General features: G+C 68.7%; 51 protein-coding genes and 3 pseudogenes (2 of these 54 cut by a window edge). 12 read left to right on the top strand and 42 right to left on the bottom strand.

Going from position 1 to position 56666, the window contains the following annotated elements:
* The 8 genes and pseudogenes from WJ35_RS12965 to WJ35_RS12930 all read right to left on the bottom strand — a co-directional run.
* Positions 1–198 carry the beginning of an SIS domain-containing protein gene (locus tag WJ35_RS12965; RefSeq protein WP_060235971.1) on the bottom strand. 819 nt of this gene lie to the left of the window's left edge, so the window shows 198 of its 1017 coding nt (coding positions 1–198); its start codon is at positions 196–198; its stop codon lies off the left edge, out of view.
* Complete coding sequence (gene nagA / locus WJ35_RS12960; protein WP_060235969.1) at positions 191–1294, bottom strand: N-acetylglucosamine-6-phosphate deacetylase; 1104 nt, start codon at positions 1292–1294, stop codon at positions 191–193. The genes WJ35_RS12965 and nagA overlap by 8 nt, the downstream gene beginning before the upstream one ends.
* Before the next feature lie 98 nt (positions 1295–1392).
* Positions 1393–2127: a GntR family transcriptional regulator gene (locus WJ35_RS12955; RefSeq protein ID WP_060235967.1), complete on the bottom strand. Its 735-nt coding sequence runs from the start codon at positions 2125–2127 to the stop codon at positions 1393–1395.
* A 322-nt stretch (positions 2128–2449) separates the two neighbouring features.
* Positions 2450–5653, bottom strand: a complete 3204-nt coding sequence (locus tag WJ35_RS12950; protein WP_060236053.1) for an error-prone DNA polymerase — start codon at positions 5651–5653, stop codon at positions 2450–2452.
* Positions 5654–5659: 6 nt separating this feature from the next.
* Positions 5660–7143, bottom strand: a pseudogene (locus tag WJ35_RS12945) (Y-family DNA polymerase).
* Positions 7076–7783 (bottom strand): translesion DNA synthesis-associated protein ImuA, encoded by a 708-nt coding sequence (gene imuA / locus WJ35_RS12940; RefSeq protein ID WP_060235963.1) that lies wholly within the window; start codon positions 7781–7783, stop codon positions 7076–7078. The pseudogene WJ35_RS12945 and the gene imuA overlap by 68 nt, the downstream one beginning before the upstream one ends.
* Positions 7784–7987: 204 nt before the next feature.
* Positions 7988–8803 (bottom strand): MetQ/NlpA family ABC transporter substrate-binding protein, encoded by an 816-nt coding sequence (locus WJ35_RS12935; protein ID WP_010090617.1) that lies wholly within the window; start codon positions 8801–8803, stop codon positions 7988–7990.
* A 126-nt stretch (positions 8804–8929) separates the two neighbouring features.
* A pseudogene (locus WJ35_RS12930) lies at positions 8930–10517 on the bottom strand (methyl-accepting chemotaxis protein).
* Positions 10518–10709: 192 nt separating this feature from the next.
* Between WJ35_RS12930 and WJ35_RS12925 the strand changes: the two are divergent.
* Complete coding sequence (locus tag WJ35_RS12925; RefSeq protein ID WP_059719472.1) at positions 10710–11000, top strand: YciI family protein; 291 nt, start codon at positions 10710–10712, stop codon at positions 10998–11000.
* A 114-nt stretch (positions 11001–11114) separates the two neighbouring features.
* On the opposite strand, the gene WJ35_RS12920 is transcribed toward WJ35_RS12925, so the two are convergent.
* The 5 genes from WJ35_RS12920 to WJ35_RS12900 all read right to left on the bottom strand — a co-directional run bounded on the left by WJ35_RS12920 (position 11115) and on the right by WJ35_RS12900 (position 15212).
* On the bottom strand, positions 11115–11732 hold the full coding sequence (locus tag WJ35_RS12920) for an SCO family protein (protein ID WP_060235958.1): 618 nt from the start codon (positions 11730–11732) through the stop codon (positions 11115–11117).
* 18 nt (positions 11733–11750) lie between these two features.
* Positions 11751–12653, bottom strand: coding sequence for a heme o synthase (gene cyoE / locus WJ35_RS12915; protein ID WP_010090611.1), 903 nt, complete (start codon positions 12651–12653; stop codon positions 11751–11753).
* An 8-nt stretch (positions 12654–12661) separates the two neighbouring features.
* Positions 12662–13774, bottom strand: a complete 1113-nt coding sequence (locus tag WJ35_RS12910; RefSeq protein WP_060235956.1) for a COX15/CtaA family protein — start codon at positions 13772–13774, stop codon at positions 12662–12664.
* Between the two features lie 25 nt (positions 13775–13799).
* Entirely contained in the window at positions 13800–14390 is a 591-nt protein-coding gene (locus tag WJ35_RS12905) for an SCO family protein (RefSeq protein ID WP_060235955.1), read from the bottom strand.
* 111 nt (positions 14391–14501) lie between these two features.
* A complete protein-coding gene (locus tag WJ35_RS12900) occupies positions 14502–15212 on the bottom strand; it encodes an SURF1 family protein (RefSeq protein WP_045567136.1) in 711 nt (236 codons plus the stop codon).
* Between the two features lie 84 nt (positions 15213–15296).
* Here WJ35_RS12900 and WJ35_RS12895 point away from each other — a divergent pair, with 84 nt between their 5' ends.
* Entirely contained in the window at positions 15297–15506 is a 210-nt protein-coding gene (locus WJ35_RS12895) for a twin transmembrane helix small protein (RefSeq protein ID WP_010090607.1), read from the top strand.
* Between the two features lie 177 nt (positions 15507–15683).
* Here the strand turns inward: WJ35_RS12895 and WJ35_RS12890 are convergent, their stop codons facing one another.
* The 8 genes from WJ35_RS12890 to WJ35_RS12855 form a co-directional block, all read right to left on the bottom strand.
* Positions 15684–16541 carry a cytochrome c oxidase subunit 3 gene (locus WJ35_RS12890; protein WP_010090606.1) on the bottom strand — a complete coding sequence of 286 codons (858 nt, stop codon included), beginning with the start codon at positions 16539–16541 and terminating at the stop codon, positions 15684–15686.
* 138 nt (positions 16542–16679) lie between these two features.
* Positions 16680–16880, bottom strand: coding sequence for a DUF2970 domain-containing protein (locus WJ35_RS12885; RefSeq protein ID WP_010090605.1), 201 nt, complete (start codon positions 16878–16880; stop codon positions 16680–16682).
* Positions 16881–16896: 16 nt separating this feature from the next.
* A complete protein-coding gene (locus WJ35_RS12880; RefSeq protein WP_060235952.1) occupies positions 16897–17499 on the bottom strand; it encodes a cytochrome c oxidase assembly protein in 603 nt (200 codons plus the stop codon).
* A 23-nt stretch (positions 17500–17522) separates the two neighbouring features.
* Positions 17523–17663, bottom strand: a complete 141-nt coding sequence (locus tag WJ35_RS31815; protein ID WP_042586883.1) for a cytochrome oxidase small assembly protein — start codon at positions 17661–17663, stop codon at positions 17523–17525.
* A 75-nt stretch (positions 17664–17738) separates the two neighbouring features.
* Entirely contained in the window at positions 17739–19346 is a 1608-nt protein-coding gene (gene ctaD, locus WJ35_RS12870) for a cytochrome c oxidase subunit I (RefSeq protein WP_010090602.1), read from the bottom strand.
* Positions 19347–19389: 43 nt separating this feature from the next.
* On the bottom strand, positions 19390–20958 hold the full coding sequence (gene coxB / locus WJ35_RS12865; protein WP_029226333.1) for a cytochrome c oxidase subunit II: 1569 nt from the start codon (positions 20956–20958) through the stop codon (positions 19390–19392).
* Positions 20959–21007: 49 nt separating this feature from the next.
* On the bottom strand, positions 21008–21532 hold the full coding sequence (locus tag WJ35_RS12860) for a DUF2244 domain-containing protein (protein ID WP_088580147.1): 525 nt from the start codon (positions 21530–21532) through the stop codon (positions 21008–21010).
* 195 nt (positions 21533–21727) lie between these two features.
* Positions 21728–22696, bottom strand: coding sequence for a methyltransferase domain-containing protein (locus WJ35_RS12855; RefSeq protein ID WP_069239264.1), 969 nt, complete (start codon positions 22694–22696; stop codon positions 21728–21730).
* Positions 22697–22776: 80 nt separating this feature from the next.
* On the opposite strand from WJ35_RS12855, the gene WJ35_RS12850 reads away from it, so the two are divergent.
* Together WJ35_RS12850 and trmL are read left to right on the top strand one after the other, a co-directional pair.
* Positions 22777–23538, top strand: a complete 762-nt coding sequence (locus WJ35_RS12850; RefSeq protein WP_060235946.1) for a phosphoribosyltransferase family protein — start codon at positions 22777–22779, stop codon at positions 23536–23538.
* A gap of 105 nt (positions 23539–23643) precedes the next feature.
* Positions 23644–24114 carry a tRNA (uridine(34)/cytosine(34)/5-carboxymethylaminomethyluridine(34)-2'-O)-methyltransferase TrmL gene (gene trmL, locus WJ35_RS12845; protein ID WP_060235944.1) on the top strand — a complete coding sequence of 157 codons (471 nt, stop codon included), beginning with the start codon at positions 23644–23646 and terminating at the stop codon, positions 24112–24114.
* Positions 24115–24150: 36 nt separating this feature from the next.
* Here the strand turns inward: trmL and WJ35_RS12840 are convergent, their stop codons facing one another.
* From WJ35_RS12840 to WJ35_RS12820, 5 genes are all read right to left on the bottom strand, one after another.
* On the bottom strand, positions 24151–24675 hold the full coding sequence (locus WJ35_RS12840) for an O-acetyl-ADP-ribose deacetylase (RefSeq protein WP_010090594.1): 525 nt from the start codon (positions 24673–24675) through the stop codon (positions 24151–24153).
* 78 nt (positions 24676–24753) lie between these two features.
* Entirely contained in the window at positions 24754–25752 is a 999-nt protein-coding gene (locus WJ35_RS12835; RefSeq protein WP_060235942.1) for an NAD(P)H-dependent glycerol-3-phosphate dehydrogenase, read from the bottom strand.
* A gap of 26 nt (positions 25753–25778) precedes the next feature.
* A complete protein-coding gene (gene secB, locus WJ35_RS12830; protein ID WP_069239263.1) occupies positions 25779–26264 on the bottom strand; it encodes a protein-export chaperone SecB in 486 nt (161 codons plus the stop codon).
* A 101-nt stretch (positions 26265–26365) separates the two neighbouring features.
* Positions 26366–26626, bottom strand: a complete 261-nt coding sequence (gene grxC / locus WJ35_RS12825; RefSeq protein ID WP_010090591.1) for a glutaredoxin 3 — start codon at positions 26624–26626, stop codon at positions 26366–26368.
* On the bottom strand, positions 26623–27045 hold the full coding sequence (locus WJ35_RS12820) for a rhodanese-like domain-containing protein (RefSeq protein WP_010090590.1): 423 nt from the start codon (positions 27043–27045) through the stop codon (positions 26623–26625). The genes grxC and WJ35_RS12820 overlap by 4 nt, the downstream gene beginning before the upstream one ends.
* Positions 27046–27180: 135 nt before the next feature.
* On the opposite strand from WJ35_RS12820, the gene gpmA reads away from it, so the two are divergent.
* The 3 genes from gpmA to WJ35_RS12805 all read left to right on the top strand — a co-directional run bounded on the left by gpmA (position 27181) and on the right by WJ35_RS12805 (position 30606).
* Entirely contained in the window at positions 27181–27927 is a 747-nt protein-coding gene (gpmA, locus tag WJ35_RS12815; RefSeq protein ID WP_010090589.1) for a 2,3-diphosphoglycerate-dependent phosphoglycerate mutase, read from the top strand.
* 197 nt (positions 27928–28124) lie between these two features.
* Positions 28125–29672 carry a S41 family peptidase gene (locus WJ35_RS12810; RefSeq protein ID WP_029226331.1) on the top strand — a complete coding sequence of 516 codons (1548 nt, stop codon included), beginning with the start codon at positions 28125–28127 and terminating at the stop codon, positions 29670–29672.
* Between the two features lie 181 nt (positions 29673–29853).
* Positions 29854–30606: a HesA/MoeB/ThiF family protein gene (locus WJ35_RS12805; RefSeq protein WP_010090587.1), complete on the top strand. Its 753-nt coding sequence runs from the start codon at positions 29854–29856 to the stop codon at positions 30604–30606.
* Positions 30607–30672: 66 nt separating this feature from the next.
* On the opposite strand, the gene ptsP is transcribed toward WJ35_RS12805, so the two are convergent.
* The 7 genes from ptsP to WJ35_RS12770 all read right to left on the bottom strand — a co-directional run bounded on the left by ptsP (position 30673) and on the right by WJ35_RS12770 (position 38068).
* The gene (gene ptsP / locus WJ35_RS12800) at positions 30673–32442 is read right to left on the bottom strand and encodes a phosphoenolpyruvate--protein phosphotransferase (protein ID WP_060236051.1); all 1770 of its coding nucleotides are present in this window, start codon (positions 32440–32442) and stop codon (positions 30673–30675) included.
* A 201-nt stretch (positions 32443–32643) separates the two neighbouring features.
* Positions 32644–32913 (bottom strand): HPr family phosphocarrier protein, encoded by a 270-nt coding sequence (locus WJ35_RS12795; RefSeq protein WP_010090585.1) that lies wholly within the window; start codon positions 32911–32913, stop codon positions 32644–32646.
* A gap of 75 nt (positions 32914–32988) precedes the next feature.
* Positions 32989–33459 carry a PTS sugar transporter subunit IIA gene (locus WJ35_RS12790; protein ID WP_069239262.1) on the bottom strand — a complete coding sequence of 157 codons (471 nt, stop codon included), beginning with the start codon at positions 33457–33459 and terminating at the stop codon, positions 32989–32991.
* A gap of 212 nt (positions 33460–33671) precedes the next feature.
* A complete protein-coding gene (gene gshB, locus WJ35_RS12785; RefSeq protein ID WP_010090583.1) occupies positions 33672–34628 on the bottom strand; it encodes a glutathione synthase in 957 nt (318 codons plus the stop codon).
* Positions 34629–34664: 36 nt separating this feature from the next.
* A complete protein-coding gene (gshA, locus tag WJ35_RS12780) occupies positions 34665–35954 on the bottom strand; it encodes a glutamate--cysteine ligase (protein ID WP_042586394.1) in 1290 nt (429 codons plus the stop codon).
* 241 nt (positions 35955–36195) lie between these two features.
* A complete protein-coding gene (locus WJ35_RS12775; RefSeq protein WP_060235940.1) occupies positions 36196–37698 on the bottom strand; it encodes an ammonium transporter in 1503 nt (500 codons plus the stop codon).
* Between the two features lie 31 nt (positions 37699–37729).
* Positions 37730–38068, bottom strand: a complete 339-nt coding sequence (locus WJ35_RS12770; protein ID WP_006398175.1) for a P-II family nitrogen regulator — start codon at positions 38066–38068, stop codon at positions 37730–37732.
* Positions 38069–38425: 357 nt separating this feature from the next.
* On the opposite strand from WJ35_RS12770, the gene WJ35_RS12765 reads away from it, so the two are divergent.
* Together WJ35_RS12765 and WJ35_RS12760 are read left to right on the top strand one after the other, a co-directional pair.
* Positions 38426–38677 carry an accessory factor UbiK family protein gene (locus tag WJ35_RS12765; RefSeq protein ID WP_069239436.1) on the top strand — a complete coding sequence of 84 codons (252 nt, stop codon included), beginning with the start codon at positions 38426–38428 and terminating at the stop codon, positions 38675–38677.
* A 351-nt stretch (positions 38678–39028) separates the two neighbouring features.
* The gene (locus tag WJ35_RS12760) at positions 39029–40741 is read left to right on the top strand and encodes a YifB family Mg chelatase-like AAA ATPase (RefSeq protein ID WP_069239261.1); all 1713 of its coding nucleotides are present in this window, start codon (positions 39029–39031) and stop codon (positions 40739–40741) included.
* A gap of 322 nt (positions 40742–41063) precedes the next feature.
* Here WJ35_RS12760 and WJ35_RS12755 read toward each other — a convergent pair whose 3' ends face one another.
* The gene (locus WJ35_RS12755; RefSeq protein ID WP_060235933.1) at positions 41064–41654 is read right to left on the bottom strand and encodes a hypothetical protein; all 591 of its coding nucleotides are present in this window, start codon (positions 41652–41654) and stop codon (positions 41064–41066) included.
* A 172-nt stretch (positions 41655–41826) separates the two neighbouring features.
* On the opposite strand from WJ35_RS12755, the gene WJ35_RS12750 reads away from it, so the two are divergent.
* Positions 41827–42363, top strand: a complete 537-nt coding sequence (locus WJ35_RS12750) for a TlpA disulfide reductase family protein (protein ID WP_029226330.1) — start codon at positions 41827–41829, stop codon at positions 42361–42363.
* Positions 42364–42472: 109 nt separating this feature from the next.
* Here the strand turns inward: WJ35_RS12750 and WJ35_RS12745 are convergent, their stop codons facing one another.
* The 6 genes and pseudogenes from WJ35_RS12745 to WJ35_RS12720 all read right to left on the bottom strand — a co-directional run bounded on the left by WJ35_RS12745 (position 42473) and on the right by WJ35_RS12720 (position 52501).
* Complete coding sequence (locus WJ35_RS12745) at positions 42473–43825, bottom strand: sigma-54-dependent transcriptional regulator (RefSeq protein ID WP_010090573.1); 1353 nt, start codon at positions 43823–43825, stop codon at positions 42473–42475.
* An 84-nt stretch (positions 43826–43909) separates the two neighbouring features.
* Positions 43910–45882, bottom strand: a pseudogene (locus tag WJ35_RS12740) (sensor histidine kinase).
* A 344-nt stretch (positions 45883–46226) separates the two neighbouring features.
* Entirely contained in the window at positions 46227–47516 is a 1290-nt protein-coding gene (locus WJ35_RS12735; RefSeq protein WP_060235928.1) for a dicarboxylate/amino acid:cation symporter, read from the bottom strand.
* Positions 47517–47984: 468 nt separating this feature from the next.
* Positions 47985–49127, bottom strand: coding sequence for an acyl-CoA dehydrogenase family protein (locus WJ35_RS12730; RefSeq protein ID WP_069239260.1), 1143 nt, complete (start codon positions 49125–49127; stop codon positions 47985–47987).
* Between the two features lie 9 nt (positions 49128–49136).
* Positions 49137–50345: an acyl-CoA dehydrogenase family protein gene (locus WJ35_RS12725; protein ID WP_069239259.1), complete on the bottom strand. Its 1209-nt coding sequence runs from the start codon at positions 50343–50345 to the stop codon at positions 49137–49139.
* Between the two features lie 29 nt (positions 50346–50374).
* Entirely contained in the window at positions 50375–52501 is a 2127-nt protein-coding gene (locus WJ35_RS12720) for a 3-hydroxyacyl-CoA dehydrogenase NAD-binding domain-containing protein (protein WP_060235922.1), read from the bottom strand.
* A gap of 177 nt (positions 52502–52678) precedes the next feature.
* Between WJ35_RS12720 and WJ35_RS12715 the strand changes: the two genes are divergently transcribed.
* A complete protein-coding gene (locus WJ35_RS12715) occupies positions 52679–53641 on the top strand; it encodes a LysR family transcriptional regulator (RefSeq protein WP_010090562.1) in 963 nt (320 codons plus the stop codon).
* Between the two features lie 71 nt (positions 53642–53712).
* Complete coding sequence (ggt, locus tag WJ35_RS12710) at positions 53713–55602, top strand: gamma-glutamyltransferase (protein ID WP_060235920.1); 1890 nt, start codon at positions 53713–53715, stop codon at positions 55600–55602.
* 28 nt (positions 55603–55630) lie between these two features.
* Here ggt and WJ35_RS12705 read toward each other — a convergent pair whose 3' ends face one another.
* Positions 55631–56599, bottom strand: coding sequence for an ABC transporter permease subunit (locus WJ35_RS12705; RefSeq protein ID WP_060235918.1), 969 nt, complete (start codon positions 56597–56599; stop codon positions 55631–55633).
* A protein-coding gene (locus WJ35_RS12700; RefSeq protein ID WP_060235915.1) for a taurine ABC transporter ATP-binding protein crosses the window boundary here: on the bottom strand, positions 56599–56666 show its end. The gene runs 754 nt beyond the window's last position; the window shows 68 of its 822 coding nt (coding positions 755–822); its start codon lies beyond the right edge, outside the window; it ends in the stop codon at positions 56599–56601. The genes WJ35_RS12705 and WJ35_RS12700 overlap by 1 nt, the downstream gene beginning before the upstream one ends.

Here is a 56666-nt window from a genome sequence, read left to right as displayed (position 1 = left end):
CGACGCGACCGGCACGCCGAGGCGGCTCATCGTCAGGCTCGCGAAATAGCTCGCGGCGTGATCCGAGCTGCCGCGCGCGACCGTCAGCGCGACGGCCGGCGGATGATCCATCAGCTGGCCGGCGAGCGCTTCGACGCGCGCGGTGTCGGCGAGCTGCGCGGCGACGACCTGGGCGGACTCGCGCGCCTCGTTAAGCATATTCGACAATCGATTCTCCTTCGACGTAGGTCGCGGTGAGGTTCAGGTCGCGATCGAACACGGCGACGTCGGCCCACGCGCCGCGCACGAGGCGGCCGCGATCGGCGATGCCGAGATAGTCGGCCGCGTAGCGCGACATCCGGTTCGACACGTCGGCGATCGGCAGGCCGAGCGACACGAGATTGCGCAGCGCCTGGTCCATCGTCAGCGTGCTGCCGGCGAGCGTGCCGTCGGCGAGCCGCACGCCGCCGAGGCACTTCGTCACGTGCTGGCTGCCGAGCCGGTATTCGCCGTCGGGCATGCCGGTGGCCGACGTGCTGTCGGTCACGACGTACAGGCGCGGGATCGCACGCAGCGCCGCGCGGATCGCGCCCGGATGCACGTGCAGCAGGTCGGGGATGATCTCCGCGTATTCGGCGTGCGCGAGCGCCGCGCCGACGAGGCCCGGGTTGCGGTGATGCAGCGGCGACATCGCGTTGAACAGGTGCGTGAAGCCGCACGCGCCGTGCTTGAGCGCGGCGACCGCGTCGTCGTAGGTCGCGAGCGAGTGGCCGAGCTGCACGCGCACGCCGCGCGCGGCCATCTCGCCGATGATCTCGATGTGGCCCGCGATTTCCGGCGCGAGCGTGACGACGCGGATCGGCGCGATCGACAGGTACTTCAGCACTTCGTCGAGCACGGCCGACACGGCCGCGTCCGGCTGCGCGCCGAGCTTGCCGGGGTTGATGTACGGCCCTTCAAGGTGCACGCCGAGCACGCGCGCGCCGCCCGGCGTGCGGGTGCGCGCGACGCTGCCGAGGTTGCCGACGACCTTCATCAGCTCGTCGCGCGGTGCGGTCATCGTCGTCGCGAGCAGGCTCGTCGTGCCGTACTGCGCGTGCGTGCGGGCAATCGTCTCGATCGCGTCGCCGCCTTCCATCACGTCGGCGCCGCCGCCGCCGTGCACGTGCAGGTCGATGAAGCCGGGCAGGATGTACGGCGCGTCGTTCTTCGCGGGATCGGCCGCGGCGCCGTCGAGCGTCGTGATGCGCCCGTTCTCGCAATCGAGCGAGCCGTGAATCCAGCCGTCGGGGGTCAGGATGTTTCCAGTCAGCATGACATTCTCTTGATGATCTGGTGACGCGGCGAGCCGCGTCGCGATGTGCAAAATCCGCAGGGTGCGCCGGTCGTCGCGCGCCGGTGCAGTCTCCCGCGTCAGCGTTTCAGTTCGGCGACGAAGTCGTAGTAATCGTCGCGGCAATACGTTTCGGTCATTTCGATCGCGCGCTCGTCGGCGCCGTAGCCGATGCGCGTGATCACGAGGAGCGCCGCGCCCGGCGCCACCTTCATCCATTTCGCGATGTCGCGCGTCGCGTTCACCGCGCGAAAGTGCTGCAGCGCGCGCACCACGACCTTGCCGCGCGCTTCGAGGTGCTCGTACAGCGACGCGCCGAGCGCGTGCGGATCGGGCACCACCGCGGCCGGCAGCGTCGAGTGCTCGACCGCCATCACGATGCCGTCCGCGCGGCGCAGCCGCTCGAGCCGCGCGACCAGCGCGCCGGGCGCGAGGCCGAGATGGGTGATCTCGTCGCGGCTCGCGGCGCGCAGCTTGCGCGACAGCCACACCGAATCCGGCGCGAAGCCGCGCTGGCGCATCTTCGCGGTGAAGCCGACCAGGCGCGACAGCGGATCGGTGACGCGCGGCGTAATGAAGGTGCCCGCGCCGCGCGCCCGCGTGACCAGGCCCTGCTCGACCAGCAGCGCCAGCGCGCGCCGCGCGGTGATCCGCGACACGCCGACCGACGCCGACAGCACCCGCTCCGACGGCAGCGCCTCGCCGGCCTGCCATGCGCCGTCGTGGATCGCGCTCGCCAGATTGCGCGCGAGCTGCAGATAGAGCGGCGTATCGCGGCGAGGATCGGGCGCCAGTTCGGAACAGCCGGTTTCCATGAGCCTCCGGGGAAGTCGGACGACGGACGCGGGCCGTCGGAAAGTGAAGGCATTATATAACCACCATAATACCAGTCAACGAACTGGTATTAGTGTCGTCGAAATCGCCGGAAGCCTTGTCCCGTAAGCGTTTTAGCTGCAACAAAGCCTTTGTTTACAAGGTGATGCGGGATAGGGATTTACCCGAGGTGGTATGCAAGGGGACTGTTTCGCGATGCATCAGGACGGGAGAATCGCGACTGAAGTGAGACCGGAATAGAACCAGTTCCGCGCACTGGTATGCATCGTGCAACGCGCCGGCCGCGGCGGGGGCGGCGGATGCTCAGTGGAACTCGCGGCTCGACGTGCGCAGGCCGCCGAGCAGCGGCGTCAGGTCCTCGAAATGCTGCGCGACGAGGTGCCGCACGTCGCTCACGACCTGCCAGACGCCCGACGCCGCGAGCAGCCGCGCATCGAGCGTCTCGCGGCGCTGCCGCGCGAGCAACTCGGGCCGGACGATCAGGTTCACGCAGCCCGTTTCGTCCTCGAGCGTCATGAACATCACGCCTTTCGCGGTGCCCGGCATCTGGCGGGCGGTCACGAGCCCGCAGGCGCGCGCGAGCCGGCCGTCGGGGCGGTCGCGCAGCTCGGCCGCGGACGACAGCCGCCGCTCGCGCAGCGCGGGCCGCAGCAGGGCGACGGGATGGCGGTTCAGCGTGAGGCCGGTGGTGTGGTAATCGGCGAGGACGTCGTCGGCCTCCGACGGCGCGCCGAGCGCGGGCATCTCGGGCTCGTCGATCGGCGCGGCCGCGAGCAGGTCGCGCTCCGGCGCCGCGGCGACGGCCTGCCACAGCGCATCGCGGCGATGCCCGGCGAGCGTCGCTAGCGCGTTCGCGGCGGCGAGCGCTTCGAGATCGCGGCGTTCGAGTTGCGCGCGGCGCGCGAGTGCGTCGACGTTTTCGAACGGACCGGCCGCGCGCGCGGCTTCGATCCGGCGCGCGGCGGCTTCGCCGAGGCCGCGCACGAGCGACAGGCCGAGCCGCACGGCCGGCTGTCCATGTGGACGCGGCTGGCCCGGCAGCGCTTCGAGCGACGCCTCCCAGCCGCTCTTCGTCGCGTCGATCGGCAGGACCTGCACGCCGTGCCGCTTCGCGTCCTGCACGAGTTGCGACGGCGGATAGAATCCCATCGGCTGGCTGTTCAGCAATGCGGCGAGAAAGATCGCCGGCTCGTGGCACTTGAGCCAGCTGCTCGCGTAGGCCAGCTTGGCGAAGCTCGCCGCATGGCTCTCGGGGAAACCGTAATCGCCGAAGCCCTTGATCTGCTCGAAGATCTGTTCGGCGAATTCGGGCGGATAGTCGCGCTCGCGCATGCCGTCGACGATCTTGCGGTGATACTTCTCGAGATTGCCCTTGCGCTTCCATGCGGCCATCGCGCGCCGCAACTCGTCGGCTTCGCCGGGCGTGAAGCCCGCCGCGATCATCGCGACCTGCATCACCTGCTCCTGGAAGATCGGCACGCCCTGCGTGCGTTCGAGCGCCGGCTTCAGATCCTCCTTCGGGTAACTGACCTTTTCGAGCCCCTGCCGCCGTTTCAGGTAGGGATGCACCGCGCCGCCCTGGATCGGCCCCGGCCGCACGATCGCGACCTCGATCACCAGATCGTAGTAAGTGCGCGGCCGCAAACGCGGCAGCATCGACATCTGCGCGCGCGATTCGATCTGGAACACGCCGACCGTGTCGGCGCGGCAGATCATGTCGTAGGTCGCTTCGTCATCCTGCGGAATGTGCTTCAGCGTGAACGGCTTGCCGTCCGGCTCCGGCGGCCCGCGCCACGCGGTGCGCAGGTCGAATGCGCGGTGCAGCGCCGACAGCATGCCGAGCGCCAGCACGTCGACCTTCATCAGTCCGAGCGCTTCGAGGTCGTCCTTGTCCCACTGGATCACGCGACGGCCGTCCATCGCCGCGTTCTCGACGGGCACGAGCCGGGTGAGCTTGCCGCGGCTGATCACGAAGCCGCCCGAGTGCTGCGACAGATGGCGCGGAAAATTGAGCAGCCGCGCGGCAAGATCGGCCCACGCGCGGATCAGCGGCGTATCGGGATCGAGCCCGACCGTCGCGAACTGCTGAAGCAGATCGCGGCTGCCGTCGAACCAGCGGTGCCCCTTCGCGACGCGGTCGATCAGCATCGGATCGACGCCGAGCGCCTTGCCGGTTTCGCGCAGCACGCCGCGCGGACGATACGTCGACACGGCGGCCGCGAGCGCCGCGCGGTCCTTGCCGTATTTTCTGTAGATGTGCTGAATCACCTCTTCCCGGCGCTGATGCTCGAAGTCGACGTCGATGTCGGGCGGCTCCCCGCGCTCCGCGCTGATGAAGCGCTCGAACAGCATCGTGCTCTGCTCGGGATTCACCTCGGTGATGCCGAGGCAATAACAGACGACCGAATTCGCCGCCGAGCCGCGCCCCTGGCACAGGATGTTCTGGCTGCGCGCGTATTTGACGATGTCGTAGACGGTCAGGAAGAACGGTTCGTAGCTCAGCCTGGCGATCAGGTCGAGCTCATGGCGGATCTGCTTCTCCACTTTCTCCGGCACACCCTGCGGATAGCGCTCGGCCGCCCCTGCCCTGGTTTCCTGCTCCAGATAGCTCGTCGGCGTGTGCCCCTTCGGCACGATCTCGTCGGGATACTCGTAGCGCAGCGAGTCGAGTTCGAAGTGACACGCATCGAGAATCGCGCACGTCTGCGCGATCTCGTCCGGCGAAAACAACTGCGCGATCTGCCGCCGCCAGCGCAAATGCTGCTCCGCGTTCGGCGCGAGTGCATACCCGCACTCCGAAACCGGCATCCCGAGCCGGATCGCCGTCATCGTGTCCTGCAACCGCTTGCACGAACGTCGATGCATCGTCACATCGCCGAGCGCGACGACGCGCACTTCACGCCGTGCGCCGGCCATACGAATCTCCTCGCGCTGCGCGCCGTCGAGCGCGCGCTGCAGTTGCACGAGCCCGAGCCGCGCCCGTTCGCCGAACGTCGCGCGAAACCACGCGACCTGCGCATCGAGCACATCCGCGCGCACCGGATAGGCGGGAACGAGAATCGCGAAGCAGCCTGGCATCCCGCGCAGGTGCGCGAATTCTTCGGGCGGTCTCGACAACATTCGCGCCGTCAGCCTGTACGTGCCCTTCGGCGATGCCATCCGCCGCCACGAGATCAGCTCCGACAGGTTGCCGTAGCCCTCGCGGTTCTGCGCGAGCAGCACGAGCCCGAACGCGCCGGGGCCCGGATCGTGGCCGGGCGAAACGTCATCCGGCGTCACCTCGAAGTACGCGCCGACGATCAGCGGCAGCCCTTTCGCCTTGGCCGCGACATGCATCCGCGGCGCGCCCGCGAGCGAGCATTCGTCGGTGATCGCAATACCACGGTAGCCAAGCTCCACCGCACGCTCGACCAGCTCCTCCGCATGTGACGCGCCATGCAGGAACGAGAAGTTCGACCGGCAGAACAGCTCCACATAGTCGGGAAGAACCTTGAATTCCGCAGCCATCGCCATTCATCCGAACAAGCCGTGCAGGAACCAGCGCGGTTCGGTCCCGCTGCTTCCGCTCGGCAGTTCCTGAAAGATCCAGTAGCACGCGCCGGCTTCGTCCTGCGCAACGTAGTAATCACGCCTCTCACGCTGGCCGTCGAACCACCCCGCATCGATCCGTTCGGCCGACGACATCTTCCTGAGCGGCGTGCCAAACACCGGCCGGTCCTCGCGCATCAGCAGCGGCTGCGGCTCGGCCAGCAGCCACACGGGACGCGGCGGCGCGGCCGGCAGGCCGGCGCACGGTTGCCGGCCGGCGCGTCGAGCGGCAGCCAGCGGTTCGCGGCCTCGGGCCGGTAATCGGCGACGGGCGCCGCGCGCAGCACGTTCTCCGCGCCAAGCCGCGCGACCAGCAGCTCGATGAGCCGCGCACGCGTCTCGCGCGTGCCGCCCGGCTCGGGAAACAGATCATCGGCCGGCGGCGCGACCGACTCGACGCGCGTGGCCGTCAGGCGCACCGCGATCACCGCGGCGGGCAGCTCGACGCGGGCAAGCCGCTCGCCGAGCAGCCGCATGAAGTGCGCGTCGTCGCGCGCGGGCGCCGCGAACGCGAGCTCGAGCGACGTCGGCGGCACCGCCTGGCGGCCGCGCTCGTGCTCGAGGCCGAACGTCATCGCGGCCAGCGACAGCTGCCGCGCGGCCAGCCAGCCGCACAGCTGCACGACGAGCCGTCGCGCGGCGAACAGCACGGCTTCCGCATATTCGACGCGCTCCGGCAATTCGAGCCGCACGTCGAACACGGGCGGCACCGGCATCCACGCAAGCGGCTCGACCGCATCGCCGTATGCGCGGTCGAGCGCGGCCAGCAGCGCGGGACCGCAGCGGCGCTGCAGCCCCGCGCGCGGCAGGCCGCGCAGATCGGCCAGCGTGCGGCAGCCGAGGCCGTCGAACCAGTCCGCATACGGACGCGCGTCGGGCAGCAGCACGCACGGCAGCGCGTCGAGCGCGCGGACGAGCGACGCATGGCCGGCCACCCGGCGCCGGCTGCGCGAGCGGGCCGACGCGCGCGCGAGCAGCCACGCGCCGCGCCCCGTCGGCGCGGCGGACAGGCGCGCCGCATAGCCGAGCGCCGCGAGCGTCGCGCGCACCTGGCGGCACAGCGACGGCAGGCCGCCGAACAGGCGCAGGCTCGGGCCGACGTCGACGACGAGCGTCGCTTCGTCGTCGAGCGCGACGCACGGCGAGAAACGCAGCAGCGCGAGCGCGACCGCGCGCAGCGCATCGGCCTCGCGCGCGGGATCGCGCTCGACGAGCTGCGTGTCGGGCGCGAGCGTCAGCACGCCGCCGCGCTTCATGCCCGCGCGCACGCCCTGCCGGTGCGCGGCCGCGTCGGCGATCAGCACGACGCCCTGCTCGAGCACCGCGCAGCCGGCCTCGCCGTCAGACGGCGGCGGGGCGCACACGTCGAGCGGCAGAAGCGGCAGATGGATGCCGAGCAAGACGCGCATAGCGGCTCTCCACGATGGGCGACGGCAGGTCGAGCACGAGCGGCTCGCCGCGCGCGGGCCCGCGACGCTTGACGATGTCGAGCGACACGCCGCCCGGCACGGGATGCAGCGCGACGCGCAGCACGGCGGGCGACGGCTGCCGCGCGGCCTGCAGCGGGCGCAGCATCACGAACAGCGTGTCGCCCGTGCGCGCGGCCGCGAGATGCAGGCGTCGCAGCGCATCGGGCCGCGCATCCTGCCAGAGCAGCAACGCACCGCAGCAGCCGGTCTTGAGCGCCTGCTCGGCGGCCCACAGCGCGTCCGTGCGGCTGCCGGCGCGCAGCCACAGCAGCGCGTCGGCCGGCACGCCGAGACCGGCGAGCGCGGTCGCATGCGGCGAGCGCGGCGGCGCGACGAGCGCGAGCGGCCGACGGGCGCTGACGGTGTGCGCGAGCGCGGGCGCGAGCAGCCGCATCTCGCCGCAACCCGGCTGCGCGGCCAGCAGCTCGACGAGCCCGCCGACCGGCCAGCCGCCGCCCGGCAGCTCGGCGGACAGCGACGCGAAACCCGTGTCGATCGTGCGCGGACCGCCGCGCGCGAGCTGCGAGCCGCGCCAGAGCGACGGATGAAGGGATTCAGGAGAAATGGAGGATGCGAGCATGATGCCACCCACAACTGTATGGATATACAGTATATGGCAATGCGCTCGCGTCGCACAGTCTCGGCACGAAACCGGCCTTTCGTCAGATGAACGCAGCGCATGCCGCACGCGCCGCCAGCGGCCACGGGCCAGCACCCGCCCCAATGAAAAAGGGCCTGCGCGCGGCAGGCCCTTCGGGTCGGCAATCGGACCGGTGTGCGGCGTTCAGAACGACGCGACCATCGAGCCCTTGAACTGCTTCTTGATGAATTCCCGCACTTCCGTCGACTGGTACGCCTTGACCAGCTTCTTCACCCACGGCTGGTCCTTGTCCTTCGCGCGCACCGCGATCAGGTTCGCGTACGGGCTCGTCAGCGATTCGAGCGCGATCGCGTCCTTGGTCGGCTGCAGGTTCGCGGCGATCGCGTAGTTCGTGTTGATCACGGCCGCGTCGACGTCCGACAGCACGCGCGGCAGTTGCGCCGCGTCCAGCTCGGAGATCTTCAGCTTCTTCGGGTTGTCGGCGATGTCGAGCACCGTCGCGTTGTTGCCGCCCGTGCCCGCGCCCGCCTTCAGCTTGATCACGCCCTGCGCCTGCAGCAGCAGCAGCGCGCGGTTCTCGTTCGACGGATCGTTCGGCACCGCGAGCTTCGCGCCTTGCGGCAGGTCCTTCAGCGCCTTGACCTTCTTCGAGTAGACGCCGATCGGCGAGATGTAGGTCAGGCCCGCGCTGACGAGCTTGTAGCCGCGCTGCTTCACCTGGCTGTCGAGGTACGGCTGGTGCTGGAAGCTGTTCGCGTCGAGGTCGCCCGCGTCGAGCGCCGCGTTCGGCTGCACGTAGTCGTTGAACTCGATGACCTTCACGTTCAGGCCTTCCTTCTCCTTCGCGACCTTCTGCACGACCTGCCACACTTCCGCGTCCGGACCGGCCACCGTGCCGACCTTGATCACCTTGTCCTCGGCATGCGCACCCGCCGACATCGTCAGCGCGGCGCCGGTTGCCAGCACGGAAAACACTTTCAGGAGACTGCGACGCTTCATCTGTTTCTCGCCTTCTTGCTAACTATAAAAGGGCGCGATGCGGGTATGTCCCGGCTCGCGGAAAGGGGCAAATGGTGTCACAGGATCGGCGGGAAGTGAAATACATCCCGCTCATATGGGTATGCGCTATGCGGGGGACGGCCGGGTGCGCGCCGCGCCGGCGTCGCCGACCCGGAACGCCCCCACCGCGTCGCGCAGCCGCGCAGCCTGCTCCTGCAGCAACGCGGCGGCCGCGGACGCTTCCTCGACGAGCGCCGCGTTCTGCTGCGTCACCTGGTCCATCTGCGTGACCGCCCGGCCGACCTGCGTGATGCCGCTCGCCTGCTCCTCGGACGCCGCCGCGATCTCGCCCATGATGTCCGTCACGCGCGCGACCGCCTGCAGGATCTCGCCCATCGTCGTACCGGCCTGGCCGACCAGCGTCGAGCCGTTGCGCACCCGATCGACCGAATCGACGATCAGCGCGCGAATCTCCTTCGCGGCCGTCGCGCTGCGCTGCGCGAGCGAGCGCACTTCGCCCGCGACCACCGCGAAGCCGCGGCCCTGCTCGCCCGCGCGCGCCGCCTCGACCGCCGCGTTCAGCGCGAGGATGTTGGTCTGGAACGCGATGCCTTCGATCACGCCGATGATGTCGGCGATCTTGCGCGAACTGTCGTCGATCTCGCCCATCGTGCCGATCACGCGATTCACGACGTCGTGCCCGGCGCGCGCGATGTCCGACGCGTTGTTCGCGAGCCCGCTCGCCTGCCGCGCGTTGTCGGCGTTCTGCTTCACGGTCGCGGTCAGCTGCTCCATGCTCGCCGCCGTCTCCTCCAGCGACGCCGCCTGCTCCTCGGTGCGCTGCGACAGGTCGTCGTTGCCGGATGCGATCTGGCGGCTCGCCGACGCGATCGATTCGGCCGACTGGCGGATGCCGCCGATCGTCGCCTGCAGGCGATCCTGCATCGCATGCATCGCCGCCATCATGCTCGTGCGGTCGCCTGCGCGCACCGGCACCGGCTGCGTCAGGTCGCCGCCCGCGATGCGCGCCGCAAGCGCCGCGGCTTCGTCCGGCTCGCCGCCGAGGCTGCCGCGCACGTTGCGGATGATCACGACCATCGCCGCGGTGATCACGAGGCCGATCACGAGCACCACGGCGAGGTGGCCGAGCAGCGTCTCGTAGTAGACGGTATCGATGTCCTTCACGTACACGCCGCTCGAGATGTTCCAGTCCCACGGCGCGAAGCGCGTGACGTAGCTGATCTTCGGCACCGCGGTCTCGCTGTTCGGCAGGCGCCCGCGATATTCGGCGAAACCGCTGCCGGTGGCCTTCGCGGCGTTCAGGATCGTCACGAACAGCGGCTTGCCGTCCGGGTCCTTGTAGTCGCCGACCTGCGTGCCGACCAGCTTCGGCAGCGTCGGGTGCATCAGCACGACCGGCTTCGAATCCATCACGAACACGTAGCCCGACTCGCCGTAGCGCATCGCGGCGAGGCTCGCGAGCGCATCGCGCTTCGCGTCGGCCTCGGGCAGCGTGCCGGCCTGCGCGAGTGCGTAGTACGACTTACTTCGCGATGCCGGCCGCCGCCTCGACGAGATTTGCCATGCCTTCCTTGCGCTCCGCGAGCATCGTCGCGCGCGTCTCGAACGCGCTCCATGCGCCGACGCCCAGCAGGCCGACCCATACCAGCGCCAGTGCGAGCCACAGCTTGCGGTTCAAACTCATTCTGCTCATCGTGCGTGCCTTGTTATCGATGTCGATGGGTGACGCAACGCGCGCGCGAACGGCCCGCCGCGCGCAATCGATTGCACACGTAATGACGGCAGCGACGCTTGCAACTTGAATGCAACGCGACACGCAACGCGGCCTGTGCTACAAGATCGCCTGGCCGGCGCACCGCGCCCCGGCGACTTTCCTAGGCCACTCATGTACGTCATCGACATTCACTACACCGCGCCGCTCGATCGCATCGACGACGCGCTCGAGCGCCATCGCGCGTATCTGCAGCCGCTGCTGGACAAGGGGATTTTCATCGCGGCGGGGCCGAAGGTGCCGCGCGACGGCGGCATGATCCTCGCGGCGCGCATCGATCGCGACGAACTGGAAGCGATCCTGCAGACCGACCCGTTCGTCACCGAAGGCCTCGCGAACTACCGCGTGACCGAATTCCGGATGACGCGCGCGGCGCCGGGCGTCGTCCTGCCGGCGCTGCCGTGACTTGACGTGACATGACGCGCCGGCGCCTGCCGGGCCACGGCCCGCGTAGGCGATACGGAGAACAGACGGGAAAAGAGAAGACGCGGGACGGCGCGCGCCGCCCCGCCCTGCGGCTCAGCCGAGCAGCAGTTTCAGGTCGTGCAGCCACGGGCCGGGGCCCTGGCCGTCGCGCACGAACAGGCGCAGCTTGCCGTTCGTGTCGAACACGTAGCTCGCGGCGGTGTGATCCATCGTGTAGCTGCCGGGCGCCTTGCCCGGCACTTTCGCGTAATAGACGCGGAAATCCTTCGTCACCTTCTTCAGCTGCGCTTCGTCCGCCGGCCGCAGGCCGATGAACGACGGATCGAACGCCGGCACGTACTGGCCGAGCAGCGCGGCCGTGTCGCGCTCCGGATCGACGGTGACGAACAGCACCTGCACGCGCTTCGCGGCGTCCGGCCCGAGCTGCTTGAGCGCTTCGGACAGTTCGGCCATCGTCGTCGGGCAGACGTCCGGGCAATGCGTATAGCCGAAGAACATCACGACGGCCTTGCCCTTGAAGTCGCCGAGCGTGCGCATCTTGCCGGCCGTATCGGGCAGCGCGAAATCGCTGCCGAACTGCGTGTTGCCGGTGATGTCGAGATTCTGGAATTTCGGCGCGTTGTCGCACGCCGCGAGCAGCATCGCCGCCGCGAATGCGCAGCCGAGCATCCAGCCTTGGCGCGCGCGGCGCCCGAACCATGAACGAAGCATCGTATTCAAACCGTGCGGTTACACGCCGAGCAGCGGGCGTGCATAGTGATCGACGAGGAGCGCCGCGAACAGCAGCGACAGGTAGACGATCGAGTAGCGGAAGGCCTTGCGGGCCAGTTCGTCCGAATACTCGCGGTGGATCTTCCACGCGTATGCGAGGAACACCGCGCCGAGCAGCACCGCGCTCGTCAGGTAGACGGCCCCGCTCATCCCCGAGATGAACGGCATCATCGTGACCGCGAACAGGATCACCGTGTAGAGCAGGATGTGCAGCCGCGTGAACTTCTCGCCGTGCGTGACGGGCAGCATCGGCAGGCCCGCGTTCTCATAGTCCTTGCGGCGGTACAGCGCGAGCACCCAGAAATGCGGCGGGGTCCACACGAAGATGATCAGCACGAGGATCCACGCGTCGCCGGGCACCGCGCCCGTCACCGCGGCCCAGCCGAGCGCCGGCGGCATCGCGCCCGACGCGCCGCCGATCACGATGTTCTGCGGCGTCATCGGCTTGAGCAGCAGCGTGTAGATCACCGCGTAGCCGACGAAGGTCGCGATCGTCAGCCACATCGTCAGCGCGTTCGTGAACGTGTAGAGCGTCCATGCGCCGAGGCTGCCGAGCACGCCCGAGAACAGCAGGATCTGCGCGGTCGTGATCTCGCCGCGCGCGGACGGACGCCACGCGGTGCGGCGCATCATCGCGTCGATCTTCTGCTCGACGAGGCAGTTGATCGCGAACGCCGCGCCCGCCAGCAGCCAGATGCCGATGGTGCCGCCGACCAGCACCCGCCACGGCACCATGCCCGGCGTCGCGAGGAACATGCCGATCACCGCGCAGAACACCGCGAGCTGCGTGACACGCGGCTTCGTCAGCGCCATGTACTGGGAAAACCGGCTACCGGGCGATCGGGAAAGGGTGCTTTGCATGGGGGCGGTCACGCCGGGGCGGCGTCGCGCGCAGGCAGCGCGACACGGCCGGGGCGGCTTGAAAGGATGCGAAAGTTTAACATGACGACGAGCAGCAGCAGGACCGCGGCCCCCCCGTTATGGACCACCGCGACCGGCAAAGGCCACTGCAACACGATATTCGTCAAACCCGTCACGAACTGCAGCACGACCACCAGCAGCACGCCGTTCGCGGGCCGCCGCAGCGATTCGAAGCGGCGCATCTTCAGCGCGAACGCGACCAGGTACGCGACGACGACGAACGCGAACGTGCGGTGCGTCCAGTGGATCGCGACGAGCGCGTCCTGCGTGATCGCGTCGCCGTCCTTCGTCATCCCGAGCGCGCGCCACAGATGGAAGCCATGCTCGAAATCCATCGGCGGAATCCACTGGCCGTTGCAGGTCGGGAAGTCGGTGCACGCGAGCACCGCGTAGTTGGTGCTGACCCAGCCGCCGAGCGCGATCTGCACGACCAGCAGCACGAGCGCCGCGAGCGCCGCCGCGCGATAGCGCCCGGCCTGCGGATCGTGCGCGGGCAGCGGCGTCTGCCGCGCCGCGAGCCAGCCGAGCGTGCCGAGCAGCGTCAGGCCGAGCAGCAGGTGGATCGTGACGATTACCGGCTGCAGCTTCATCGTCACCGTCCACGCGCCGAACGCGCCCTGCACGAGGATCAGCAGCAGCAGGCTCGTCGGCCACCACGGCGACACATGCAGCGGCCGGCGGCGCAGCCGCGCGGCCCACGCGATCATCGTCTGCGCGATGATCAGCACGCCGATCGCCATCGCGAAATAGCGGTGGATCATCTCGATCCACGCCTTCGTCATGCTGACGGGGCCGCTCGGCATCGCCTGATGCGCGGCCGTGATCGCCGCGTGCGCGATGAACGGCGACGACGTGCCGTAGCAGCCGGGCCAGTCCGGACAGCCGAGGCCCGAATCGGTCAGCCGCGTGAAGCCGCCGAACATCACGAGATCGAGGGTCAGGAATGTGGTGATCCACACGAGCTTGCGGAACTTGTCGTCGTCGGCCTTCACCCACACGTACGACAGCGGCAGCAGCGCGATGCACAGGCCGATCAGGCCGAGTTGCAGTAGATACGACATCGGATTATTGCCTCGTAGTCTCGCGTCAGCCGATGCTCGACCACTTCAGCAGCTTCGTGACGTCGGTCTTGATCTTGCTGGGATTCGGGTCCTTCGGGAAGCGCATCATCAGGTTGCCGTTCGGGTCGACCAGGTAGAGGTGGTCGGTGTCCTGCGTGCCGGCGTCGGCCGGCAGCCACCTGGCGACCGCGGCCGGATCGGCGACGAGCCTGCGCGTATCCGGGTACGCGGCGGTGATCTTGTCCGGAACCGCGCCCGCATCGCTGCGCAGCCACACCATCGTGAGCCGGTGCCGTTCGCCGGCCTGCGTCACGCGCACCTGGCGCATGAAATAAAGCTTCTTCGCGCACGCTTCGTCGCACGCGCTGCGGTCGGTCATCACGAACAGCCACACGCCGCGCAGCGACGCGAGCGGCATCGTCTTGCCGGTTTCGTCGGTGACCGTCAGGTCCGGCGGAATCGGCCGCTGCGGCTCGACCAGCGTGCCGTAGTTGGTCGAGCCGCCCTTCGGCTTGATCACGTAATAGGTGAAGTACGACGCGATCATCGGCGCCGCGCAGACGAGCCCGAGCAGCACGAGCGTCCAGCGGCCGCGCTTTCTGGCGGCCGGCGACATGGGCGCCCCCTGACCGGAAGCCGGACCCTGACGGGAAGATTGGATGGACAAATCAGACCTCTCGAAACGTACCCGCGGCGTCGCCGCCGCGCACCGGCATCGCGCCGCCGCTCATGCGCCGGACGGCTTCTTCGCCGCGCGCCGCGCCGCGTACAAGCCGAAACCGAGCGCGGCCGCCGCCATGCCCCACCACTGAAACATGTAACCGTAATTGCGCTCGACGCCGGTCGTCGGCGCCGGCCAGTCGCGCACCAGCTTGTCGCCGTCGTCGCTCGTCTGCTGGATCACGAACGGCTGCAGCGGCAGGCCGGTTTCCTTCGCGAACGCGGCGACGTCCAGGTTCTGCCGAATCTTCTGGTGCGGCGCCGAGCCGCCTTCGCCGAGCTCGAACGCGCGCGTCGCGTCGGCGCGCGCGATGCCCTCGAGCTCGACGTCGCCCGCCGGCGTCGCGAACGGCTCGATCGCGGTGCGCTCGGCGATGTTGCGCGGCAGCCAGCCGCGATTGACGAGCACGTAGCCGCCGCCCGCGAGTTTAAACGGCATCACGACGTAAAAGCCCGGCTGGTCGTTATACGGCCGATTGTCGAGAAACACCGCGAGCTCAGGCATGAAGCGCCCGGTCGCGCGCACCCGATGGAACTCGATCGACGCGAGCGGAATCGGCTGCGCGCCGATCTCGACGGGCGCCGCGTGCTCGTAGCGCACGATGCTCGCCTGCAGCGCCTCCTTCTGGTGCGCGCGCTCGCGCTGCCAGAAACCGAGCCGGATCGTGACCGCGACCACCGCCAGCACGAGCAGCGCGGGAAGCCAGCGAATCTTCATCGCGCCGCCTCGCAGAGGCTGTCGCGAAAGCGAAGTGCGATAATTATCCTCTTCCTTTCGAATTGCCGTCGTCCGGTCCGCTCCATGCACATCCTCGTCCCTATCGCCTTCGTCCTCATCATTGCCAGCATGGTCTCGGCACTCTATTTCATGATGCACGACCGCGGCCACACGAAGCGCATGGTCTGGTCGCTCGCCACCCGCGTCGGCCTGTCGATCTCGCTGTTCCTGTTCATCCTGTTCGCGAACTGGATGGGCTGGATCCATTCGACCGGCATTCCGATCGGGCGCTGACGCGGTTTCCGCCGCGGCCGATGCGGCATTTCGCCACATGGCCGGGCCACCAAGCAAAAGCGCCGCCTGACAAAGTCGCGGCGGCGCCTCGGTGATGCCGGCTGCCGGTAGCGCGCTCGCGCCGCCCGGCTGCCTCGATACGAACGGCCCGCGCATCGCTGCGCGGGCCGTCTTTATTTACAGCCAGTAGACGACGACGTACAGGCCGAGCCAGACGACGTCGACGAAGTGCCAGTACCACGCGGCGCCTTCGAACGCGAAGTGATGTTCCGGCTTGAAGTGGCCGCGGATCAGCCGCACCAGCACCACCGCGAGCATCGTGCCGCCGAGGAACACGTGGAAGCCGTGGAAGCCCGTCAGCAGGAAGAACGTCGAACCGTAGATGCCCGAGCCGAGCGTCAGGTTCAGTTCGTTGTACGCGTGGAAATATTCGAAGCCCTGCGTGAACAGGAAGCAGACGCCGAGCACGAGGGTCGCGGCCAGCCATGCGATCGCCTTGCGGCGGTGATCGTCGCGCAGCGCGTGGTGCGAGATCGTCAGCGTCGCGCCCGACGACAGCAGCAGCGCGGTGTTCAGCGTCGGGATCGGCCACGGGCCCATCGTCTTGAAGTGGCCGGCGAGCGCCGCCGGGCCTTCGTTCGGCCACACGGCGGAGAAATCCGGCCAGATCAGCTTGTAGTCGAGGCTGCCGAGCTGATGCAGCGCAATTTCACGCGCATAGAACAGTGCGCCGAAGAACGCGCCGAAGAACATCACTTCGGAGAAGATGAACCAGCTCATGCTCCAGCGGTACGACACGTCGACCCGCTTGCCGTACATCCCGCCTTCGGACTCGGCGATCGCATCGCCGAACCAGTGGTACAGCGTGAAGAGGAACCACAGCAGGCCGAGCAGCGCGGTATAAGGCGCCCAGTCGTGACCGTTGATCCACAGTGCGAACGATCCGAGCATGACCAGCAGGCCGACGGCCGCGCTGATCGGATGCTGCGACGGATGCGGCACGAAATAGTACGGGGTCTGGTTTTGACCGCTCATGCTTGATTCTCCACTTCAGTCCAATTTGTGTCCCGGAAACCACTCCGGCTTTATTTCTCGCGCGGCGCGACGGCCGCCGCTCTTTCCTTCGCGGCCCGCCAGGGGCGCGCCGCTTGCATTCCGTTGCTGCCGCGGGCCTCAGCCCACGACGGCGCGCACGATCAGGATCAGCACGCCGATGAACACGCCGGCCGCGATCAGCGCGACGATCAGCACGTGCAGCGGATTCAGTTGCGTCGCGTCGGCTTCCAGGTCGCGCCGCTTGCGCACGCCGAAGAACGACCACAGCACCGCCTTCAACGCCTGGCCGAACGAGCCGCTTCGCTTGACCTCCGTCATCGCCCCGCCTCCATCATCATGCGCCCGGCTTCGTCGAGCCGGACTGCTTCGCCGCACCGGCTGTCGCTTGGGCCGGCGTATTCAGTTCGAAGAACGTGTACGACAGCGTGATCGTCTTCACGTCCTTCGGCAATTTCGGATCGATCACGAACACCACCGGCATCTTGCGCGACTCGTTCGCGGCCAGCGTCTGCTGCGTGAAGCAAAAGCACTCGATCTTCCTGAAAAACTCCGTCGCCTGCTTCGGCGCGTAGCTCGGGATCGCCTGCGCGACGACCGGACGGCTCTGGCCGTTCGTCACGTCGTACACGATCGTCGTCAACTCGCCCGGATGCACGTCGAGGCTGTTGTGCTCCGGCTTGAAACCCAGCGGGCCGCGCGCGTTCGCGTCGAACTCGACCGACACGGTGCGGCTCTTGTCGACCTGCGTGTTCTTCGCCTCGCGCTCGCTGACGTCGCGCTGCACGAGGTTGTTGATGCCGGTGATCTGGCAGATCGCGCGATACATCGGCACCAGCGCGAAACCGAAGCCGAACATCAGCCCGGCCACGACGAAGAGCTTCACCAGCATCGAACGGTTGAACCCGCGATCCGTGTGCTCCGCTTCCGGCTTCGACATACGACAACTTCCTCGCTACTGCGTCAGTGAGTGGACAGCCACCACTGCTTGATCACGACACCCACAAAAAAGACGGCGGCGATCGCAAGCAGAATCAGGCCGAGCCGCTTGTTGCCCGCGCGGATCTGCTCGGGCGTGCGTCTTTGTTGTGGATTCCGGTTCATCTGAAACCTGCTGTAGAACGTTCCGCCTCGCCCGCCTGCGGCGGCGGGCATTGGCGGAACATCCGGTGAGACGAATTACTCGACGGTCGGCGGGTGCTCGAACGTATGGAAAGGAGCCGGGCTCGGCACCGTCCACTCGAGGCCCGTCGCGCCGTCCCACGGCTTGTCGGACGCCTTTTCCAGCTCGCCGCCGCCACGGTAGGCCGGCAGCACGACCGCGAACAGGAAGTACACCTGCGCGAGACCAAAACCGAATGCGCCGATCGTCGCGACCTGGTTGAAGTCCGTGAACTGCGCCGGGTAGTCCGCATAGCGGCGCGGCATGCCCGCGAGACCGACGAAGTGCATCGGGAAGAACGTCAGGTTGAAGAAGATCATCGACGCCCAGAAGTGGATCTTGCCGCGCGTCTCGCTGTACATCCAGCCCGTCCACTTCGGCGACCAGTAGTACCAGCCCGCGAACAGCGCGAACAAGGAACCCGCCACCAGCACGTAGTGGAAGTGCGCGACCACGAAGTAGGTGCCGTGGTACTGGATGTCGAGCGGCGCCATCGCCAGCATCAGGCCCGTCAGGCCGCCGAACGTGAACACGAACAGGAAGCCGATCGCGAACAGCATCGGGGTTTCGAAGGTCATCGAGCCGCGCCACATCGTCGCGAGCCAGTTGAACACCTTCACGCCCGTCGGCACCGCGATCAGCATCGTCGCGTACATGAAGAACAGCTGGCCCGTCACCGGCATGCCGGTCGCGAACATGTGGTGCGCCCAGACCATGAACGACAGGATCGCGATCGAAGCCGTCGCGTACACCATCGAGCTGTAGCCGAACAGCGTCTTGCGCGCGAACGCCGGAATCACCTGCGACACGATCCCGAACGCCGGCAGAATCATGATGTACACCTCGGGGTGGCCGAAGAACCAGAAGATGTGCTGGTACATCACCGGGTCGCCGCCGCCTGCCGCGTTGAAGAACGACGTGCCGAAGTGGCGGTCGAACAGCACCATCGTGATCGCGCCTGCGAGCACCGGCATCACCGCGATCAGCAGGTACGCGGTGATCAGCCACGTCCACGCGAACATCGGCATCTTCATCAGCGTCATGCCCGGCGCGCGCATGTTCAGGATCGTCACGACGATGTTGATGCCGCCCATGATCGACGACGCGCCCATGATGTGCACCGCGAAGATCGCGAAGTCCATGCCCGGGCCCATCTGCGTCGACAGCGGCGCATACAGCGTCCAGCCCGCGGCCGTCGCGCCGCCCGGCGCGAAGAACGAGCCGACCAGCAGCACGGCTGCGACCGGCAGCAGCCAGAAGCTGAAGTTGTTCATCCGCGCGAACGCCATGTCGGATGCGCCGATCTGCAGCGGGATCATCCAGTTCGCGAAGCCGACGAACGCCGGCATGATCGCGCCGAACACCATGATCAGGCCGTGCATCGTCGTGAGCTCGTTGAAGAACTCCGGACGCATGATCTGCAGGCCCGGCTCGAACAGCTCGACGCGGATCGCGAGCGCCATCACGCCGCCCGACAGGAACATGATGAACGAGAACAGCAGGTACAGCGTACCGATGTCCTTGTGGTTGGTGGCGAACAGCCAGCGCCGCCAGCCGTGCGGGGTTTCGTGCGCGTGGTCGTCGTGCGCGTGGCCCGCGGCTACGTCGTGCCCGATGCTAGACATGAGAATCTCCTAATGCGAATACGTCGACAAACACAGCGACACGTCAGGCCGCCGGGCCGATCTCGACACGCCGGGCTTCCTTCGCGTCCGCCCCGCCCGTGATCGTTTCCGGCTTCTTCAGAATGATGTGGTCTTCCGCCACGCCCGCCGCCTTCAGCGCATCGCGCACGGCTTGCGCGCGGTGCTTGGCCAGTTCGGCGTTCGCGTCGGCCGAGCCCGACTTGTCGGTGAAGCCCGACAGCGCGAGCTTCGCGTCCGGATGCGCCTTCGCATAGTCCGCCGCCGCCGCGATCGCCGACTGTGCGTCGGCCGGCAGCGTGTCCTTGCCCGTTTCGAAATAGATCGTCGACAGCGCGGCCGTGGCCGCCGGCGCCGCTGCGCCCGAGGCCGCCTGTTCCGGCGCTGCGCCCGCGGTATTCGCGGCGTCTTCCGGCAGCTTGCCGTTACGCGCGTCCGCCACCTGCTTCGGTTGCAGCAGGTCGTTCTTGTGGTTGCCCCACGAGTTGCGCTCGTAGGTGATGACCGACGCGATGTCGAGGTCCGACAGCGACGCCCACGACGGCATCGCGCCCTTGCCCTTCAGCACCTGCTCGAGGTGGCCTGCGATCGGGCCGTTGGAGATCTTGCCGCCGTCGATCGCCGGGAACGCGCCGACGCCCTTGCCGTTCGCCTGGTGGCAGGCCGCGCAGTTCGCCTTGTAGACTTCCTCGCCGTGCGACACCAGCTCGGCCATCGTGTAAACCTTGTTCGGGTCGACTGCCGCGCCGGCCAGCTTGGCCTTCTGCGCGCTGACCCACTTCGCGTAGTCTTCGTCCGACAGCACTTCGACGACAACCGGCATGTACGCGTGCTCCTTGCCGCACAGTTCGGTACAGAAGCCGCGGAAGGTGCCGACCTTGTCGGCCTTGAACCACGTGTCGCGCACGAAGCCCGGAATCGCATCCTGCTTCACGCCGAACGCGGGCACGTACCACGAGTGGACCACGTCGTTCGCGGTCGTGATGATGCGGACTTTCTTGTTGACCGGCACGACGAGCGGGTTGTCGACTTCCTGCAGGTAGGTGTCGCTGATCGGCTTCTTGCCCATCACCGCGTCGCGCGGGGTCGACAGCGTCGACAGGAAGCTGATGCCCTCGCCCGGGCCCTTCACGTAGTCGTAGCCCCACTTCCACTGGTAGCCGGTGACCTTGACCGTGAGATCGGCGTTCGTCGTGTCCTTCATCGCGACCACGGCCTTGGTGGCCGGCAGCGCCATCAGCACGACGATGATGAACGGCACGATCGTCCAGATGATTTCGACGGTCGTGCTTTCATGGAAATTGGCGGCCTTGTGGCCCTTGGATTTGCGGTGCGCGAAGATCGAATAGAACATCACGCCGAACACGCCGACGAAGATCACCGTACAGAGGATCAGCATCATCGTGTGGAGATCGTAGAGCTCCTCGGCGATCTTCGTGACAGGCGGCTGAAAGTTGATCTCGTTGACGCGGGGACCGCCCGGGCTGTCACCGACCGCCAGAGCGGCACCGGCAAAGAGCAGTCCGCTGCATGCCAGCACGCCCGTGAGGGCTCGCTTGATTGTTTTCATAGCATCCTTACCCAAAATTTCCATTCAAACCCTCCCCCGTCGCCAGCCGCCTGCGCCGCGCCGGCCAACCTGCTCAGCCGCAGCGCCGGAGCGCCGCGCGCAGCTCGTCGGCGAACTGCGCGCGCCTGTACTGCGCGAGATGCTGCCCGATCACGACGGTCTGCCCGCGCGATACCAGCCGAATCGGATCGCGTGGCGTCGCGCCCGGCTCGACCCGCACCCAGCGCGGGTTGAATTCGATCTGCGTGAGCTGCTCCGCATTCATCCGTTCGATCACGAGCCGGTGCGGAAACAGCCTGATGCGCTCGTAATCGACCGCATGCCGCGCGTAGACCGCAAACGCGACGCCTACCGCCAGCAGCTCGACTCCGGTGAAAGGCATGACGAGCCACGCCCCCTGCCACATCAGCATTGCCGCGATCGCCAGCGAAAAGCCTGCGAGCGACGCGTAAAACAGCACGAACTGGCGCGGCGACATCGAACAGTTGCGCTTCATGAGCCAGTCCTCGAGGACAGGCTCCGCATCCGCCGAATCAGTCGAAACACTCGCTGCTTCCATCGCCGCCTCACGCGAATGGCATGCGATGCATGCCTGCATCGGGCTCGCCGCCCCGTATTGCGGGGACCCCGGGGCGACAAGCTGACGCATTATAGGCGGGTTCAATGGCATCCACAAGCAAACGCCTATCGCCCCGCGAGCCAAGCGCGACAAGCTTTCCGGCCGTTTTCGGGGCAATTTTGACCCCGCCTTGCGCTGCTAATTTCAGACATAACAAAACCCCTCTTTACCGCTTTACCGATTCTTCGGACGCCCCTTTCCGATGTCCTCGATGCGGACGATGCCGTGCCCTTCCGCGGTCGTGCGCGGCACGGCCTTCCACGCGTGGCCGTAGATCACCTCGAAGGTCAGCGGGATCGTGCCGTCCGCGCGCCGGCGCGCGTCGAGCGCATCGCCGAGCGCCTGCCGGAAGCGCCGCGTCGCGCGCTGCGGCGCCGCGCGCTCGAACGGATAGGCGCCCCAGCGGCGCACGTCGGCCAGCAGCGAATCGGGGGACTTGTAGGTGACGGTCAGCACTTCCTGGTCCATCACGGGAATCTCGAAGCCGCTCTCGACGAGCATGTCGCCGAGGTCGTGCATGTCGACGAAATCGATGACGCGGGGGGGCGCGGCGCTCGCCATGCCGAGCGCGGCCTCGGCCTCGCCGCAGGCCGCGCGCAGCTCGCGCAGCGTGTCGGGGCCGAGCGTGCTGAACATCAGCAGGCCGTTGACGCGCAGCACGCGCTGCCACTCGGGCAGCACCGTGTCGGGGCGCGAATGCCAGTGCAGCGCGAGATTCGACCAGATCAGGTCGAACGCGCCGGCCGCGAACGGCAGCGCCGAGAAGTCCGCCTGCGCGACGCGCGGGCCGCGCTGGCCGAGCGCCTTGCCGAGCGACGCAGGCAGCCAGCGGCGCCAGCTCGTCTGCTCGACCTCGCGCTGCCCCGCCCGCGCGAGCATCGCGCCGGACAGGTCGACGCCGAACACCGGCGCCTCGGGAAAGCGCGCGCGCAGCGCCGGCAGGTCGTCGCCCGCGCCGCAGCCCGCGTCCAGCACGGCCGCGGGGCTCACCTTGATGTATTCGAGACGCTCGCACATCCGGTGCGCAATCTCGCGCGGCAGGAACGCAACCGCGTCGAACGTGGCCGCGCGGCGGTCGAAGATCCGACGCAGGCGCCTCGCGTCATAGGCCGGACGGCCGGAGAGGGTCGAAGGTGGGGACATGTCGGGCAAACTGGCGAAGAGCCCGAAGTATACTCGCTCGCCCCGGAAGCTTCATTGAGGCCATATTGAGGAGCCTGCCGATGATTCGCCGTCCATTTCCGGAGTCGATCCGCGTCGTTATGTCGCAGGCTTTCGCGCAGATCGCGGCAATCGCGCTGCCGAACCGCTGCGCACTGTGCGGCAATATGTCACATACGGTGATCTGCGCCGGATGCGATGCCGCGTACTGGAACGAAGCGCGCCTGCGCTGCGCCGTCTGCGCGGTGCCGCTCGCCCCGGGGCACGCGCGGCGCGCGGCCGGCTACCGGTGCGACGCATGCCGCGCCACGCCGCCGCCGTTCGATGCGACACTCGCGCTCGCCGATTACCGGGCGCCGCTCGACGGCCTCGCGCGCGGACTGAAATTCCACGCGCGGCTCGCGCTCGGCGCGGAATTCGCCGGCCGGCTCGCCCGGCTGCTCGCCGACACGCGCGGCGCGGACGGCGGCTTCGACGTAATCGCGCCGGTGCCGCTTGCCCATGCTCGGCTCGCCGCGCGCGGCTACAACCAGGCGTGGGCGATTGCGCGGCCGCTCGCGCGCCGGCTCGGCGTGCCGGCCGACGCGACGCTGCTCGCGCGCGTGGTGGAAACGGCGCCGCAGTCGCGGCTCGACCGGCGCGCGCGGCGCGACAACGTCGCATCGGCCTTCGCGGTCGCGTGCGACGTCGCGGGTCGCCATGTCGCGCTCGTCGACGACGTGATGACGTCGGGCGCGACGCTGGCCGCCGCAGCGCACGCGCTGAAAGCGGCGGGCGCCGCACGCGTGACGAATCTGGTTGCGCTGCGCACCGCCAGGGATTAATTAGTGAGAAGCCGGCCGCCCGCGGCCGCGATCGTGACAAACCGGCCGGTCCGGCCGCCGCCCCGCAGCAGGGGCGCGCCGGAAACCGCCATCCGAAACCGAAACATGTTCAACGTCGTCCTCGTCGCCCCCGAAATTCCGCCGAACACCGGCAACGTGATCCGCCTGTGCGCGAATACCGGCGCGCGGCTGCACCTGATCGAGCCGCTCGGCTTTCCGCTCGACGACGCGAAGATGCGCCGCGCGGGCCTCGACTATCACGAATACGCGGAAATGCGCGTGCATCCGGACTGGGATGCGTTCGTCGCGGCCGAGACGCCCGATCCCGCGCGGATGTTCGCGTTCACGACACGCGGCTCCGGCCGCTTCCACGACCATGCGTTCCAGCCGGGCGACTGGTTCGTGTTCGGCTCGGAAACGCGCGGCCTGCCCGCCCCGCTGCTCGAGCAGTTCGCGAACGCGCAGCGCGTGCGCCTGCCGATGCGGCCGGGCAACCGCAGCCTGAACCTGTCGAACACGGTCGCGGTGGTCGTGTTCGAGGCGTGGCGCCAGGCCGGCTTCGAAGGCGGCGACTGAGCGTCGACCATCGACCGTCGTTCGCGCGAACGCGTGTCAGCGACGTGCGAGCCGCGCGCGATACAGCTCGTATATGTCGGGAGAAAAGCACGCGAACACCACGCGTGCGAGGTTCGGCGCCTGCGGCAGCATGTCGACGACCGTATCGACGGCGATGTCGACCGCCTGCGCGGCCGGATAACGGTAGACCCCGCAGCTGATCGCCGGAAACGCGATCGACGTGCACGCGACTTCTTCGGCCAGCTCGATCGCGCGGCGGTAGCACGACGCGAGCATCTCGGCCTCGTTCTGCGTGCCGCCGTGCCACACCGGGCCGACCGCATGAATCACGTATCGGGCCGGCAGCCCGTGGCCGCGCGTGAGTTTCGCGTCGCCGGTCTGGCAGCCGCCGAGCGTGCGGCATTCGGCGAGCAGGCCCGGGCCGGCCGCGCGATGGATCGCGCCGTCGACGCCGCCCCCGCCGAGCAGCGAGCTGTTCGCCGCGTTGACGATCGCGTCGACCGCGAGCGTCGTGATGTCGACGACCTGCGCGTCGAGCGTGGTGGAACCGATCTGCAGCATGACGGCCTCCTCGAATGCCGGAGATGGTTCAAGCGTAATCCGCTTTGCGCGGCGATGCGACCGCCGCACTACTCCGCACTACTCCGCGCGCGCGTCCCGCCGCAACAGGCCGCTGACCGCGTCGCGCGGCGCGACGCCGTCGAACAGCACGCCGCACACGGCTTCGGTGATCGGCATTTCGATCGCTTGCTCGCGCGCGATCGCGAGCACCGCCTGCGCGCAGCGCACGCCTTCGGCGACGTGGCCGAGCGCGGCGAGGATGTCGTTCAGCGAGCGGCCGGCGGCCAGTTGCAGGCCGACCGTGCGGTTGCGCGACAGGTCGCCCGTCGCGGTGAGGATCAGGTCGCCGAGGCCCGTGAGGCCGGTGAAGGTTTCCGCGCGGCCGCCGAGCGCGACGCCGAGCCGCGACATTTCCGCGAGGCCGCGCGTGATCAGCGCGGCGCGCGCGTTCAGGCCGAGGCCGAGGCCGTCGGCGATGCCGGTCGCAATCGCCAGCACGTTCTTCACCGCGCCGCCGACCTCGACGCCGACCACGTCGTCGCCGGTATAGATCCGCATCGCGCCGTGATGGAACGCCGCGAGCGTGCGGTCGCGGCACGCGGCCGACGCACTCGCGATCGTCAGCGCGACCGGCAGCCCCTGGCCGACCTCGCGCGCGAAGCTCGGGCCCGACAGCACGCCGTTGCTGCGCTGCTCGGGCAGCTCGGCGGCGATCACCTGATGCGGCAGCAGATGCGTGTCCGCCTCGAAGCCCTTGCAGACCCAGATCACGTGCGCGGGCACGCAGCCCGCGTCGCGCATCGCGCGGCACAGCGCGCGCAGGCCGGCGACGGGCGCGCCGATCACGCACAGCGCGTCGTCCGCGGCGCCGTGCGCGAGCGCCGCGGCGAAATTCGCGTCGTAGCGCAGCGCATCGGGCAGCGCGATGCCGTCGAGATAGCGGGAATTCTCGTGCCGGGCCTGCAGCCCGGCGATGAGCGCGGCGTCGCGCGCCCACAGAAGCGTGTCGTGCCGCGCGGCCAGATGGCCCGCGAGCGCGGTGCCCCAGGCACCGGCGCCGAGAACGGCTACTTTCATACCCAGCACCGGTCCTTGTTCGTCCCTCAGTTCAGCGCCGAGCCGTTCGGCGCGCCGGCCGCGCCAGCCTGTTGTTGCTGCTGGAGCTGCGCGAGACGCTGCTCGTACAGCGCCTGGAAGTTGATCTCGGCGAGGTGGATCGGCGGGAAGCCTGCGCGCGTGATCGCGTCGGCGATGTTCGAGCGCAGGTACGGGAACAGGATCGTCGGGCAGGCGATGCCGACGAGCGGGTCGAGCTGTTCGTCAGGAATGTTGCGAATGTCAAAAATTCCGGCCTGCTTCGCCTCGATCAGGAACGCGACCTTGTCCTTCACCTTCGCGGTCACGGTGCCCGACACGACGACTTCGAACACGCTTTCGGCGAGACGCTCGGCCTTCACGTCGACTTCGACCTCAACCGACGGCATGTCCTGCTCGAGGAAGATCGCCGGCGAATTCGGCTGCTCGAGCGACATATCCTTCAGGTAGACGCGCTGGATGTTGAAGAACGGTTGGTTTTCGACGTCGGACATGGTGTTTCCCTAAATGTGGTGACGAGGCGGCCGGCCTGGCGCCGGCCGCCCCGGTTGATCCTGCGCGCGTGGCCGCGCGACCGGCGGCCATTCTGCCCTAATCAGGCGGCTTGCAGAAGCGGCACGAGGCCGCCTGCGCGGTCGAGCGTCGACAGGTCGTCGTAGCCGCCGACGTGCGTGTCGCCGATGTAGATCTGCGGCACCGTGCGGCGGCCGGTGCGCGACATCATTTCCTCGCGGCGCGCCGGATCCTTGTCGATCAGCACCTTCTCGATCTGCTCGACGCCGCGCAGCTTCAGGAGCCGCTCGGCCTGGATGCAATACGGGCACACCTGGGTGCTGTACATGACCACTTTGTTCACTTCGCCACTCCTTGTTTGACGACCGGCATGCCGGCCTGCTGCCACGCGGCGACGCCGCCCTCGAGCACGTGCACCTCGGCATAGCCCGCCGCCTCGACCGCGCGCGCCGCCTTCTGCGACTGCTGGCCGTTCTGGCACACGAGCAGCACCGGGGTGCTCTTGTTCTTCGCGACCTGCGCGATCTTCGCGCCGATCTCGCCGGCTTCGACCTGGCGCGCCGACGGCAGGTGGCCGGCGGCGAACTCGGACGCCGGACGCACGTCGATCACGACCGCGTTGCGGCGATTGATGAGCTGGGTCGCCTCCGCGGCCGACAGGCCGCCGCGGCCGCGGCGCAGCGCGGGATACGCAAGCAGGCCGCCGGACACCAGCAGGATCGCGACGAGGGCCAGGTTCGTGTAATCGGTAAAGAAACTCACGGAATTCCGCCGGAAAGAGAGAAATCGGAAAAGGACAATCCCGCCATTATAAAATAACCGTCTTGCGCGATGGCGGGCCCGTCCCGGGCGCCGTGCGGCGCGCACCGCTTCCTTCACTACCGACCGCAAGCATCTATGTACAAGCTCGTCCTCATCCGCCACGGCGAATCGACGTGGAACAAGGAAAACCGCTTCACCGGCTGGGTCGACGTCGACCTGACCGAGCAAGGCTGCAACGAGGCCTACCAGGCCGGCGAACTGCTCAAGGAAGCCGGCTACACGTTCGACATCGCGTACACGTCCGTGCTCAAGCGCGCGATCCGCACGCTGTGGCACGTGCAGGACCGCATGGACCTGATGTACCTGCCCGTCGTGCACTCGTGGCGCCTCAACGAGCGCCACTACGGCGCGCTGTCGGGCCTGAACAAGGCGGAAACGGCCGCGAAGTTCGGCGACGAGCAGGTGCTGGTCTGGCGCCGCAGCTACGACACGCCGCCGCCCGCGCTGGAGCCGACCGACGAGCGCGCGCCGTACGCGGACCCGCGCTACGCGCGCGTGCCGCGCGAGCAGCTGCCGCTCACCGAATGCCTGAAGGACACGGTTGCGCGCGTGCTGCCGCTGTGGAACGAATCGATCGCGCCGGCAATCAAGGGCGGCAAGCAGGTGCTGATCGCCGCGCACGGCAACTCGCTGCGCGCGCTGATCAAGTATCTCGACGGCATCTCGGACAGCGACATCGTCGGCCTGAACATCCCGAACGGCGTGCCGCTCGTCTATGAACTCGACGAAAACCTGAAACCGCTCAAGAGCTACTACCTCGGCGACCAGGACGCGATCGCGAAGGCGCAGGCCGCCGTCGCGAAGCAGGGCAAGGCGGGCTGATCCCGCCCCGTCGCGCCGGCCCCCGCGCCGGCGCGACGGGCGCTCGCGCGAACAACCCCGAGCGCTTGCGCGAACCTCTTCGCCCGGGCACGGTCGAACCGGTTTCGGTCCTTTCCACTGCCCCGCCGGACGAACAGTTATACTTGTCCGCTCGATCTCCGCTACCGCCACGCGCTCCCCGACCGCACCAGATCTCTATGCGTATGAAATTGAAGAACATCGGCCTGATTGCCGCGGGCCTTGCCACGGGCGTGTTCGCCACGCTGCAAATCTCCGCGTCGGCCGAGCAGACCGTCACGGCGCCGCTTCCGCTCGACCAGCTGCGCCTGTTCGCCGAGGTGTTCGGCCAGATCAAGCGCGAGTACGTCGAGCCGGTCGACGACAAGAAGCTGCTGACGGCGGCGATCAAGGGCATGGTGTCGAGCCTCGACCCGCACTCGTCGTTCCTCGACAAGACCGACTACGAGGAGCTGCAGGAGCAGACGAAGGGCCGCTTCGCGGGTCTCGGCATCGAGATCTCGCAGGAAGACGGCCTCGTCAAGGTGATCTCCCCGATCGAGGACACCCCGGCGTTTCGCGCCGGCATCCGTCCGGGCGACCTGATCACCCGCATCAACGACAAGCCGGTGCGCGGCATGACGCTCGACAAGGCGGTCAAGCAGATGCGCGGCGAGCCGGGCACCAAGGTCACGCTGACGATCTTCCGCAAGAGCGATGACCGCACGTTCCCGATCACGGTCACGCGTGCGGTGATCCGCGTGCAGAGCGTGAAGCTGAAGATGCTCGACCCGGGCTACGCGTACATCCGCATCACGAGCTTCCAGGAGCGCACGACGCCCGACCTCGCGGCAAGGCTGCAGGACATCGCGCGCCAGCAGCCGAACGTCAAGGGCCTGATCCTCGATCTGCGCAACAACGGCGGCGGCCTGCTGCAGAGCGCGGTCGGCGTCGCGGGCGCGTTCCTGCCGCCGGATTCCGTCGTCGTGTCAACCAACGGCCAGATCCCGGATTCGAAGCAGGTCTATCGCGACACCTACGACAATTACCGCCTGCCGTCGTTCGACGGCGATCCGCTGAAGAGCCTGCCGCCGGTCTTCAAGACCGTGCCGATCGTCGTGCTGACGAATGCGTATTCGGCCTCCGCGTCGGAAATCGTCGCGGGCGCGCTGCAGGATTCGAAGCGCGCGACCATCATGGGCAAGACGACGTTCGGCAAGGGCTCGGTGCAGACGGTCCGCCCGATGACGGCCGACACCGCGCTGCGCCTGACGACCGCCTACTACTACACGCCGAGCGGCCGCTCGATCCAGAACAAGGGCATCACGCCGGACGTGCCGGTCGACCAGTACGCGGACGGCGATCCGGACGACGCGCTCGTGACGCGCGAGGTCGACTACACGAACCACCTCGCGAACACGCAGGACCCGAACGAGAAGAAGGAGCAGGAAGAGCGCGAGCAGCGCCGGATGGACCAGCTCCGCATTCTCGAGGAGCAGAACGACAAGAAGACGCCGGAGCAGCGCCAGAAGGACCGCGATCGCAAGCCGATCGAGTTCGGCAGCACGGAAGACTTCATGATGCAGCAGGCGCTCGCGAAGCTCGAAGGCAAGCCGGTGCAGGCCTCGAAGTCGCTGCTCGCCGAGAGCACGCAGGCCCCGGCCGGCAAGTCGGCTGCGAAGCCGGCGCCGAAGGCGTCCGCCGCCAAGCCGGCGTCCGCGCCGAAGCCCGCGTCGGCGCCGCAGTAAGCGCCGGCCGGCACCCGACGGGCCATCGCGGCAACCCCGCGATGGCCCGTTTCGTTTGGGCGCGCCGCCGCGCACAGATCGATGCCGCCCAGGCCGGCACAGCCCGTTCGCCTGCCCGCCGCCCGTGCCAGCAGGCCCTAGAATAAGCAGGTCCGCCCCGCTTTCTGCCCGCCCTCCGCTCATGAACGACGATCAACTTCTCCGCTACTCCCGCCACATCCTCGTCGACGAAATCGGCATCGAAGCGCAGCAGCGCTTTCTCGACGCGCACGCGATCGTCGTCGGCGCGGGCGGGCTCGGCTCGCCCGCCGCGATGTATCTCGCGGCGTCCGGCGTCGGCACGATCACGCTCGTCGACGCGGACACGGTCGATCTCACGAACCTGCAGCGGCAGATCCTGCACGTGACCGCATCGGTCGGCCGCAGGAAGGTGGAGTCGGGGCGCGACACGCTCGCGCAGCTCAACCCCGACGTGACCGTGCACGCGGTCGCCGAGCGCGTCGACGGCGCGTGGCTCGACGCGCATGTGCCGCAGGCGAGCGTCGTGCTCGACTGCACCGACAATTTCGCGACCCGCCATGCGATCAACCGCGCGTGCGTCGCGCACCGCGTGCCGCTCGTATCGGGCGCGGCGCTGCGCTTCGACGGCCAGATCAGCACGTTCGACTTCCGGCGCGCCGACGCGCCCTGCTACGCATGCGTGTTTCCGGAGGACCAGCCGTTCGAGGAAGTCGCGTGCGCGACGATGGGCGTGTTCGCGCCGACGGTCGGCATCATCGGCGCGATGCAGGCCGCCGAGGCGCTGCGCGTGATCGGCGGCATCGGCGCGACGCTGAACGGCCGGCTGATGATGCTCGATGCGCTGCGGATGGAATGGACGACGATGAAGATCGCGCGCCAGCCGGACTGCCCGGTGTGCGGCGGGCGGCACTGACGCGCGGCCCACGCCCCGCGTGCGGGAACGTGGGCATGAAACCGGCTAGAAGGGCGTGTTCACGCCCTAGGCCGCGTCCGCGTGCGGCTCGGCGGTCGACAGGCGCTGCAGCGCCGACTGCACCTCCTCAGGCTCGAACGCCGCGAGCACGTCGGCCGTCGGCTTTTCGAGCGCCTTCAGGTGCGCGCGCAGGATCTCCTGCTTGACGACGAGCAACTGGCTCGGATGCATCGAGAACTCGGTGAGCCCCATGCCGAGCAAGAGGCGCGTCAGTGCCGGATCGCCCGCCATCTCCCCGCACACCGACACCGGCACCCCGGCGCGCTTCGCTTCGCGCAGCGTGTACGCGATCAGGTGCAGCACCGCCGGATGCAGCGGGTCGTACAGATGCGCGACCGCGTTGTCCGCGCGATCGATCGCGAGCGTGTACTGGATCAGGTCGTTGGTCCCGATCGACAGGAAATCGAAACGCTTCAGGAACAGCGGCAACGCGATCGCCGCGGCCGGAATCTCGATCATCGCGCCGACCCGCACGTTCGGATCGTAGGCGAGGCCCGCGTCGTCGAGCTGGCGCTTCGCCTCGCGGATCAGGTCGAGCGTCTGGTCGATCTCCTGCGCGTGCGCGAGCATCGGGATCAGGATCTTCACCTGCCCGAACGCGGACGCGCGCAGGATCGCGCGCAGCTGCGTGAGGAACATCTGCGGCTCGGACAGGCTCCAGCGGATCGCGCGCAGGCCGAGCGCCGGGTTCGGCGCGGTCTCGTAGCCTTCATCGAGCGCTTCGAGCGGCTTGTCGGCGCCGACGTCGATCGTGCGGATCGTCACCGGCATGCCCTTCATCCATTCGACCGCGCGCTTGTACGCGGCGAACTGCTCCTCTTCCTCCGGCATCGCCTTCTGGTGCATGAACAGGAATTCGGAGCGGAACAGCCCGACGCCGACCGCGCCCGCCTCGACCGCCGCTTTCGCGTCGTCGGGCAGCTCGATGTTCGCGCACAGGTCGATCTTGGTGCCGCATAACGTTTGCGTCGGCGAGAACTTGAGACGCTGCAGCTTGCGTTGCTCGAGCGCCATCTCGGACTGGCGGTACGAATATTCCTCGAGGACGATCGGCGCCGGGTCGACGATCACGATGCCCTGGTCGCCGTCGACGATGATCAGGTCGTCCTGGCGGATCAGCGTGCTCGCGTGCTGCACGCCGACCGCGGCCGGAATGCCGAGGCTGCGCGCGACGATCGCCGTATGCGACGTGCGCCCGCCGAGATCGGTGACGAACGCCTGGAACGACTGGCTCTTGAACTGCATCATGTCGGCCGGCGCGATGTCGTGCGCGACGACGATCATCTCGTCGGTGCCGGACTTCGCGGCGCCGTCGAGCGCCTGCGACGCGGACGGCGCGCCCGCGAGCGCCTTCAGCACGCGCTCGACCACCTGCTCGATGTCGGCCTTGCGTTCGCGCAGGTATTCATCCTCGATGTCGTCGAAATGACGCGTGAGCAGGTCGAGCTGCTCGGTCAGCGCCCATTCGACGTTGTAGCGGCGCGTGCGGATCAGGTCGATGGTTTCCTGCACGAGCATCGCGTCGCTCAGGATCATCGCGTGCACGTCGATGAACGCGGCAACTTCGGTCGGGGTATCGTCGGTCAGGTCCGCGCGAAGCGCGTCGAGCTCGCGATGCACGGCTGCGAGCGCCGAACGGAAGCGCTCGACCTCGGCGTCGATCTGATTCGCCTCGATCAGGTAATGGGCGACGTCGAGCGCCGCCGGCGCGATCAGATACGCACGACCGATCGCGATACCACGTGAGACGGGAATGCCATGCAGCGTGAACGACACGCGCACCTCCTCTTTACATGAACAGCCGCGGCGCACCGCTGCGATGCGCTTATGACCCCGATAGCGATTATAAATTCCGCACGTGGCCGCTGACTGCGTGCAGCGCAGCATTGCGCGGATCGCATCAATCGTGCCTGCGAAAAAAATGCCGCGATAGACGCGGCATTCTCACTGGAAACGGCAACGATTCCGTGCTGCGGGTCACTGCCCTTCGCCGAACTTGTCGGCGATCAGCTTGAGCAGCGCGTCCATCGCTTCATTCTCGTCCGGCCCTTCGGTCTCGATCGTGACCGTGCTGCCGATGCCCGCCGCGAGCATCATCACGCCCATGATGCTTTTCGCGTTGATCTTGCGCCCGTTGCGCGACATCCAGACTTCGGACTGGAAATTGCCGGCCAGTTGCGTGAGCTTGGCCGATGCGCGCGCATGCAGCCCCAATTTATTGACGATGGTGGTTTCTTGTTGAAGCATGGTTCTCGGTCGGGTCGGTCGAGGCCGCCGGCGACGTGCCGTCGGCGGGTCAGTCTAAAACGTGAATACGGGGCGTCAGTGCGATTCCGTGCGCGGCTGCGGCTCCGGCGGAATCGGCGCGCACTGCCCGCAGCCGACTTCGGACGGCGGCGGCGGCGTGCCCGCCGCGACTTCGTGGACGCCTTTCGCGCCGCCGGACAGCGCCTTGTCGACGAGCTTGTCGAGCGGCAGCGTGCGGTAGCAGACCGCACGCACCAGCATCGGCAGGTTGGCGCCCGCCAGCACCCGCACGTCCGTGACCTTCGCGAGCTGGCCGGCGATGTTCGCAGGCGTCGCGCCGTACATGTCGGTCAGCACGATTGCGCCGTTTTCTTCCTTGAGCCGCGCGAGCTCCGCGTGCGCGAACGCCATCACCTGGACGGGATCGCTGTCCGCCTGCACGTCGATGCAGCCGATGCGCGCGGGCACGCCGCCGTAGATGTGCGCGATGCAGTCCCGCAGCGCGGTCGCGAGCGGGGCATGCGCGATGATCAGAATCCCTGCCATGTCAGACTGCCTCCGCCCCGTGGCGGGGCAACGAGCATAGCGAGTGGGGAAAACGTGTCATGTTCAAGCCTTGCAACGGTTCGGCCCGGCCGCCGGGCCTGCGGCGCGTCGAATCGCGGCGCCGGGCGAGCGGGCATTGTAGCAGGCCGGTCGAACCGCTCCGGCAGCGGTGGACCTGCGCGGCCGCCGCCGGGATTGCGCGCGAAAGCGGGCTACGCGGCCGCGCGCTCCAGCGCGTCGACGAACATCGCGGCGACGTCGAAGCCCGTCTGCTCCATGATCTCGCGAAAGCACGTGGGGCTCGTCACGTTCACTTCGGTCAGCCAGTCGCCGATCGCGTCGAGTCCGACCAGCAGCAGGCCGCGTGCGGCCAGCACCGGACCGAGCGTTTCGGCGATCTCGCGATCGCGCGCGGTGAGCGGCTGCGCGACGCCGACGCCGCCCGCCGCGAGATTGCCGCGCACCTCGCTGCCCTGCGGAATCCGCGCGAGCGAATACGGCACGGGCTCGCCCGCGATCAGCAGGATGCGCTTGTCCCCCGCCTTGATCTCGGGGATGAACTTCTGGATCATCAGCGAACGCGTGCCGTCGTGGCCGAGCATCTCGATGATCGAGCCGAGATTCATCCCGTCCGCCTTCACGCGGAACACGCCCATCCCGCCCATGCCGTCGAGCGGCTTCACGATCACGTCGCCGTGCTCGGCGTGGAATGCGCGCAGCCGCGCGGCATCGCGAGTGACGAGCGTCGGCGCGACGAACTGCGGGAATTCGCCGATCGCGAGCTTCTCCGAATGATCGCGGATCGCCTGCGGCTTGTTGAACACGCGCGCGCCGGCGCGCTCGGCCACCTCGAGCATCCACGTGGCCGTCACGTACTCCATGTCGAACGGCGGGTCCTTGCGCATCAGCACCGCGTCGAACGACGTCAGCAGGCGCGACGCGTGCGCGGCCGCCTCGTGCCACGGATGACGGTGCAGGTCGGCCGCGTCGCCGACGATCGTCACGCGCCGCACGTCCGCCTCGACGCCCGACCCCGTCCACGCGAGCTGGTGCGGCTCGCACGCGTAGATCGCATGCCCGCGCCGCGCGGCCTCCGCCATCATCGCGTAGGTCGAATCCTTGTAGATCTTGAAGCGCTCGAGCGGGTCGGCGATAAAGAGAATGTCCATGCGGGTCCTGTCTTTGCGGTGCCGGCAGCGCGGCCGTTACACCTGGATGGCTTCCGGATCGGTCTTTTCCAGTTCGATCGACGACGCGATCAGCGACAGCCGCGCGACGACGCCGTACATGTAGAACCGGTTCGGCGGCGCGGCGCCCGGCTTGGCGCCGGCATCCGGCAGCGCGGTGTGCTCGAAGCCGAGCGGCACGTAGTGCATGCCCGGCGCGTTCAGGTTCTGGTCGCGCTCGCGGCCGCCGTGCGTGCGGTAGAAGCCGCCGACCACGTAGCGGTCGATCATGTAGACGACCGGCTCCGCGACCTCGTCGCCGATCCGCTCGAACGTGTACACGCCTTCCTGCACGATCACGTCGCGCACCGCGACCCCGGCCTTCGACTCGGCCATCTGCGCGCGCTCGGCCTTCGACATCCGGCCGATCTCGGCCGCGTCGTGCACGGTCATCACGCCGCGCCCGGCGGTGCCGGCATCGGCCTTCACGACGACGTACGGCTTCTCGCTGATGCCGTACTCGCGATACTTGCGCGCGATCTTCTTCAGCACGCCGTCGATCGCGTCGGCGAGCGCCTGGTCGCCTTCATGCCCCTGCCAGTCGACGCCCTCGACGTGCGCAAAATACGGATTCACCATCCACGGATCGACGCCGACCATCTTCGCGAACTTCTTCGCGACGTCGTCGTAGCACGAGAAGTGCGTCGACTTGCGGCGCACCGCCCAGGCCGCGTGCAGCGGCGGCAGCAGGTACTGCTCGTGCAGGTTTTCCAGCACGGGCGGGATGCCGGCCGACAGGTCGTTGTTCAGCAGGATCGAGCACGGGTCGAAATTCTTCAGGCCGAGCCGGCGCGGCGTGCGCTCGAGCGGCTCCAGCACGATCTTCTGGCCGTCGGCGAGCGTGATCGGCGTGATGTCGGTGATGCTCGGGTCGAGCGAGCCGAAGCGCACGTTGAGGCCGGCCTGGCGCATGATCGTCGCGAGCCGCGCGACGTTTTCCAGATAGAACGCGTTGCGGGTCGGCAGCTCGGGAATCACGAGCAGGTTCTTCGCGTCCGGGCAGATCTTCTCGATCGCGGCCATCGCCGCCTGCACGGCGAGCGGCAGCACTTCGGACGGGAGGTTGTTGAAGCCGCCGGGAAACAGGTTGGCGTCGACGGGCGCCAGCTTGAAGCCGGCGTTGCGCAGGTCGACCGAACAGTAGAACGGCGGCGTGTGCTCCTGCCATTCGAGCCTGAACCAGCGTTCGATCGCAGGCGTGGCGTCGAGGATCTTCTGCTCGAGTTCAAGCAGCGGACCGTTTAACGCCGTAACGAGGTGGGGAACCATGAATCACTCGCGAGCGGGAGAATGAAGATTGTAGAGCAATTGCATTGCCCATTTGGGGATTGTTCCCGGAATCGCAAGGATTTGGAGGAAGTTTCTGGCTATTGACCCGATAGCGCGCAGGGTTATCCGCTGCCGGGCGCCGTCGCAGGAGAAAAAAACCCGCCGGGAAGGCGGGCCGAAGTCGCTGCGCTCATTCGTAGCGGGGGCGGCGTCGCGGCCGCCCGCCGTCCATCGTTCCGGCTTATTCGACGTGCTCGCCGTGCAGGATCACGTCGAGGCCTTCGCGTTCTTCCTCTTCCGTCACGCGCAGGCCAATCGTCAGGTCGATCAGCTTCAGCAGCACGAAGCTCAGCACGCCGCTGTAGACCAGCGTGATCAGCACGCCCTTGGCCTGCAGCAGCAGGCTGCCGTCGAAGCCGCCGATGTCCTTGACCGCGAACACGCCCGTCAGCAGCGCGCCGAGAACCCCGCCCACGCCGTGCACGCCGAACGCATCGAGCGAATCGTCGTAGCCGAGCTTCGACTTGAGCCACGTCGCCGACCAGAAGCAGATCACGCCCGCCGCGATGCCGATCGCGAGCGCGCCCGCCACGCCGACGAAGCCGGCGGCCGGCGTGATCGCCACGAGACCCGCGACCGCGCCCGACACGATGCCGAGCACCGACGGCTTGCCCTTCGCGATCCACTCGGCAAACATCCAGCCGAGCGCCGCGCAGGCCGTCGCCACTTGCGTCGTCAGCATCGCGAAGCCGGCACGGCCGTCGGCCGCGACCGCCGAACCCGCGTTGAAGCCGAACCAGCCGACCCACAGCATCGAGCCGCCGATCATCGTCAGCACCAGGTTGTGCGGCGCCATCGATTCGCGGCCGTAGCCGACGCGCTTGCCGAGCACGAGGCACGACATCAGGCCCGCGATGCCGGCGTTGATGTGCACCACCGTGCCGCCCGCGAAGTCGAGCACGCCGTCGGCCGACAGCCAGCCGGTCGGCTCCCACACCATGTGCGCGATCGGCACATAGACGATCAGCGACCAGAGCGTCATGAACACGAGCATCGCCGAGAACTTCATGCGGTCGGCGAACGCGCCGCAGATCAGCGCCGGCGTGATGATCGCGAACGTCATCTGGTAGACGAAGTAGACCGATTCCGGAATCGTCGTCGCCAGATGGCTGACGGTCAGCGTCGTCGCCTTGTCGCCCTTGATGTAGTTCATCCCGTGCAGGAACACGCGCGACAGGCCGCCGATGAAGCCGTTGCCCGGCGTGAACGCGAGGCTGTAGCCGACCACTGTCCAGAGCACCGTGATCAGCGCGGTAATCGCGAAGCTCTGCATCACGGTCGCGAGCACGTTCTTCTTGCGGACCATGCCCGCGTAGAACAGCGCGAGGCCCGGGACCGTCATGAACAGCACGAGCGCGGTGGACGTCAGCATCCACGCGGTGTCGCCCGCGCTGATCTTCGACGAATCGACCGAGAACGGCGCGGTCGGCGCGGCAGGCGCGGCCGGGGCCGACGCGGCGGCGGCGGCCGATGCCTCGGCGCCCGAAGCCGGCGCGGCAGCGGCGGTGGCGCCCGAAGCGGCGGCCTCGGACGCAGCCGGAGCGGCGGCAGCGGCCGAAGCGTCGGCCGGAGCCGACGCAGCCGGCGCGGAAGCGGCCGATGCCGCGTCGTCCGCGAGCGCGGGGCCAACGCCGGCCGCGATCAGCGAGCCGGCCATCAGCAGGGTCATCAGAAGTTTGCGCATCTTGGTTTTCCTCTTGTCGCTCGTCTGTCTGTTACAGCGCGTCCGCGCCCGTCTCCCCGGTGCGGATCCGGATCACCTGCTCGATCGGCGTGACGAAGATCTTGCCGTCGCCGATCTTGCCGGTGCGCGCGGCCCGCTCGATCGCTTCCACCGCTTGGTCGACGAGATCGTCGGACACGGCCGCCTCGATCTTCATCTTCGGCAGGAAATCGACCACGTATTCGGCGCCCCGGTACAGTTCGGTGTGCCCTTTCTGGCGGCCGAACCCTTTCACCTCCGTCACCGTGATGCCGGAGACGCCGAGGGCGGAGAGCGCCTCGCGCGTCTCATCGAGCTTGAACGGCTTGATGATTGCGGTAATGAGTTTCATGAAGTCCTCTCGCTGGGTTGTCCCGTCGAATTGGTTTGGAATGTTGTAACGGTTCTCTCCTCAGCAACTCGCATGCCATGTTTGCGTGAGCGCCGGTTCGAACGGCTCCGGAGCGGGGTCGCACCAGCCGTTGAAAGGTCCGCGAGCCCGGCCGAATGGCCAACGTGGCGCGGTTTGCTGGCGCACCGAAAGGATCGTTGCTAGAGTGCACGCACGTCCCGGGATGCAGGGACTTTCACCCATGCGGGCGCCGTGCCCGGAAATCGCGCGCGACGCGCACCATTTCCGGTCATGCGTGCTTCATGGGCACGTATGCAACTGAAGATGCACATTTTTTGTGCAATGAAGGGGAATCACATGAAACAACCCAGCGACGTTTTCCACGATCTGCAGTCGCGCGTCAGCGACCTGCTGAAAAACTCGCCGGCCAAGGATGTCGAGCGCAACGTGAAGGCCATGCTGTCGCAAGGCTTCTCGAAGCTCGATCTCGTCACCCGCGAGGAGTTCGACACGCAGGCGCAGGTGCTCGCCCGCACCCGCGTGCGTCTCGAGGAACTGGAAAAGCGCGTCGCGGAACTCGAGTCGAGGCTCGCGGCGTCGCAGGACTGACGCGCCGCACCGGCTGACCGGCCGGGCGCGGGCCGCTTCGCGTGGCGCTCGCCCGCGCCGGTAGCACCGGCGAGCGGTCCGGGGAGGTTTGCACTGCCTGCTGTTCGCTGTCCTATGCTGTTCGTCGGGTTCTGCTGGCCTTAGATCTTCGCTGTTCGTCGCTCTTCGCCGTCCTTCGCTCTTCGCCGTCCTTCGTTCTTCGCTGTCCCTCGCTCTTCGCCGTCCTTCGTTCTTCGCAGTTCATCGTTTTTTTCCGCGCCACGCCGGCAAGCGCGCCCTGACTCTCCGATTTCCGAAGGCAGGCGGCCTCGCACGCCCGTAGCCGTCCGATTCATACACAGGAGCCTCGCCATGTCGCTTGCCGTGGTGCGCAGCCGCGCCCCGGCGGCCGGCCGCGCGCCGGACGTCACCGTCGAAGTCCATCTCGCCAACGGCCTGCCGTCGTTCTCGATCGTCGGCCTGCCCGATCTCGAAGTCCGCGAAAGCCGCGAGCGCGTGCGCGCCGCGCTGCAGAACTGCGGATTCGAATTTCCGGTCCGCCGCATCACCGTCAATCTCGCGCCCGCCGACCTGCCGAAGGAATCGGGCCGCTTCGACCTGCCGATCGCGCTCGGCATCCTCGCCGCGAACGGCCAGATTCCGGCCGACGCGCTGGTCGGCCGCGAATTCGCCGGCGAACTGTCGCTGACCGGCGCGCTGCGGCCGATGCGCGGCGCGTTCGCGATGGCGTGCGGCACGGCGCGCGACGGACGCGCCGACGCAACCCGCGATGGTTTCGGCTCTGGCTCTGGCTCTGGCTCTGGCTCTGGCTCTGGCTCTGGCTCTGGCTCTGGCTCTGGCTCTGGCTCTGGCTCCGGCTCCGGTGCCGGCTTCGGCACAGGCGCCTGCTCAGGCTCCGACTCAAACTCCGCCGCCAATACCGCACCCGAACCCCACGCGCGAGCGCCGGAGCTTTACCTGCCGCTCGACAGCGCCGCCGAAGCCGCGCTCGTGCCGGGCGTGACCGTATTCGGCGCGCCCGACCTCCCCGCGCTGTGCGCGCACCTCTCCGGTGCGCCCGACGCGCGACTCGTGCCGGTCGCGGCGCCGTGCGTCGACGGCTTGCCGGCACCGGCCGCGCCCGACCTCGCCGACGTGATCGGCCAGCGCGGCGCGCGGCGGGCGCTCGAAGTCGCCGCCGCGGGCGGGCATCACATGCTGATGGTCGGGCCGCCCGGTGCGGGCAAGTCGATGCTGGCCGCCCGGCTGCCGGGGCTGCTGCCGCCGCTGACCGACGACGAGGCGCTCATGTCGGCCGCGCTGCTGTCGGCGAGCCGCGTCGGCTTCTCGCCCGCGCAGTGGCGGCAGCGGCCGTTTCGCACGCCGCATCATTCGTCGAGCGCCGCGGCGCTCGTCGGCGGCCGCAATCCGCCGCAGCCGGGCGAAATCACGCTCGCGCACCTCGGCGTGCTGTTCCTCGACGAGCTGCCGGAGTTCGACCGGCACGTGCTGGAAATGCTGCGCGAGCCGCTCGAAGCGGGCCGCATCACGATTTCCCGCGTCGCGATGCAGGCGGATTTCCCTGCCGCGTGCCAGTTGATCGCGGCGATGAATCCGTGCCCGTGCGGCTGGCACGGCGACCCGTCCGGCCGCTGCCGCTGCTCGCCGGACGTCGCCGCGCGCTACCTGCGCAAGCTGTCCGGGCCGCTGCTCGACCGCATCGACATCCAGATCGACCTGCCTGCGCTCACGCCGGCCGAGCTTTCCGCGCGGGCGTCGGCCCCCGGCGAGCCGAGCGCCGCGGTTGCCGCGCGGGTCGCGCAGGCGCGCGCGCTGCAGCTCGACCGCCAGGGCAAGACCAATCACATGCTGACCGGCCGCGAGACCGACGACCTGTGCCGGCCGACCGACGAAGGCGAGCGCCTGCTGCGCGAGGCCGGCGAGCGGTTCGGCTGGTCCGCGCGGGCGTATTACCGGGTGCTGAAGGTCGCGCGGACGATCGCCGATCTCGCCGGCGACCCGCTGCCGACCGCCGCGCAGATCGCCGAGGCGATCCGCTACCGGCGCGCGCTGAGCGCGCCCTGAGGACAAAATTGGCTGTCAAGACTTGACTTATGCACAATTCCACGCATCCGGGCCCGGATTGCGTCGTGACGGGCGATACTCGATGCGCGAATCGCATGCCATTGTTTTTATTGACTTTTCTTGAATGGCAAGCCGCCGTGCAAACAGGCCGGAAGCCCGCCCGGCGCGGGCGGGCGGCAGATTCGGTCAACTTTTCAACAAAGTTATCCACACGCGCTGTGGATAGCCGAAAAAGCCCAGCAAAATCCGGCGATTAGCGGCGAATGCTGCGAAGGAACTTTCAGTGGGCGAAGACGCTCTGAGGCGCCCTCGCCCGCCGTGTTCAGTCGAGTTTCAACGAGCCGAAGAACTGGTCGAGCTGTTCCGGCGCAAGCGGCGCGTCGGCGATCACGACCGCCTGGTACGCATGCTTGCCGCGCGCGACGAGCCGCGCCACGATCGTCTTGCGGGCACGCTCGGGCCCGGCTGCCGCGCCGGCGACGCGCAGCTCGAGCCCGTTCACCGCGCCGCCCGCGGCGAGCGGCACCGGCACCGCGGCCGTCTGCGGCGCGCCTTCGAGGTTGCGGGACAGGCCCGCGCGCAGGTAGTCGAGCACCGCGCGCCGGGTGTCGTCGCGGTCGTCGGGCAGCATCACCGTACCGACCGCGAACACCGCGCCGCCGACGTGCGCGGCCTGCATCCGCATCCTCATCGGCGTGCCGCCGATCGCGACCGCGTGTTCCTCGACGGTCGGCTTCGCGGGCAGGTCGATCGTGTAGCCGGCGTCGCTGTGCAGCGTGCGCCAGTCGAAGGATGGCGAGCACGCCGCCAGCGCGGCGCTCGCGCAGACGACTGCGGCGAACTGCCGCAGCGGACGAAAACGACGAAAGGAATGAAAAAGGGGACGCAGCGAATCGGCAAGTTCCTTCGGCATGACGCGGATCGAAGCAGGCAAAGCGTGCATTATGCGTCGAACGGCCATCCGCGGATGCGCGGCGGCCTCCGGTGCGCACCCCGCATTCGCGCTAAAATAATCGCCGAATTTCGACCGCCCGAATTTCGACCGCAATTTCCCGCACCGTCGACCGACTCCGAGAGCCCCGCAGATGAACTCCACGCCTCCCACCCAGGGCCGCCGCGCCAGCCCGATGCGCTACGTCGCGGCCGCCGTCGTCGTGGCCGCGATCGCCGTGGCCGGCTTTTTCGCGTTCAACGGCAAGTCCAGCGCGCCGGACGCCACCTTCACGCTGCTGTCGGGCCAGAAGATCTCGACCGCGTCCGACCTGAAGGGCAAGGTCTACCTCGTCAACTTCTGGGCGACGAGCTGCGCGACCTGCATGCAGGAAATGCCGCAGATGGTCGAGACCTACAACCGCTTCAAGGGACAGGGTCTGGAATTCGTCGCGGTCGCGATGAACTACGATCCGCCGATGTACGTCGCGAACTACGCGCAGACGCGCCAGCTGCCGTTCAAGGTCGCGCTCGACGACGGCAGCGCCGCGAAGCAGTTCGGCAACGTGCAGCTGACGCCGACGACCTTCGTCGTCGACAAGGACGGCAAGATCCTGAAGCGCTATGTCGGCGCGCCGCAGTTCGCGGAGCTCGACGCGCTGCTCAAGAAGGCGCTCGGCAACGCGGCCTGAGCGCCCGCCCGATACCGGCCGACCGGCGCGCAATGCGCGCGTCGCCGCAAGCAGGCCCCGACACGGACCGCATGACCGGACAGCGCCGGTTCCGCGGTCCGTTTTCGTTTCAGCGGTCTGTATCGCCTTTCGCCGACAGCCCGTAGCGCTTCATCTTCTCGTAAAGCGTCGCCTTGCCGACGTGCAGCCGGTCGGCGGTCGCCGCGACCGCGCCGCCCGTCTGGTTCAGCGCTTCGGCGATCACCGCGCGCTCGAACTCCTCGATCCGCTCCTTCAGCGTCTGCTCGTTCGCGTCGTCGCCCGCCGCGCCCGCGTCCTGCGGCATGTCGGCGACGCCGAGCACGAACCGGTCGGCCGCGTTGCGCAGCTCGCGCACGTTGCCCGGCCAGTCGCGCTGCATCAGGCTCGCGCGCTGCCGGTCGGTGAGCACCGGCGCCGGGCGGTCGTAGCGCACGGCCGCATCGAGCATGAAGTGCTCGAACAGCGGCACGATGTCCTCGCGGCGCTCGGCGAGCGGCGGCAGCGCGATCGTCACGACGTTGAGCCGGTACAGCAGGTCGCGCCGGAACGTGCCGGCCGCGACCAGTTCGCTCATGTCGCCCTTCGCGGCCGCGACGACCCGGCAGTTCACGCGGATCGGCTGGTTCGAGCCGAGCCGCTCGAGCACGCCGTCCTGCAGCACGCGCAGGAGCTTCACCTGCAGCGCGAGCGGCATGCTTTCGATCTCGTCGAGGAACAGCGTGCCGCCGGACGCGTATTCGAGCTTGCCGACCCGGCGCTTCGCCGCGCCCGTGAACGCGCCGGGCTCGTAGCCGAACATCTCCGATTCGAACATCGGCTCGGGCAGCGCGCCGCAGTTCACCGCGATGAACGGCTTGTCGCGGCGCGGCGACAGCTCGTGCAGGCTGCGCGCGATCAGCTCCTTGCCGGCGCCGGTGTCGCCGTTGATGAGGACCGACGCATCGGTCGGCGCGACGTTCGCGATCAGCTTGCGCACCTGCTCGATCGCCGGGCTGCGGCCGATGATGCGCGGCGCGACGACGTTCTGCCCGGCCAGCTCGCGGCGCAGCGCGTGGTTCTCGAGCACCAGCTCGCGCCGCTCCAGCGCGCGCCGCACGGTCTCGATCAGCCGCTCGGCGGCGAACGGCTTCTCGATGAAGTCGTACGCGCCGTCGCGCATCGCCTGCACCGCCATCGAGATGTCGCCGTGGCCGGTGACGAGGATCACCGGCACGTCGGGCACGCGCTCGCGGCATTGCGCGAGCAGGTCGAGCCCGCTCGCGCCGGGCAGGCGGATGTCGCTGACGATCACGCCGGCGGCGTCGGCGACGATCGCCTTCTCGGCGGCCTCGGCCGACTCGAAGCCGGTCACGTCGAAGCCTGCCAGCTGGAGGCTCTGCACGCTCGCGCGGCGCACGAGCGCGTCGTCTTCGATATAGATCACTTGCAGCCGGTTGGCCATCGTACTCACTTGCTCCTGATGGGCGGGCGCGGGTCGGTTCACGCCGATTGTCCGTCGATTCGGCGCGCGGCGCGCCGCGGGCGGCTAGCGCGCGCCCGTCCGCTCGGACACGGAGTCCGGATGATGCGTGCGGGCGCGCCGCAACGTCAAGACGAACAGCGCGCCGCCGCCCGGCGCGTTGCGGGCGGTCAGCGAGCCGCCCGCGTCGCTCGCGATCGACGACGAGATCGCAAGCCCGAGGCCGAGCCCGCGCCCCATTTCCTTCGTCGTGAAGAACGGCTCGAACAGGCGCGGCAGCAGGTCGGGGGCAATGCCCGGGCCGTTGTCGCGCACCTGGATCGCGAGCGTCGCGGCCGACGCCTCGATCGCCACGTCGATCCGTGGAGCGACCGTCCGAGGGGCGGCCCCCGCCGCGACCGCGTCGAGCGCGTTGCCGAGCAGGTTGATCAGCACCTGTTCGAGACGCAGGTCCTCGCAGCGCGCGACGAGCTCCGGATGATCGTTCGCGAGATCGAGCGGCGCGTTCCGCGCGGGCGACACCGCGTCATCCCGCAGCGTCAGCACCAGCTCGACGCCGCGCAGCCGTTCGCCGAGCAGCGCGAGCACGCTGCGCAGCGCGCGCACGACGAGCGCCTGCTCGTTGCGCGGCCGCGCGCGGCCGACGAACAGCTTCAACTGGTTGGTGATCTTGCCCATCCGCTCGGTGAGCGCGGCGATCGCCTCGAGGTTCTCGCGCGCGGCCGCCTGCTCGCCGCGGTCGAGCAGCACGCGCGTGTTGTCGGAAAAGCTGCGCAGCGCGGCGAGCGGCTGGTTCAGCTCGTGCGTGATGCCCGCCGCCATCTGGCCGAGCGCGGCGAGCTTGCTCGCCTGGATCAGCTCGTCGTGCGCGGCGCGCAGGTCCTGCTCGGCGCGAATCCGCTCGCCGACCTCCTTCTGCAGCTGCGCGTTCGCTTCCGACAGGTCGGTCGTGCGCTCCTCGACGCGCCGGTTCAGCTCCGCATACGCCTGCTGCAGCAGCGCGCGGCCGCGGATCATCTCGCGCACGCGCGCGCGGCGCATCCGCCAGTAGAACGCGAGCAGCGCAATCGACACGAAGCCGAAGCCGGTGACGATCGTCGCGTTGCGCGCGTCGGCGTCGACCGGCGCGATCGGCGCGAGCGTGACGAGCAGCCAGTCCGGCTCGCCGATGCGGCGCTGCGTCGCCAGATAGCGCGGCGCGCGGCGGCCCGGCCCGAGCCGCACGATCTGCGCATCGGGATCGAGCACCTGCTCGACCCTGAGCGGCAACGGCGTGACCGGCTGCTGCGCGTACTGGCGGGTCTCGAAGATCGACGCGGCGACGGGCCCCGCCAGCGGCTTGAGCGTGTGGTATTTCCACGCGGGCACCGACGACAGGAACACGACGCCGTGATCGTCGGCGACGACGAGCGGCTCGGACGCGTCGGCGCCCTGGAACCATTCGAGGTTGAGCTTCACGACGACGACGCCGACGATCCGGCCGTCGCGCCACACGGGCTGCGAGATGTAGTAGCCGGGGTCGCGCGAGATCGTGCCGATGCCGAAGAAGCGGCCGACCCGGCCGTTCATCGCGTCGATGAAATACGGGCGAAAACGGTATTCGATCCCGATGAAGCTGTCGGGCGCGCGCCAGTTGCTCGCGGCGACGCACAGGCCGTCCGCGCCGACGAGATAGGTGACGGTCGCGTGCGCGTGCTGGTTGAGGTCTTCGAGGTAGCGGTTCGCGCGCGCGGCGTAGTCGGCACGCTTCGGCTCGGCGAGCAGCTCCTGCACGTACGGGTGGCTGCCGAGCAGGTACGGCAGCGATTCGTAGCGGTCGAGGGTGCTCTTCAGCGCGTTGGTCGTGCGGTCGACGCGCACCGCGGCATTGCGCTGCAGTTCGCCGACCCCGCGCTGCCAGGTCACGGTCCACGTCAGCGCGCACGCCGCGGCGAGCACGGCGGCGAGCGCGACGAGGACGAGCAGGCGGCGCTTCAAGGTGTGACGGCTTCCTGGCGATGCGGATCGTCTATTGTGTCATAGGGCCTGTTCACGCTCATAACGGGCTTGCGCTGGCCGCCAGAAGGGCCGAGCGCGAGGAATGTGCGACGCAGCGAATACTGGACGTATTCGCAAGGAGCATGACGCGGCGATCGGCCCTTCTGGCGGCCAGCCCCACGAATGAATTTCAGAAATCAGGGGAACGTGCCTTGCCGGCCGTATTGCGGCGTCGGTCGTCGCTTGTTTGGCTCGGCCAAACGGCGCTCCTCCCTTCTTGCACTCCGACCGGCAAGGCACGTTCGCAAGCCCGTTATGAGCGTGAACAGGCCCTACGTCCGCGTCTGCCCTGCCGCCCGCTTGCAGCGCGCCGCCCGCGGGCAGCGCCGCCTGCTCCTTCATCGCGTCAGACGCCCGCCGTCTCGGTCGCGGCGACTTCGCCGCCGCCCTTCATCGCCTGGCGCAGCTTGTTGCGGTCGAGCTCCTTCTCCCACGCGGACACGACGACCGTCGCGACGCCGTTGCCGATGATGTTGGTCAGCGCGCGGCACTCGCTCATGAAGCGGTCGATGCCGAGGATCAGCACCATGCCCGACAGCGGAATGGTCGGCACGACGGCGAGCGTCGCGGCCAGCGTGATGAAGCCCGCGCCGGTGACGCCGCTCGCGCCCTTCGACGTCAGCATCGCGACCGCGAGCAGCGTGAGCTGCTGCATCCAGGTCAGCTCGATGTTGGTCGCCTGCGCGATGAACAGCACGGCCATCGTCATGTAGATGTTGGTGCCGTCGAGGTTGAACGAGTAGCCGGTCGGCACGACGAGGCCGACGACCGAGCGCGAGCAGCCGGCCTTCTCGAGCTTTTCCATCAGCTGCGGCAGCGCGGCTTCCGACGAGCTCGTGCCGAGCACGATCAGCAGCTCTTCCTTGATGTAGCCGACGAAGCGGATGATCGAGAAGCCGGTGATGCGCGCGATCGTGCCGAGCACGACGAGCACGAACACGACCGACGTCAGGTAGAACGTGCCGATCAGCTTGAGCAGCGGCACCAGCGAGCCGACGCCGTACTTGCCGATCGTGAACGCCATCGCGCCGAACGCGCCGATCGGCGCGAGCTTCGTGACGATGTGCACGATGCCGAACAGCACGCGCGTGATCCCGTCGATGAAGTCGGTGACGACCTTGCCGCGCTCGCCGAGGTGCGCGAGCACGCTGCCGAACAGCAGCGCAACCAGCAGGATCTGCAGGATCTCGCCCTGCGCGAACGCGTCGACCATCGTGTTCGGGATGATGTGCATCAGGAAGTCGACCGTCGACTGCCCGTGCGCCTTCGCCGCGTACGACGCGACTTCCTTGCCGTTCAGCGTGGCCGGATCGATGTTGAAGCCGACGCCCGGGCGCAGGATGTGCGTCGCCGCGAGGCCGAGCACCAGCGCGAAGGTCGACACGACCTCGAAGTACAGCAGCGCCTTGCCGCCGACGCGCCCGACCTTCTTCATGTCCTCCATCCCGGCGATGCCGGTCACGACCGTACAGAAGATGATCGGCCCGATCACCATCTTGATCAGCTTGATGAAGCCGTCGCCGAGCGGTTTCATCTCGGTGGCGAGCGACGGATAGTAGTGGCCGAGGATCACGCCGACGACGATGGCGAAAATCACCTGCACGTAGAGCACTTTGTAGAACGGTTTCTTCTTCACGATGATTCCTGATGAAGGGTAGATGAGCCGGGAAGCGGCGTCACGCGCGCGGGCGAAGGCCAGGGGAAGTCCGTCGCCCGCGCGGCTGCCGTGCCGCAACAAGCGATGCCTCAGGACATCCGAAGGGGGTGGAAGGCAGTGGTCATCGATTGTCTCCTTGATGTAATAGTCGGGCCGGTGGACGGCCGTGCATTCCATATCGCAAGGTCGATGCCAGCCTTCCGCAAGCCGTCAAGCCATTGTTTTTATTGCATTTCTCATAATACGGAAGGCAAGGAAATCCGGCATTCCGGATTTCCGGAAAACATCCGTCCGGCGATCCGGACGGATTCCGGTTTCGTCGGACGATTCAGTGCCGGGCGGCGAGGCCCGCGAGCACGGGCGGGAAATCGAACACCTTCACGCCCGCGAGCGGCAGCGCGCGCGCTTCGTCTGGCTGCCCGTCGTCTCGATCCACGCGCCGTGCCGTCATCGTTTCGACAACGCGATGTAGCGCGCGAGATGGTGATCCTCGTCGCCGAGCTGGTGATCGATCATCACGAGGCGCTTCGCGTAGTGCGACAGCGGCAGCTCCCACGTCATGCCGATCCCGCCGTGCAGCTGGATGCTCTCCTCCGCGACCAGCGTGCCGATCCGGCCGACGCTGACCTTGGCCGCGGCGAGCGCGCGTTCGCGCACCGCGCGCGGCGCGTCGAGCTGCGCGGCCGCGTTGATCACCGCCGAGCGCGCCTGCTCGACTTCGAGCAGCAGGTCGGCCATCCGGTGCTGCAGCGCCTGGAAGCTGCCGATCGGCAGCCCGAACTGCTTGCGCGTGCGCAGGTAGTCCAGCGTGTGCTCCTTCGCGACGTCCATCGCGCCGAGCGCTTCGGCCGACAGCGCGAGCAGCCCGTAGCCGAGCACGCGCTCGAGCAGCGCCGCGCCCGCTCCGGAATCCGCTTGCGGATCGCCGAGCGCGGCGTCGGCCGGCAGCGTGACGCGGTCGAAGCGCACTTCCGCCGCGCGGCCGCCGTCGATCTTCCGGTAATCGCGCAGCGACACGCCCGGCGCATCGGCCGGCACGACGAACAGGCCGATGCCGTCTTCATCGTCATCGTTGCCGGCCGTGCGCGCGCTGACGATGAAGAACGCCGCCTGCGCGGCCTGGTCGACGACGCCCTTCGCGCCCGTCAGCACCCAGCCGTCGCCGTGCCGTTCCGCACGGGTGCGCACCGTGGTCAGCTCGTAATGCGAGCCCGGCTCGTCGTGCGCGAACGCGGCGCTCGCGCGGCCGTCGATCAGCGCGGCGAGCTTCGCGCGATGCGCGTCGCCGCCGGCCAGCGCGAGCGCGCGGCCCGCGAGCAGCGCGCCGAGGAACGGCTCGACGACGAGCCCGCGCCCGAGGCATTCGAACACGACCGCGATGTCGAAGCCCGCGCCGCCGAAACCGCCGTCGGCTTCGGGAAACAGCGCGCCGATCGCGCCGAGCTCGGCGAAGCGTTCCCACATCGTCCGGTCGAAGCCTGCCGCCGACTGCGCGATGCGGTCGCGCACCGGGAACGCGTACTGTTCGCCGATGAAGCGGTTCAGCGTGTCCGCCAGCATCCGGCGGTCTTCGGTATGTCGAAAGTCCATGAGCGTTCCTTACAAGCCGAGCATCATCTTCGCGATGATGTTCTTCTGGATCTCGTTCGAGCCGCCGAAGATCGACAGCTTGCGGTTGTTGAAGTACTGCAGCGCGGCGCTCGCGGCCTCTTCCGGCCCGACCGGCTCGCCGTCGTATTCCGCGTCGAGCGCTTCGTCGACGAACGGCTGCGCGTACGGCCCCATCGCGCGCCGCATCAGCGCGGTAATCTCCTGGCGGATCTGCGTGCCGCGGATCTTCAGCATCGAGCTTTCCGCGCCCGGCGCGCCGCCGCCCGCCACCGCGGCCAGCACGCGCAGGTTGGTCGTCTTCATGTTCTCGAGCTCGATCTCGACGCGCGCGACGCGCGCCGCGAAGAACGGATCGTCGGCGAGCGGCCGGCCGTTCTTCCGCACCTTCGCGGCGACCGCACGCAGCCGGTCGAGCGCGGCCGTCGAGAAGCCGACGCCCGCGATGTTGGTGCGCTCGTAGGTCAGCAGGTACTTCGCATAGGTCCAGCCGCGGTTCTCCTCGCCGACGAGGTTCTCGGCCGGCACGCGCACGTCGGTGAAGAACACCTCGTTCACCTCGTGCTCGCCGTCGAGCGTGATGATCGGGCGCACCTCGACGCCGGGCGTGTTCATGTCGATCAGCAGGAAGCTGATGCCCTCCTGCTTGCGCACGTCGGTCGCGGTGCGCACGAGGCAGAAGATCATGTTCGCGTAGTGGCCGAGCGTGGTCCACGTCTTCTGGCCATTCACGATGTAGTGCTCGCCCTGCGCGTCGACGCCCCGCACCGCGCTCGTCTTCACCGCCGCGAGGTCCGAGCCCGCGCCCGGCTCCGAGTAGCCCTGGCACCACCAGTCCGAGCCGTCGAGAATGCGCGGCAGCCAGTAGCGCTGCTGCGCGTCGCTGCCGTACTTGATCAGCACCGGGCCGAGCATGTTCACGCCGAACGGCACGATGCGCGGCGCGCCCGCGAGCGCGCACTCGTGGTCGAACAGGAACTTCTGCGCGACGCTCCAGCCGGGGCCGCCGTGCTCGCGCGGCCAGTGGCTCGCGAGCCAGCCGCGCGCGTGGAGGATCGCGTGCCATTCGCGCATGTCGTCGCGCGTCAGGCGCAGCCCGCCCTTCACCTTGCGCGAGATGCGCTCGGGAAGCTGTTCTTGCAGGAAGCGCTGCACGTCGGCGCGGAACGCTTCTTCTTCGGGAGTGAAATTGAGGTCCATGTTCGGTCCGTGGCAGATGCGGTGGGCGTTCAGTCGAGGCGATTCAGGCTCGCGAAGTTCGCGCCGCGCGCGACGAGCTCGACGATGAGCGGCGACGGCTTCCAGAACAGCGGATCCTCCTTCGCGAACGCGCGGATGTCGGCGAGCACGTTCGCGAGGCCGACCGTGTCCGCGTAATGCATCGGCCCGCCGCGATGGCGCGGAAAGCCGTAGCCGTGCAGGAACACCGCGTCGACGTCGAGCGGGCGCAGCGCGATCCTTTCGTGCACGACGTTCGCGCCTTCGTTGATCATCGCGGCGAGGTAGCGGCGCAGGATTTCGTCGTCGGTGAACGCGCGCGGCGTGACGCCCTTGCTCGCGCGCTCGTCGGCGACGATCGCCGCCACTTCCGGATCGGGCGTGCCGGTGCGCGCGCCGTCCGGATACAGGTAGTAGCCGCGCCCGGTCTTCTGGCCGAACCAGCCGCGTTCGCACAGCCGGTCGGAAATCCCGACATAGCGGGCGCGCGGATCGCGCGTCGCCGCGCGGCGCTTGCGGGCCGCCCAGCCGATGTCGCCGCCCGCGAGGTCGACGACCTGGAACGGCCCCATCGGGAAGCCGAACGCACGCACCGCAGCGTCGATCTGGTACGGCGACGCGCCGTCTTCCATCAGGTAGTCGGCCGCGGTGCGGTAGACGGCGAGGATGCGGTTGCCGATGAAGCCGTCGCACACGCCCGCGCGCACCGGCGTCTTCTTCAGCTTCTTCGCAAGCTCGAACGCGGTCGCGACGACGTCGGGGCTCACGCGCGCCGGCACGACGATCTCGAGCAGCTTCATCACGTTGGCCGGCGAGAAGAAATGCAGGCCGATCACGTCGGACGGCCGGTCGATGCTCGCGGCGATCCGGTCGATGTCGAGATACGACGTGTTGGTCGCGAGCACCGCGCCCGGCTTGCACGCGCGCGCGAGTTCGGCGAACACGGCCTCCTTGACCGCGATGTCCTCGAACACGGCCTCGATCACGACGTCGGCCTGCGCGAGCGCGTCGTACGACGTGCTGCCCTTGAAGCGCGCCATCCGCGCCGCATGCGCGGCGGGCGTCATCCGGCCTTTCGCGACGAGGCCGTCGTACACCTTCTCGACGTGCGCGCGGCCGCGCGCGAGCGATGCGTCGTCGCGCTCGATCATCGTCACCGGCAGCCCCGCGTCGAGCGCCGCGATCGCGATGCCCGCGCCCATCGTGCCGCCGCCGACCACGCCGATCCGCTCGACCGGCCGCGCGCTCGCGCGGCGCGCCTCGGGCGCCTTCGCGGCCTCGCGCTCCGCGAAGAACGCGTGCACGAGGCCCGCGCGCTGCGGGCTGTCGACGCACGCCAGAAACAAGCTGCGCTCGAGCCTCATCCCCATGTCGAACGACAGCGTGAGCGCGGCCTCGACCGCGTCGACGATCTTCGCGGGCGAGAACAGCCCGCGCGACTTCTTCGCGAGCTCGGCGCGCGCCGCGTCGATCGCGGCTTGCGCGGCCGCGCGGTCCGCGAGCCCCTGCGCGTCGCGCGTGCGCCGCGCGCTCGCGCCGAGCGACAGCAGCTCCTGCACGTACGCGAGCCCTTCGGCGAGCGTGTCGTCGCTGTGCGCGAGGCGGTCCACGAGGCCGAGCGCGAGCGCCTCGTCCGCGCTCGCGTGGCGGCCGGACAGCATCAGGTCGAGCGCGGCCTTCGCGCCGATCAGCCGCGGCGCGCGCTGCGTGCCGCCCGCGCCCGGCAGCAGGCCGAGCGTCACTTCGGGCAGCCCGAGCTTCGCGCCCGGCACCGCGAGCCGGTAATGCGCGGCGAGCGCGACTTCGAGGCCGCCGCCGAGCGTCGCGCCGTGCAGCGCGACCACGACCGGCTTCGCGCTCGACTCGATCCGCTCGCACACGTCGGGCAGCGACGGCGGCGCCGCCGGCTTGCCGAATTCGCGGATGTCCGCGCCCGCGATGAAGTTGCGCCCGGCGCCGACGATCAGCACCGCGTGGATCGCGGCGTCGTGCTGCGCGGCGTCGAGCGCGTCGGCGAGGCCGCGCCGGACGTCGGCGGACAGCGCATTGACGGGCGGATGGTCGATCGTGACGACGAGCACCTTGTCGCGCCGCTCATGCGTGACCGTGCCGGTATCGGGAGAGGTGGATGCGTTCATCGTGTCTCGGGCCCCATGCAAAACGGTAGAAGTCTCCGGCGAGACGCCGGGTATGACACGATTCTCGATTGATCGAGATTCATTGACAATTCCAGCGCGCTTTAACAAGCTGTCAAATCCGGCTTGACACTGAATGCTGGCGAATCATTAAAAGGGATCGATGAGGAGACTTTCGGCATGGACCTGAACGCGCTGACGCTGCTGGTCGAGATCCTCGACGCCGGCAATCTCAGCAAGGCTGCGCAGCGGCTGAAGATGAGCCGCGCGAACGTCAGCTACCGGCTGAACCAGCTCGAGCGCTCGATCGGCCAGCAGCTCGTGCGGCGCACGACGCGCCGCATCGAGCCGACCGAGATCGGCCTGAAGCTCTACGAGCACGGCCGGCGCATCCGCAACGAGCTGCTCGCCGCGCAGGAGTCGGTGACGACGCTCGGCCAGGACCTGCAGGGCCGTGTGCGGCTGTCGGTGCCGAGCGGCTACGGGCAGCTCGTGATGTCGGAATGGCTGCTCGCGTTCAAGCGATTGCATCCGGGCATCGTGCTCGACGTCGTGTTCGAGAACCGCGTCGAGGATCTCGTGCGCGACGAGGTCGACATCGCGATCCGCGTGATGTCCGAGCCGCCGCAGAACCTCGTCGCGCGCGACATGGGCGCGGTGCGCTACGTCGCGTGCGCGTCGCCCGCGTTCGCGGCCGCGCACGGGATGCCCGCGAGCCTCGACGCGCTGGCCGGTGCGCCCGTGATCACCGCGACGGTGATGGGCCGGCAGCTGCGCATCGCCGCGTATCTCGGCGACGAGCGCCACGAGGTGCTGCTCGAGCCGACGCTGATCTCCGAGAACTTCCTGTTCCTGCGGCAGGCGATCCTCGCCGGGCTCGGCGTCGGCATCGTGCCGGACTACGTCGTGCACGACGACGTGCGGCGCGGCGCGATCGTCACGTCGCTCGACGCGTACCGGCTCAGCATCTTCGGCACGCACATGTACATGCTCTACATGCCGAACCGGCATCACACGCGCGCGACCGCGACGTTCATAGAGTTCGTCCTCGAACAGGCCGGCAAGGCCGGCCGGGGCGGGCCCGACGCGCTGCGTCAGGGTTTCCTGTCGGATGACAAGCCGCGCGCGGCGCGGCGACAATAGCGCGCCGGCGCCTGTCGCTCCCTGTCGTTCCCTGTTGCGCCGTTTCAGCATTCACTTCTGCCGAGGGTTCAATGTCCGACCGGATTCGTCCGCGCCCGCGCTCGTGGGCGATGCTTGCCGCCGCCGCTGCGCTCGTCGCGCTCAATGCCGCCTGCACGTCCCCCGCGCCGCCCGCCGGCGCCGGCGCCGGCGCCGACAGTACGACCGCACCCGTTGCCGCGTCCGGCGCCGTCGCGAGCGCCGCGCACGCGCCCGAACGGTCGTCCGGCTGGGCCGACAAGCCGGGCTGGACCGCGCAGCGCTACATGATCGCGGCCGCGAATCCGCTCGCGGCGCAGGCCGGCTACACGATGCTGAAGGCGGGCGGCACCGCGATCGACGCAGCGATCGCGACGCAGATGGTGCTCGCGCTCGTCGAGCCGCAATCATCGGGCATCGGCGGCGGCGCGTTCATGCTGTATTTCGACGGCAAGGCGACGCAGGCGTACGACGGCCGCGAGACCGCGCCGGCCGCCGCGACCGAGCGCCTCTTCTACGGCCCGACCGGCCAGCCGATGAGCTTCTACGAAGGCGTCGTCGGCGGGCGCTCGGTCGGCACGCCGGGCGTGCTGCGGATGCTCGAGGCCGCGCATCGCGCGCACGGCAGGCTGCCGTGGCGGCAGCTGTTCCAGCCGGCGATCGCGCTTGCGCAGCACGGCTTCACGATCAGCCCGCGCCTCGCGACGCTGATCGCGAACGACCGCTACCTGATGAAGGACCCGGCCGCGCGCGCGTATTTCTACAACCCGGACGGCACGCCGAAGACGGCCGGCACGGTCCTGAAGAACCCGGCGCTCGCGGTCGTGCTGCGCCAGATCGCCGATCACGGCGCGAATGCGTTCTACACCGGCGCGATCGCGCGCGACATCGTGGCCAAGGTCAGGAAGCATCCGGCCAACCCGGGCCTGCTGTCGCTGCAGGACCTCGCGCGCTACAAGGCGAAGGTGCGCGAGCCGCTGTGCACCGATTACCAACGCTCGGTCGTCTGCGGAATGCCGCCGCCGTCGTCGGGCGGCCTCGCGATCGCGCAGATGCTCGGCATCCTCGACGCGATGCCCGACTGGCAGCGGATCGGCGCGCAGAAGCCGGTGCGCAACGACGTCGGCTTCGAGCCGACGCCGTTCGCCGCGCACCTGTTCAGCGAGGCCGGGCGCCTCGCCTATGCGGACCGCGCGCGCTACGTCGGCGATCCGGACTTCGTGCCGCTGCCGGGCGGCAGCTGGGCGAGCCTCGCCGACAAGTCCTATCTCGCGCAGCGCGCGCGGCTGATCGGCGACGGCAGCATGGGCGCCGCGCAGGCCGGCACGCCGCAGGGCGCGACGCTCGCGCTGGCCGACGACCGCAGCCCCGAGCTGCCGTCGACCTCCGACATCGCGATCGTCGACCGCTACGGGCACGCGCTGTCGATGACGACGAGCGTCGAGGATGCGTTCGGCTCGCGCATGATGGTGCGCGGCTTCCTGCTGAACAACCAGCTCACCGATTTCTCGTTCGTGTCGACCGAGAACGGCCGGCCGGTCGCGAACCGCGTGCAGGCCGGCAAGCGGCCGCGCTCGTCGATGTCGCCGGAGCTCGTGTTCGACCGGAAGACGAAGCAGGTCACGCTGATCGTCGGCTCCGCGGGCGGGCCGGCGATCATCAACCACGTCGCGAAGGCGCTGGTCGGCGTGCTCGACTGGGGGATGACGATGCAGCAGGCGATCGCGCTGCCGAACTTCGGGTCCATGAACGGGCCGACGCAGCTCGAGCGCGGCCGCGTGTCGGACACGCTCGTCGATGCGCTGAAGGGTCGCGGCCACACCGTGCAGGTCGTCGAGATGAACTCGGGCCTGCAGGGCATCCAGCGGCTGAACGTGCAGGGGCAGACGGTCTGGTTCGGCGGCGCGGACCCGCGGCGCGAAGGGATTGCGATGGGGGATTGAGCAGCGGGCGCGCACGACGCATACGCGCTCAGCCCCGGCCCTTCCACGGCACGACCCGCCGCTCGACCCGGCGCATCCCGAGGTCGAACAGCCACGCGATCGCGCCGATGATGAGAATCCCCATCACGACGATGTCCGTGCGCAGGAAGCTCGACGCGTTCAGCACCATCTGCCCGAGGCCGGCCGTCGCGGCGACCATCTCGGCCGCGACGAGCGTCGTCCAGCCGAAGCCGATCGCGATCCGCAGCCCGGTGAGGATTTCCGGCAGCGCGGCCGGCAGCACCACGTGCCGCACGATCTGCGCGAAGCTGCCGCCGAGCGAATACGCGGCGTTGATCTGCTCGACCGTCGCGGCCCGCACGCCCGCGCGCGCCGCCATCGCGACCGGCGCGAAGCACGCGAGGAAGATCACGACGAGCTTGGCCGTCTCGTCGATCCCGAACCAGATCACGACGAGCGGCAGATACGCGAGCGGCGGCAGCGGCCGGTAGAACTCCAGCAGCGGATCGAGCACGCCGCGCGCGATGCGGCTCACCCCCATCAGGATTCCCGCGGGAACGCCGAGCGCGGTCGCCAGCACGAACGCGCCGAACACGCGCGCGGCGCTCCACAGCAGATGCCCGGACAGCGGCAGCCCGCCCTGGATGCGGCCGTGCCACGCGTCGACGAACGCCGCCCACACCGCTTCCGGCGCGGGCAGGAACAGCGGCGGCAGCCATTGCCGATGCGTCGCGGCCCACCACAGCACCGCGAGCGCCGCGACCGTCGCCGCGCTCAGCGCGCCCGTCTTCCCCTGCCCCGGCAGCCGGTAGCGGCGCGACGCGCACGCGGGCCGCGTAACGCGGACGTGCGGCGGCGCGGTGCGTTCATCCTGCTCGAAGCCGGCGGCCGCGCGATCGGCCGCCCACGAATCCTGTGTGCTCATGCTGTCCTGCCTGTGCAAAGTGCCGTTCCGACCGCGCCCGCTGGACGCGCCCTGCCGCGCCAGCTCGCGCATCACGCGGCTTCCCCGGCGGCTTCTCCAACCGCTTCTCCGCCCGCTTCGTCGCGATGCAGATACGCGA

Origin of the sequence: Burkholderia ubonensis (genome assembly GCF_001718695.1) — a bacterium.
Classification (GTDB): domain Bacteria; phylum Pseudomonadota; class Gammaproteobacteria; order Burkholderiales; family Burkholderiaceae; genus Burkholderia; species Burkholderia ubonensis_B.
Note: the sequence above shows the minus strand (reverse complement) of the source record. Positions and strands in the feature narration are given on the sequence as shown.

Coding starts and splice junctions, on each gene's coding strand:
- nagA (WP_060235969.1), bottom strand. CDS start 1,294: ATGCTGACTGGAAACATCCTGACCCCCGACGGCTGGATTCACGGCTCG.
- WJ35_RS12955 (WP_060235967.1), bottom strand. CDS start 2,127: ATGGAAACCGGCTGTTCCGAACTGGCGCCCGATCCTCGCCGCGATACG.
- WJ35_RS12950 (WP_060236053.1), bottom strand. CDS start 5,653: ATGGCTGCGGAATTCAAGGTTCTTCCCGACTATGTGGAGCTGTTCTGC.
- imuA (WP_060235963.1), bottom strand. CDS start 7,783: ATGCTCGCATCCTCCATTTCTCCTGAATCCCTTCATCCGTCGCTCTGG.
- WJ35_RS12935 (WP_010090617.1), bottom strand. CDS start 8,803: ATGAAGCGTCGCAGTCTCCTGAAAGTGTTTTCCGTGCTGGCAACCGGC.
- WJ35_RS12925 (WP_059719472.1), top strand. CDS start 10,710: ATGTACGTCATCGACATTCACTACACCGCGCCGCTCGATCGCATCGAC.
- WJ35_RS12920 (WP_060235958.1), bottom strand. CDS start 11,732: ATGCTTCGTTCATGGTTCGGGCGCCGCGCGCGCCAAGGCTGGATGCTC.
- cyoE (WP_010090611.1), bottom strand. CDS start 12,653: ATGCAAAGCACCCTTTCCCGATCGCCCGGTAGCCGGTTTTCCCAGTAC.
- WJ35_RS12910 (WP_060235956.1), bottom strand. CDS start 13,774: ATGTCGTATCTACTGCAACTCGGCCTGATCGGCCTGTGCATCGCGCTG.
- WJ35_RS12905 (WP_060235955.1), bottom strand. CDS start 14,390: ATGTCGCCGGCCGCCAGAAAGCGCGGCCGCTGGACGCTCGTGCTGCTC.
- WJ35_RS12900 (WP_045567136.1), bottom strand. CDS start 15,212: ATGAAGATTCGCTGGCTTCCCGCGCTGCTCGTGCTGGCGGTGGTCGCG.
- WJ35_RS12895 (WP_010090607.1), top strand. CDS start 15,297: ATGCACATCCTCGTCCCTATCGCCTTCGTCCTCATCATTGCCAGCATG.
- WJ35_RS12890 (WP_010090606.1), bottom strand. CDS start 16,541: ATGAGCGGTCAAAACCAGACCCCGTACTATTTCGTGCCGCATCCGTCG.
- WJ35_RS12885 (WP_010090605.1), bottom strand. CDS start 16,880: ATGACGGAGGTCAAGCGAAGCGGCTCGTTCGGCCAGGCGTTGAAGGCG.
- WJ35_RS12880 (WP_060235952.1), bottom strand. CDS start 17,499: ATGTCGAAGCCGGAAGCGGAGCACACGGATCGCGGGTTCAACCGTTCG.
- WJ35_RS31815 (WP_042586883.1), bottom strand. CDS start 17,663: ATGAACCGGAATCCACAACAAAGACGCACGCCCGAGCAGATCCGCGCG.
- ctaD (WP_010090602.1), bottom strand. CDS start 19,346: ATGTCTAGCATCGGGCACGACGTAGCCGCGGGCCACGCGCACGACGAC.
- coxB (WP_029226333.1), bottom strand. CDS start 20,958: ATGGAAATTTTGGGTAAGGATGCTATGAAAACAATCAAGCGAGCCCTC.
- WJ35_RS12860 (WP_088580147.1), bottom strand. CDS start 21,532: ATGCAGGCATGCATCGCATGCCATTCGCGTGAGGCGGCGATGGAAGCA.
- WJ35_RS12855 (WP_069239264.1), bottom strand. CDS start 22,696: ATGTCCCCACCTTCGACCCTCTCCGGCCGTCCGGCCTATGACGCGAGG.
- WJ35_RS12850 (WP_060235946.1), top strand. CDS start 22,777: ATGATTCGCCGTCCATTTCCGGAGTCGATCCGCGTCGTTATGTCGCAG.
- trmL (WP_060235944.1), top strand. CDS start 23,644: ATGTTCAACGTCGTCCTCGTCGCCCCCGAAATTCCGCCGAACACCGGC.
- WJ35_RS12840 (WP_010090594.1), bottom strand. CDS start 24,675: ATGCTGCAGATCGGTTCCACCACGCTCGACGCGCAGGTCGTCGACATC.
- WJ35_RS12835 (WP_060235942.1), bottom strand. CDS start 25,752: ATGAAAGTAGCCGTTCTCGGCGCCGGTGCCTGGGGCACCGCGCTCGCG.
- secB (WP_069239263.1), bottom strand. CDS start 26,264: ATGTCCGACGTCGAAAACCAACCGTTCTTCAACATCCAGCGCGTCTAC.
- gpmA (WP_010090589.1), top strand. CDS start 27,181: ATGTACAAGCTCGTCCTCATCCGCCACGGCGAATCGACGTGGAACAAG.
- WJ35_RS12810 (WP_029226331.1), top strand. CDS start 28,125: ATGCGTATGAAATTGAAGAACATCGGCCTGATTGCCGCGGGCCTTGCC.
- WJ35_RS12805 (WP_010090587.1), top strand. CDS start 29,854: ATGAACGACGATCAACTTCTCCGCTACTCCCGCCACATCCTCGTCGAC.
- WJ35_RS12795 (WP_010090585.1), bottom strand. CDS start 32,913: ATGCTTCAACAAGAAACCACCATCGTCAATAAATTGGGGCTGCATGCG.
- WJ35_RS12790 (WP_069239262.1), bottom strand. CDS start 33,459: ATGGCAGGGATTCTGATCATCGCGCATGCCCCGCTCGCGACCGCGCTG.
- gshB (WP_010090583.1), bottom strand. CDS start 34,628: ATGGACATTCTCTTTATCGCCGACCCGCTCGAGCGCTTCAAGATCTAC.
- gshA (WP_042586394.1), bottom strand. CDS start 35,954: ATGGTTCCCCACCTCGTTACGGCGTTAAACGGTCCGCTGCTTGAACTC.
- WJ35_RS12775 (WP_060235940.1), bottom strand. CDS start 37,698: ATGCGCAAACTTCTGATGACCCTGCTGATGGCCGGCTCGCTGATCGCG.
- WJ35_RS12770 (WP_006398175.1), bottom strand. CDS start 38,068: ATGAAACTCATTACCGCAATCATCAAGCCGTTCAAGCTCGATGAGACG.
- WJ35_RS12765 (WP_069239436.1), top strand. CDS start 38,426: ATGAAACAACCCAGCGACGTTTTCCACGATCTGCAGTCGCGCGTCAGC.
- WJ35_RS12760 (WP_069239261.1), top strand. CDS start 39,029: ATGTCGCTTGCCGTGGTGCGCAGCCGCGCCCCGGCGGCCGGCCGCGCG.
- WJ35_RS12755 (WP_060235933.1), bottom strand. CDS start 41,654: ATGCCGAAGGAACTTGCCGATTCGCTGCGTCCCCTTTTTCATTCCTTT.
- WJ35_RS12750 (WP_029226330.1), top strand. CDS start 41,827: ATGAACTCCACGCCTCCCACCCAGGGCCGCCGCGCCAGCCCGATGCGC.
- WJ35_RS12745 (WP_010090573.1), bottom strand. CDS start 43,825: ATGGCCAACCGGCTGCAAGTGATCTATATCGAAGACGACGCGCTCGTG.
- WJ35_RS12730 (WP_069239260.1), bottom strand. CDS start 49,127: ATGGACTTTCGACATACCGAAGACCGCCGGATGCTGGCGGACACGCTG.
- WJ35_RS12725 (WP_069239259.1), bottom strand. CDS start 50,345: ATGGACCTCAATTTCACTCCCGAAGAAGAAGCGTTCCGCGCCGACGTG.
- WJ35_RS12720 (WP_060235922.1), bottom strand. CDS start 52,501: ATGAACGCATCCACCTCTCCCGATACCGGCACGGTCACGCATGAGCGG.
- WJ35_RS12715 (WP_010090562.1), top strand. CDS start 52,679: ATGGACCTGAACGCGCTGACGCTGCTGGTCGAGATCCTCGACGCCGGC.
- ggt (WP_060235920.1), top strand. CDS start 53,713: ATGTCCGACCGGATTCGTCCGCGCCCGCGCTCGTGGGCGATGCTTGCC.
- WJ35_RS12705 (WP_060235918.1), bottom strand. CDS start 56,599: ATGCGCGAGCTGGCGCGGCAGGGCGCGTCCAGCGGGCGCGGTCGGAAC.